General features: G+C 57.3%; 47 protein-coding genes (2 of these 47 cut by a window edge). 20 read left to right on the forward strand and 27 right to left on the reverse strand.

The genetic code is table 11. From position 1 onward, the window contains the following. From AC0L8N_RS10910 to AC0L8N_RS10920, 3 genes are all read left to right on the forward strand, one after another. Positions 1–1,557, forward strand: partial view of a hybrid sensor histidine kinase/response regulator gene (locus tag AC0L8N_RS10910; protein WP_473667682.1) — the 3' portion only. The gene continues 1,527 nt to the left of window position 1, outside the view; 1,557 of the gene's 3,084 nt are visible here — the last part of the coding sequence; its start codon lies beyond the left edge, outside the window; the stop codon is at positions 1,555–1,557. 29 nt (positions 1,558–1,586) lie between these two features. Next, a complete protein-coding gene (locus AC0L8N_RS10915) occupies positions 1,587–3,632 on the forward strand; it encodes a putative bifunctional diguanylate cyclase/phosphodiesterase (protein ID WP_473667683.1) in 2,046 nt (681 codons plus the stop codon). 186 nt (positions 3,633–3,818) lie between these two features. Further along, a complete protein-coding gene (locus AC0L8N_RS10920; protein ID WP_473667684.1) occupies positions 3,819–5,027 on the forward strand; it encodes an aromatic ring-hydroxylating oxygenase subunit alpha in 1,209 nt (402 codons plus the stop codon). A 7-nt stretch (positions 5,028–5,034) separates the two neighbouring features. Here the strand turns inward: AC0L8N_RS10920 and AC0L8N_RS10925 are convergent, their stop codons facing one another. From AC0L8N_RS10925 to AC0L8N_RS10950, 6 genes are all read right to left on the reverse strand, one after another. After that, on the reverse strand, positions 5,035–5,835 hold the full coding sequence (locus tag AC0L8N_RS10925) for an ABC transporter permease subunit (RefSeq protein WP_473667685.1): 801 nt from the start codon (positions 5,833–5,835) through the stop codon (positions 5,035–5,037). Then, positions 5,832–6,716 (reverse strand): ABC transporter permease, encoded by an 885-nt coding sequence (locus AC0L8N_RS10930; RefSeq protein WP_473667686.1) that lies wholly within the window; start codon positions 6,714–6,716, stop codon positions 5,832–5,834. Before AC0L8N_RS10930 ends, AC0L8N_RS10925 begins: the two co-directional genes overlap by 4 nt. A 12-nt stretch (positions 6,717–6,728) precedes the next feature. Continuing rightward, positions 6,729–7,835, reverse strand: coding sequence for an ABC transporter ATP-binding protein (locus AC0L8N_RS10935; RefSeq protein WP_473667687.1), 1,107 nt, complete (start codon positions 7,833–7,835; stop codon positions 6,729–6,731). A 20-nt stretch (positions 7,836–7,855) separates the two neighbouring features. Beyond that, positions 7,856–8,989, reverse strand: coding sequence for a polyamine ABC transporter substrate-binding protein (locus tag AC0L8N_RS10940; protein WP_473667688.1), 1,134 nt, complete (start codon positions 8,987–8,989; stop codon positions 7,856–7,858). Between the two features lie 63 nt (positions 8,990–9,052). Continuing rightward, positions 9,053–10,213, reverse strand: a complete 1,161-nt coding sequence (locus AC0L8N_RS10945) for an acyl-CoA dehydrogenase family protein (protein WP_473667689.1) — start codon at positions 10,211–10,213, stop codon at positions 9,053–9,055. An 18-nt stretch (positions 10,214–10,231) separates the two neighbouring features. Continuing rightward, positions 10,232–10,861 carry a TetR family transcriptional regulator C-terminal domain-containing protein gene (locus AC0L8N_RS10950; protein WP_473667690.1) on the reverse strand — a complete coding sequence of 210 codons (630 nt, stop codon included), beginning with the start codon at positions 10,859–10,861 and terminating at the stop codon, positions 10,232–10,234. A gap of 126 nt (positions 10,862–10,987) precedes the next feature. Here AC0L8N_RS10950 and AC0L8N_RS10955 point away from each other — a divergent pair, with 126 nt between their 5' ends. The 10 genes from AC0L8N_RS10955 (at position 10,988) to AC0L8N_RS11000 (ending at position 22,890) form a co-directional block, all read left to right on the forward strand. Continuing rightward, entirely contained in the window at positions 10,988–12,322 is a 1,335-nt protein-coding gene (locus AC0L8N_RS10955) for an aspartate aminotransferase family protein (RefSeq protein ID WP_473667691.1), read from the forward strand. A 72-nt stretch (positions 12,323–12,394) separates the two neighbouring features. After that, positions 12,395–14,011 carry a phytoene desaturase family protein gene (locus AC0L8N_RS10960; RefSeq protein WP_473667692.1) on the forward strand — a complete coding sequence of 539 codons (1,617 nt, stop codon included), beginning with the start codon at positions 12,395–12,397 and terminating at the stop codon, positions 14,009–14,011. Further along, on the forward strand, positions 14,004–15,548 hold the full coding sequence (locus tag AC0L8N_RS10965) for a phytoene desaturase family protein (protein WP_473667693.1): 1,545 nt from the start codon (positions 14,004–14,006) through the stop codon (positions 15,546–15,548). Before AC0L8N_RS10960 ends, AC0L8N_RS10965 begins: the two co-directional genes overlap by 8 nt. Further along, on the forward strand, positions 15,545–16,750 hold the full coding sequence (locus tag AC0L8N_RS10970) for an aminomethyl transferase family protein (RefSeq protein WP_473667694.1): 1,206 nt from the start codon (positions 15,545–15,547) through the stop codon (positions 16,748–16,750). Before AC0L8N_RS10965 ends, AC0L8N_RS10970 begins: the two co-directional genes overlap by 4 nt. Before the next feature lie 58 nt (positions 16,751–16,808). Continuing rightward, complete coding sequence (locus tag AC0L8N_RS10975; RefSeq protein WP_473667695.1) at positions 16,809–18,911, forward strand: acetate--CoA ligase family protein; 2,103 nt, start codon at positions 16,809–16,811, stop codon at positions 18,909–18,911. After that, positions 18,908–20,422, forward strand: a complete 1,515-nt coding sequence (locus tag AC0L8N_RS10980; protein ID WP_473667696.1) for an aldehyde dehydrogenase — start codon at positions 18,908–18,910, stop codon at positions 20,420–20,422. The genes AC0L8N_RS10975 and AC0L8N_RS10980 overlap by 4 nt, the downstream gene beginning before the upstream one ends. Positions 20,423–20,568: 146 nt before the next feature. After that, complete coding sequence (locus AC0L8N_RS10985; protein ID WP_473667697.1) at positions 20,569–20,952, forward strand: PA2779 family protein; 384 nt, start codon at positions 20,569–20,571, stop codon at positions 20,950–20,952. A 16-nt stretch (positions 20,953–20,968) separates the two neighbouring features. Beyond that, positions 20,969–21,946 carry a PA2778 family cysteine peptidase gene (locus AC0L8N_RS10990; RefSeq protein WP_473667698.1) on the forward strand — a complete coding sequence of 326 codons (978 nt, stop codon included), beginning with the start codon at positions 20,969–20,971 and terminating at the stop codon, positions 21,944–21,946. A 141-nt stretch (positions 21,947–22,087) separates the two neighbouring features. Next, entirely contained in the window at positions 22,088–22,639 is a 552-nt protein-coding gene (locus tag AC0L8N_RS10995; protein WP_473667699.1) for a hypothetical protein, read from the forward strand. Continuing rightward, the gene (locus AC0L8N_RS11000; protein WP_473667700.1) at positions 22,636–22,890 is read left to right on the forward strand and encodes an HPr family phosphocarrier protein; all 255 of its coding nucleotides are present in this window, start codon (positions 22,636–22,638) and stop codon (positions 22,888–22,890) included. The genes AC0L8N_RS10995 and AC0L8N_RS11000 overlap by 4 nt, the downstream gene beginning before the upstream one ends. 150 nt (positions 22,891–23,040) lie before the next feature. Here the strand turns inward: AC0L8N_RS11000 and AC0L8N_RS11005 are convergent, their stop codons facing one another. Continuing rightward, positions 23,041–24,108 (reverse strand): hypothetical protein, encoded by a 1,068-nt coding sequence (locus AC0L8N_RS11005; protein ID WP_473667701.1) that lies wholly within the window; start codon positions 24,106–24,108, stop codon positions 23,041–23,043. Between the two features lie 484 nt (positions 24,109–24,592). Here AC0L8N_RS11005 and AC0L8N_RS11010 point away from each other — a divergent pair, with 484 nt between their 5' ends. Next, the gene (locus tag AC0L8N_RS11010) at positions 24,593–25,492 is read left to right on the forward strand and encodes a L,D-transpeptidase family protein (RefSeq protein WP_473667702.1); all 900 of its coding nucleotides are present in this window, start codon (positions 24,593–24,595) and stop codon (positions 25,490–25,492) included. 44 nt (positions 25,493–25,536) lie between these two features. Here AC0L8N_RS11010 and AC0L8N_RS11015 read toward each other — a convergent pair whose 3' ends face one another. Together AC0L8N_RS11015 and AC0L8N_RS11020 are read right to left on the reverse strand one after the other, a co-directional pair. Next, positions 25,537–26,388, reverse strand: coding sequence for a thiol:disulfide interchange protein DsbA/DsbL (locus AC0L8N_RS11015; protein WP_473667703.1), 852 nt, complete (start codon positions 26,386–26,388; stop codon positions 25,537–25,539). 60 nt (positions 26,389–26,448) lie between these two features. After that, entirely contained in the window at positions 26,449–27,093 is a 645-nt protein-coding gene (locus AC0L8N_RS11020) for a c-type cytochrome (protein WP_473667704.1), read from the reverse strand. Between the two features lie 192 nt (positions 27,094–27,285). Here AC0L8N_RS11020 and yihA point away from each other — a divergent pair, with 192 nt between their 5' ends. Further along, complete coding sequence (yihA, locus tag AC0L8N_RS11025; RefSeq protein ID WP_473667705.1) at positions 27,286–27,894, forward strand: ribosome biogenesis GTP-binding protein YihA/YsxC; 609 nt, start codon at positions 27,286–27,288, stop codon at positions 27,892–27,894. Positions 27,895–28,078: 184 nt separating this feature from the next. Here the strand turns inward: yihA and polA are convergent, their stop codons facing one another. From polA to AC0L8N_RS11075, 10 genes are all read right to left on the reverse strand, one after another. Then, a complete protein-coding gene (gene polA / locus AC0L8N_RS11030) occupies positions 28,079–30,781 on the reverse strand; it encodes a DNA polymerase I (protein ID WP_473667706.1) in 2,703 nt (900 codons plus the stop codon). Between the two features lie 13 nt (positions 30,782–30,794). After that, complete coding sequence (gene lptM / locus AC0L8N_RS11035; RefSeq protein ID WP_473667707.1) at positions 30,795–30,980, reverse strand: LPS translocon maturation chaperone LptM; 186 nt, start codon at positions 30,978–30,980, stop codon at positions 30,795–30,797. Positions 30,981–31,052: 72 nt separating this feature from the next. Then, a complete protein-coding gene (gene argH, locus AC0L8N_RS11040) occupies positions 31,053–32,252 on the reverse strand; it encodes an argininosuccinate lyase (RefSeq protein WP_473667708.1) in 1,200 nt (399 codons plus the stop codon). Then, positions 32,249–33,187: an acetylglutamate kinase gene (argB, locus tag AC0L8N_RS11045; RefSeq protein WP_473667709.1), complete on the reverse strand. Its 939-nt coding sequence runs from the start codon at positions 33,185–33,187 to the stop codon at positions 32,249–32,251. The genes argH and argB overlap by 4 nt, the downstream gene beginning before the upstream one ends. Further along, complete coding sequence (locus AC0L8N_RS11050; RefSeq protein WP_473667710.1) at positions 33,184–34,191, reverse strand: N-acetylornithine carbamoyltransferase; 1,008 nt, start codon at positions 34,189–34,191, stop codon at positions 33,184–33,186. The genes argB and AC0L8N_RS11050 overlap by 4 nt, the downstream gene beginning before the upstream one ends. A gap of 15 nt (positions 34,192–34,206) precedes the next feature. After that, the gene (locus AC0L8N_RS11055) at positions 34,207–35,373 is read right to left on the reverse strand and encodes an aspartate aminotransferase family protein (RefSeq protein ID WP_473667711.1); all 1,167 of its coding nucleotides are present in this window, start codon (positions 35,371–35,373) and stop codon (positions 34,207–34,209) included. 7 nt (positions 35,374–35,380) lie between these two features. Then, entirely contained in the window at positions 35,381–36,442 is a 1,062-nt protein-coding gene (gene argC, locus AC0L8N_RS11060; RefSeq protein WP_473667712.1) for an N-acetyl-gamma-glutamyl-phosphate reductase, read from the reverse strand. Beyond that, the gene (locus tag AC0L8N_RS11065) at positions 36,439–37,506 is read right to left on the reverse strand and encodes a P-loop NTPase family protein (RefSeq protein WP_473667713.1); all 1,068 of its coding nucleotides are present in this window, start codon (positions 37,504–37,506) and stop codon (positions 36,439–36,441) included. Before AC0L8N_RS11065 ends, argC begins: the two co-directional genes overlap by 4 nt. 2 nt (positions 37,507–37,508) lie before the next feature. Further along, positions 37,509–38,720, reverse strand: a complete 1,212-nt coding sequence (argG, locus tag AC0L8N_RS11070) for an argininosuccinate synthase (protein WP_473667714.1) — start codon at positions 38,718–38,720, stop codon at positions 37,509–37,511. A gap of 20 nt (positions 38,721–38,740) precedes the next feature. Then, positions 38,741–39,196 carry an arginine repressor gene (locus AC0L8N_RS11075; RefSeq protein ID WP_473667715.1) on the reverse strand — a complete coding sequence of 152 codons (456 nt, stop codon included), beginning with the start codon at positions 39,194–39,196 and terminating at the stop codon, positions 38,741–38,743. Positions 39,197–39,378: 182 nt separating this feature from the next. Between AC0L8N_RS11075 and AC0L8N_RS11080 the strand changes: the two genes are divergently transcribed. Beyond that, a complete protein-coding gene (locus tag AC0L8N_RS11080; protein WP_473667716.1) occupies positions 39,379–40,062 on the forward strand; it encodes an alpha/beta hydrolase in 684 nt (227 codons plus the stop codon). On the opposite strand, the gene AC0L8N_RS11085 is transcribed toward AC0L8N_RS11080, so the two are convergent. The 3 genes from AC0L8N_RS11085 to rraA are packed head-to-tail and all read right to left on the reverse strand — an operon-like array spanning position 40,063 to position 42,216. Beyond that, positions 40,063–40,827: an NRDE family protein gene (locus tag AC0L8N_RS11085; protein ID WP_473667717.1), complete on the reverse strand. Its 765-nt coding sequence runs from the start codon at positions 40,825–40,827 to the stop codon at positions 40,063–40,065. Between the two features lie 7 nt (positions 40,828–40,834). Further along, a complete protein-coding gene (gene nudC, locus AC0L8N_RS11090; RefSeq protein ID WP_473667718.1) occupies positions 40,835–41,719 on the reverse strand; it encodes an NAD(+) diphosphatase in 885 nt (294 codons plus the stop codon). Then, the gene (gene rraA / locus AC0L8N_RS11095) at positions 41,716–42,216 is read right to left on the reverse strand and encodes a ribonuclease E activity regulator RraA (RefSeq protein ID WP_473667719.1); all 501 of its coding nucleotides are present in this window, start codon (positions 42,214–42,216) and stop codon (positions 41,716–41,718) included. The genes nudC and rraA overlap by 4 nt, the downstream gene beginning before the upstream one ends. Positions 42,217–42,603: 387 nt before the next feature. Between rraA and AC0L8N_RS11100 the strand changes: the two genes are divergently transcribed. From AC0L8N_RS11100 to AC0L8N_RS11110, 3 genes are all read left to right on the forward strand, one after another. Next, positions 42,604–45,675 (forward strand): TonB-dependent receptor plug domain-containing protein, encoded by a 3,072-nt coding sequence (locus AC0L8N_RS11100; RefSeq protein WP_473667720.1) that lies wholly within the window; start codon positions 42,604–42,606, stop codon positions 45,673–45,675. A 61-nt stretch (positions 45,676–45,736) separates the two neighbouring features. Further along, entirely contained in the window at positions 45,737–47,491 is a 1,755-nt protein-coding gene (locus AC0L8N_RS11105; protein WP_473667721.1) for an N-acyl-D-amino-acid deacylase family protein, read from the forward strand. Between the two features lie 149 nt (positions 47,492–47,640). Further along, positions 47,641–49,146 carry an alanine/glycine:cation symporter family protein gene (locus tag AC0L8N_RS11110; protein WP_473670123.1) on the forward strand — a complete coding sequence of 502 codons (1,506 nt, stop codon included), beginning with the start codon at positions 47,641–47,643 and terminating at the stop codon, positions 49,144–49,146. 45 nt (positions 49,147–49,191) lie between these two features. Here the strand turns inward: AC0L8N_RS11110 and AC0L8N_RS11115 are convergent, their stop codons facing one another. Next, positions 49,192–50,121 carry a bifunctional enoyl-CoA hydratase/phosphate acetyltransferase gene (locus AC0L8N_RS11115; protein ID WP_473667722.1) on the reverse strand — a complete coding sequence of 310 codons (930 nt, stop codon included), beginning with the start codon at positions 50,119–50,121 and terminating at the stop codon, positions 49,192–49,194. A gap of 317 nt (positions 50,122–50,438) precedes the next feature. Here AC0L8N_RS11115 and AC0L8N_RS11120 point away from each other — a divergent pair, with 317 nt between their 5' ends. Beyond that, on the forward strand, positions 50,439–51,827 hold the full coding sequence (locus AC0L8N_RS11120; RefSeq protein WP_473667723.1) for an aminotransferase family protein: 1,389 nt from the start codon (positions 50,439–50,441) through the stop codon (positions 51,825–51,827). A gap of 282 nt (positions 51,828–52,109) precedes the next feature. On the opposite strand, the gene AC0L8N_RS11125 is transcribed toward AC0L8N_RS11120, so the two are convergent. From AC0L8N_RS11125 to pdxR, 4 genes are all read right to left on the reverse strand, one after another. Next, positions 52,110–53,408: an amidohydrolase family protein gene (locus tag AC0L8N_RS11125; protein ID WP_473667724.1), complete on the reverse strand. Its 1,299-nt coding sequence runs from the start codon at positions 53,406–53,408 to the stop codon at positions 52,110–52,112. Then, complete coding sequence (locus AC0L8N_RS11130) at positions 53,405–54,790, reverse strand: amidohydrolase (protein ID WP_473667725.1); 1,386 nt, start codon at positions 54,788–54,790, stop codon at positions 53,405–53,407. The genes AC0L8N_RS11125 and AC0L8N_RS11130 overlap by 4 nt, the downstream gene beginning before the upstream one ends. Before the next feature lie 3 nt (positions 54,791–54,793). Then, entirely contained in the window at positions 54,794–56,539 is a 1,746-nt protein-coding gene (gene xsc, locus AC0L8N_RS11135; protein WP_473670125.1) for a sulfoacetaldehyde acetyltransferase, read from the reverse strand. Between the two features lie 200 nt (positions 56,540–56,739). Then, positions 56,740–57,671: the 3' portion of a MocR-like pyridoxine biosynthesis transcription factor PdxR gene (gene pdxR, locus AC0L8N_RS11140; RefSeq protein WP_473667726.1), read on the reverse strand. 532 nt of this gene lie beyond the right edge of the window; only the last 932 of its 1,464 coding nucleotides appear in the window; its start codon lies off the right edge, out of view — the gene reads right to left on this strand; the stop codon is at positions 56,740–56,742.

Below are 57,671 nucleotides of genomic sequence, written 5' to 3' on the forward strand. Positions count from 1 at the left end.
CAAGGTAGTGATACCGATACGGGAGCGGTCACGGTCCTGATAGAAGTTGTTGATACCGGCGTCGGTATCAAGCCTGAGAAGCAACGAGACATCTTTGAATCGTTCGCTCAGGAAGACGGTTCGACGACGCGCTTGCACGGCGGCACCGGTCTGGGTCTTGCGATAAGCCGGCAGCTGGTCGATCTGATGGGCAGTACGTTGCGACTTGATAGCACTCCAGGGCTCGGTTCGCGGTTCTATTTCGCCATTGAAATGCAGCACGGGCGCGGCGAAGTCATGCATGAGCGAAAGGTGACTGCTTCTGTTGCCGGGAAGCGCATCCTGATTGTTGACGACAATGCTACAAATCGTGAGATCCTTGAACAACACTTGAAATCCTGGCGGGCTAAACCGCAAAGTACCGAAAGCGCACGGGACGCAATGCGCCTATTGCAGGGCGCTGCTGCGAAGAGCGAGCCGTTTGAACTGGTCATTCTCGATATGCACATGCCGCGTACAGACGGATTGCAGTTGGCCAGAATGGTTCGGGAAATTCCGGAGCTCGACGCAGTGCCACTCATGTTGCTCAGTTCTGTGGCCATGCCAGCCAGTGAAGACACACTGGAAGAGCTGCGGATATCCGGTCAATTAACGAAGCCGATTCGCCAGAGACATCTCTACGACGCGCTGTCAGTCGTGCTAAGCGGAGATACGGTCACCGAACGCTATTCACTCAATCGCAATTCGACAATCTGCAATCTGTCCGGAAAGGTGCTGCTCGCAGAGGACAATCCAGTTAACCAGGCGGTTGCGTTGGGTATGCTGGACTCGCTCGGCGTTGACGTGGCAGTGGTCACCGACGGCCAGGCGGCGATCGACGCTTTGAATGGTCAGCGATTTGATTTGGTACTGATGGATTGCCAGATGCCGGTCATGGACGGTTTGCAAGCGACGCGGGAAATTCGCGCAGCGGAACGAGAGAAAGACAGTCGCCAGGTGCCAATCGTGGCGCTGACTGCCAATGCACTTGCCGGCGACAGGGAGGAATGTCTGGAAGCGGGCATGAACGAATATCTGAGCAAGCCGTTCACGATGGATCAACTGCATGCAGTATTGTCGATGTTCTTGCGCAATGAGGCCGATGTTATCGACGAAACACAGATAGAAGAAGTGTTATCAGAAGAGGCGGCCAGCCTGTTTGATACCCAAAGCATAACCGTGCAGCCATTGGACCGCAGTACACTAGACGCACTGAAAGAGTTGCAGCAGCCTGGCTCCCCTTCGTTGGTCAGACGGGTTATTGATATCTATCTCGACAGTTCGGTTGAGATCAAGGAGCGTTTGCTCGGCGCTCTGACCAATACGGATACCAGCGCTGCAAGAGAATCAGCGCACGCCTTGAAATCCAGCAGCATCAACGTGGGGGCTACGCGGCTCGCCGATCTGTGCAAGAACATCGAAACACTGGCGCGCGCTGATTCCAAAAGCGAACTGCGGGAGTTGAAGTCGAAGCTGGAGAAGGAATACGAGTGGGCTATTTCTGCTCTGCGACTGGAATTGGAGAGCGTTGCAAAATGAGTTTGCTGCACAACACGGGCTCTTTGCCTATGGCTCCGCTGGCCTTGATTGCTGATGACGATGCGACAGTACGCACGATCATGCGCGAGGTCCTTGAGCAGGCGGGCTTTCGCGTGGAAGAAGCATTTGACGGGCAAATGGCACTTGACCAGTTCGAGCAGTTTCGTCCCGACGTCGTTTTGCTTGATGTGGACATGCCAAATATAGACGGCCATACAGTTTGTAAGCGTATTCGTGCCCAGGAAACTCTGCGGGCAACGCCGGTATTCATCATTACCGGTCGCGATGATCCTCAGTCTATTCAGTATGCTTACGACATAGGCGCTACTGACTTCCTCAGTAAACCAATTCCGTGGACCATTCTCGCCCATCGGGTACGTTTCGTACTGCGTGCGAGCGATGCATTGAACGAGATTCAGGGCCTTGTACGGGCTATGCCCGACAAAATCTTCGTGCTTAACGAGGAAGGTGAGCCGTTCGCAGCCACGGGCGAGTCGCAATCTGGTCAGCCTACGGTGGCCGAACTGATTTCGAGCGATGCTTATGACGACACGTTCCCATTGGACAGTCGGCCTGAAGTTAAGCACAAGGTAAACGTCGCGTTGACCACGGGGCAGCCGCAGATCCACGAACACGCAATTGGTGGTGGCAGCACGCATCTCGAAACTCGCATCGTTAGCCGGGACCGAGGTACAGCGCTGGCGATCGTGCGTAACATTACTGCGCGCAAAGAATACGAGGATCGGATCTACGATCTTGCCTACTACGATCAGTTGACCGGTCTGCCTAACAGGCAGTTATTTCAACAGACGCTCGACGAATCGATAAAAAAAGCCCAGCGCAAGGACTGGCCATTCGCTATTTTGTTCGTGGATCTAGATCGCTTCAAGCGCATCAATGACACGCTCGGACATTCGATGGGTGACACCTTGTTACGGGCTGTTGCGGATCGACTTCGGAGTTGCACGGGCGCCGATGAAGAAGGCAGCAACGTACAAATCGCACGACTGGGTGGTGACGAGTTTGTGGCCTTATTGGGTGGTGTCGACAATACCGCCGCTGCTTCAGCGATAGCGGACAAAGTCGTTACAACACTAAGTCGACCGATGGAGTGCGAAGGGCATCGCCTGGTTGTGACGCCGAGCATCGGCATTACCATGTACCCGCAGGACGGTAACAGCAGCGAAAGCCTGTTGATGAACGCCGATTCGGCTATGTACCGTGCCAAATCGGCCGGGCGGAACACGCACAAGTTTTATTCGGACACGATGCGCATTCATTCCCTGCACCGGCTGGATATTGAAAACGAGCTGCGCGACGCGATGACTGCAGAAGATTTTCAGCTCTACTACCAGCCGAAGGTTGATCTCAAGACCTGGACTGTCGTTGGCGTGGAAGCTTTGATTCGCTGGAAGCACGCTGAGCGTGGCTGGATCTCTCCTGGAGACTTTATCCCGATCGCCGAAGAGAGCGGTTTGATCGTGCCCATTGGTACGTGGGTATTGAACGAAGCCTGCCGACAGATCAATGCATGGCGAGATACGCCGCTGCGTAACTTAAGGGTTTCCGTCAACATATCGAGCGAGCAGATCTACACGGATGATCTTCTGCAGACGGTTAAGGACGCCATGGCCAAGAACAACGTGGGTGCAGAGTCTCTGGAGCTCGAAATAACCGAAAGCCTCTTGATGCGGGATGTCGATTCGACAATCGTTACGCTGAATGAATTCAAGGAACTGGGGCTGGCTATTTCCATCGACGACTTCGGCACCGGCTATTCCTCATTGAGCTATCTGACGCGCTTCCCGATCGATACGCTGAAAATCGACCAGTCTTTCGTTCGTGACTTGCACATAGACAACGACGACGCGGCAATTTGCGCGGCTATTCTCGCCATGGCGCGCAAGCTGAATTTGAACGTTGTAGCCGAGGGCGTGGAAATAACCGAGCAATTGCATTTTCTTCGCGGTCACGGCTGTAACCAGATTCAGGGGTACCTGTACAGCAAGCCGTTGCCGCCTGACGATTTGCAGGAACTCATTGGGGCCAATATGCAGAAGAGCGCCTACGCCTGAAGCGGCGGTCCGGCGCGCCAATGAGCCAATAATACCAGTGCTGCTGTCACTGCAGGGCTTGTGGTGATTCCCGCTTAGTGCTATCCCCGAAACACAAATTTCACAATCTGGTATTCAGCCCTGCATCGGGGCGCAGCCGATGCATAATTTGCTTTGGATAAACAGCCGTTAACGCAGTCGCGAACTATGCAGAACAAGAGCAGCATTGCTGAATTAATCGACAGTCATGAGCAGGGTCGGTCGCTGGACCAGCGTTTCTATACGGACCCCGACATCTACAGTCTGGAGCTGGAGCGGATAATCACCCGCAATTGGATACTGGCGGGGCACCAGTCCGAGTTACCGGAAGCCGGCGACTTCAAAGTTGTAAAGGCGGCGAACGAATCGGCAATTATCGTACGTACGGCGCAAGGTGAACTGCGCGCGCATGCGAACGTGTGCCGGCATCGCGGCTCGTTGGTCTGTCTTGAGAAGCGCGGAAATGTCCGCAAGTTCGAATGCCCCTATCACGGCTGGATGTACGATACGGACGGCAATCTGATTGCCGCGCGCAACATGCCGGACGATTTCGATAAGAGCGAACACGGCTTACACCCCGTTTCATTACAAGTGCTGGGTGGCCTGATATTCGTGTGCTTCTCCGAGTCGCCGCCGTCGCTTGCCGGCGCGCAACGCGACCTGGCCGAACCGTTTGCCATGTTCGATTTCGAGAACCTCAAAGTGGCGGCGAGCAAGGTATACCCGATCGCTGCGAACTGGAAACTCGCCATCGAGAACTATCAGGAATGCTACCACTGCGCTTCAGCGCATCCTGACTATGCGCGGATGCATACCTTGATGCTGGATGCCGGCAAGCGCGAGCGAGTGCAGCAGCACATGCTGGACAAAATGGAAGCGTGTGGCTTGAAGAAGATCGAGTTTGACTACGTGGATACTCTCGCACGCCCGGGCGAGCAGGGCTATGGATACAGCCGGACCGCGCTCTTCGACGGCTACAAGACCGGCAGTCGGGACGGACAGCCGGTCGCACCATTGCTTGGCAGTCTCAGCGACTATGATGGCGGCGCTTCGGACTTCACGTTCGGCCCATTCTCGTTTTTGCTGGCTTACAGTGATCACGTCGTGGCCTATGTGTTTACGCCGGTGGATCACGGTCATTGCGAGTGCCGGATATTCTGGATGGTTCGCGGCGATGCGAAAGCGGGTGTCGACTACAACGTCGACGAGCTGACCTGGTTATGGGACATCACTACCCAGGCTGATGAACGCATTATCGTGAACAACTGGAAAGGCGTGAACTCGCGCTACTACCGGCCTGGTCCGTTCTCCGGTATGGAACGAATGGAAGGTCGCTACATTGACTGGATACTCCAGCAATTGCGTGACCCTGAGTAACTGTTGATCAGGCGCTGCGTTTGCGCCCGAACCACCATGCCAGACCGACGCCGGTCGAGACCACAACGATAATCAGGGTCGCGAGCGCGTTGATATCCGGCGTTACACCCAGTTTGACTTTCGAAAAAATCAGCATTGGCAAGGTGCTGCCGCCCGGGCCCGAAACAAAGCTGGCGATAACGAGATCGTCAAGCGACAGGGTAAACGCAAGTAGCCAGCCGGCCACCATGGCTGGCGCGATCAGCGGCAAGGTGATATCGAAAACCACGCGCAATGGTCGACCGCCAAGGTCCATCGCCGCTTCCTCGAGTGTCGTGTCCATTGCTCTGAGCCGCGACTGCACGACAACCGTCACGTAAGCCAGTGCAAACGTGGTGTGTGCGATTGTTATGGTCGATAGCCCACGCTGTCCTGGCCAGCCGGTCAGTTGTTGCAGGCTTACGAACAGCAACAACAGCGAGAGCCCGGTAATCACCTCTGGCATGACCAGCGGCGAGGTCACCATCCCCGACAAAACAGTCCGGCCCCGGAATCGACCGAATCGGGTCAAAGCCAACGCGACCATCGTGCCGAGTATCGTTGCCATGGTCGCGGACATGACCGCAATGCGCAGACTCAGCCAGGCCGATTGCAGAACTTCTTCATTGCGAAACAGCTGGCCGTACCAGCGGGTGGAGAAGCCACCCCAGACAGTGGCTAGTCGGGAATCATTGAAGGAATAGAAGATCACAGAGAACAGTGGCACGTACAGAAACGCATAACCAAAGGCGAGTATGGACAGCAGGAGTACGGGTCGATGCCGGGTCACAGACTCGCCTCCTCTTCGCCGCGGCTGCGTTGCAGGAACATGATCGGCACGACCAGCAGCAGTAGCAAGACGATGGCGACCGCCGAGGCGAGAGGCCAGTCACGGTTAACGAAGAACTCGTCAAACAGGACGCGGCCAATCATCAGCGATTCAGGACCACCGAGCAGATAGGGAATGACGTACTCGCCAATAGCCGGGATGAACACCAGCAAACAGCCGGCAATGACGCCGGGGCGTGCGAGTGGCCAGGTGATGTCGCGGAAGGCTTGCCACGGGCCTGCCCCGAGGTCCATGGCAGCCTCTATGAGGTCTTCGTCCAGTCTTTCCAGCGTGGCGTAGACCGGCAATATCATGAATGGCAGGTAGGAATAGACGAGGCCTATGTAGACAGCGAAGTCGGTGTACATCATCTGCAGTGGCTGGTCGATGACGCCAAGCCAGAGCAGCACGTTGTTGATTACGCCGTAGGTGTTCATCAAACCCATCCAGGCGTAAACCCGCAACAAGAAAGAGATCCAGAATGGCAGGATGATCAGTAGCAAAAACAGGTTGCGAAATTTCGGTCCGGAGCGGGCAATGGCATAGGCCATCGGAAAGCCGAGTAGCAGGCAGAAAAACGTTGCAACGGCGGCGGTCATTACTGATTTGAAATAGGACAGGCCGTACAGTTTGTCGGTAAGCAGGAACCGGTAATTATCCAGTGTCGCGAGCCAGTGACCGTCCTCGTCCATGGTCGGTGTAAACGGCGGCTGGCCTATCACGGGATCAGAAAAACTGATCTGGAACACAATCAGGAACGGCGCCAGGAAGAACAGTAACAGCCATAAATAGGGCAGTAAGACGGTGACTTTCTGCCAGCGGGTATCGGCTGTAGCTTGCACAGTCAGTCTCTGCTAGTTCGTGAGGACAACGGCGCTGTGGGTGTCCCAGGTAATAAATACCTGATCGTCCCACTCGACTTTGTGTTCGGCAGAGCGTTGCCGGTTCTGGGCGCTGACCTGAACGATCTTGCCGCTCGCGAGGCGTACTCGGTACAGCGACAGATTGCCGAAATAGCCCAGGTCTTCGACGATGCCCTCGAGACAGCTGGAGTCGTCGCCATTCGGTCGCTGCTGGCTGATATAGATTTTCTCTGGGCGCACTGCAACGGTCAGCCGTTCGCCAACGGAATGCACAGTGTTAGTGTGCGCGTTCAGCAGCGGTTTGGCTTCGGTGCAGCGAACGGCAATCTTGCCGTCGGCAACTGTTTCGACCACGCCATCAAACATATTGATCGTGCCGATAAAATCTGCCACGAAACGATCGCTCGGGTATTCGTAAATTGCTCCGGGTTTGTCGACCTGTCGAAAGCGGCCTTTGTCCATGACCGCGATTCGGCTCGACAGGATCATCGCTTCTTCCTGATCATGGGTAACCACCACGAAGGTGATACCCAGGCGATCCTGGATGCTCATCAGTTCGAACTGCGTGTACTCACGCAGCTTTTTATCGAGCGCAGCGAGTGGTTCGTCCAGCAGCAGAACCCGCGGCTGTTTAACCAGCGCACGCGCGAGCGCTACGCGCTGTCGTTGGCCGCCGGAGAGTTGATCGGGCTTGCGGTTTTCCAGATTTTCCAGCTTGACGAGCTTCAGCATGTTGTTAACGCGCTCGCGAATCTCGTCTTTCGCGACCCCGTCTTTCTTGAGCCCGTACGCAATATTCGCTGCGACACTCATGTGCGGGAACAGCGCGTAGGACTGAAACATCATGTTGACGGGGCGCTGGTAGGAAGGGTGGCTCGTGACATCTTCGCCGTCGATCAGAATTTGCCCTGACGTAGGTAATTCGAAGCCGGCCATCATGCGCAACAACGTGGTCTTGCCGCAGCCCGAGCCACCAAGAATTGAAAAAAGTTCGCCCTGGTCTACCTGCAAGCTAACGTCGTCAACCGCCAAAAAATCACCAAAGCGCTTACTGACATTACGAAGCTCGATAATGGGCGTGCGGCTGTCGGTTTGCATTCAGATCCTCTTGCTAATGTTCAGATGCCGCTCTTGACCCGGGCCCAGGCGCGGGTGCGCAGGCGTTCCTGTTTCGGTTGCGCGCTCAGTACCGGGTACATGATTTCCCAGGTTTTTGCGTCCGGGTAGATGCCGGGGTCGTTCAATACGCGCGGGCTCATGTAGTCACGCGCCGCCTTGCTCGCATTGGCGTAGTAGACGTAGTCGGAAATACTGGCGAGCACTGTCGGTCGCAGTATGAAGTTCATGAACAGGTAGGCGTTGTCCTTGTGAGGGGCGTCGGCCGGTATGTACATGCTGTCCACCCACAGACCGGAGCCTTCCTTCGGTACTGTGTAATTGAGTTTGATATCAAGGCCGGCTTCTTCGGCGCGCGCGGAGGCCTGTGCGTAATCGCCGGACCAGCTCATCGCTACGCAGACCTCGCGATTCGGCAGGTCGCTGATCATTTTCGAATTGCTGAAGTAACGGATGTAAGGTCGGATCAGGTTCAATTGGGCTTCCGCCGCCGCAATACTTTCTTCGTCGACGGCATTGGGGTCGCGACCGAGATAGGCCAGCACCATCGGGAAAATATCGGTCGGCCCGTCAAGCAGACTGACGCCGCAATCGGCGAGCTTCGAAACAACGGCCGGGTCGAACAGGACATCGCCGCTGTCCATTGGGTGGTCCGGTAGTCGCGCCCGCACCATTTCTTCGTTCCAGGCATAGCCGGTCGTGCCCCACATGTAAGGTGCGGTGTAGCCGACGGTTTCTTTGTAGAGTTCCGTGCGCTGCAGAATCTCAGGGTCGAGATACCGGGCATTGTCCAAGCGTGCGGGGTCCAGTTTCTGGAAGATGCCTATCGGCGCAAGGCGCGATGAGAACTGACTGCTGTGAACTACGATATCGTAGCCGCTGGAGCCGGACAGCAGTTTAACGTCCACCACTTCGGACGAATCGTAGGTGTCGTAGTTGACCCTAATACCGTATTCGGCTTCGAACTGCTTAATCGTACCCGGGCCGATGTAGTCGGCCCAGTTGTAGACGTTGACGACGTTTTGGCCGTTTGCACTGACGTCGTTGTCGGAGTCGCAACCGCCCAGCGAAACAAATAGAACGCCCGACAGGCACAAGCTGACGATCAGGCGGGCATACGCGGCTGGGTTGGTCATTTGACTGTCGATTTCACCACCAGAACGCCGGTATGACAATCAAGACTATCACTGGACCTCGAATCACATTCCTTCCAGACCGCGCTTTTTCAGTCCGCCGGCTATGATCAGACGCTGAATTTCGCTGGTGCCCTCCCATATGCGGTCCACTCGCAGTTCGCGGAAGAAACGTTCTGCGACGTTCTCCCGCATGTAACCTCGGCCACCAAAAATTTGCACAGCGCGGTCAGCCACCCGGTTGGCCATTTCTGATGCGTAAAGTTTCACCATGGAACAGCGCATGTGCAGCGACCGCAACGGCTCGTCGCGATCATGCGCTGTGGCCGCCTCAAAAGTCATCAGCCTTGTTGCCCACAATTCGGTAACAGAATCAGCCAGCATCATTTGTATGGCCTGTTTATCAATCAACGGCTCGCCGCCAACTATTCGCTGCCGCGCAAATTCGCTGGCTTCTTCGATCAGGCGAGCCGCCGCGCCGCAGGAGCGCGCCGCAATCATCAATCGCTCGCGGCGGAACCACGCGCGTGTGTAGGCCATGTCGTCGCCGGGTTTCCCAACCCGATTGGCTGCTGGAACCCAGACATCGTTGTAGCGGTAAGTGGGGTGATGAGCGGCATAGGTATGGCTGAACGTTGGCGTGTCGATGATCTCGACACCTTCCGTCCCCTGATCAATAAAAAACAACGCGTCGCAGTTGTCTTCTTCTACCCGTGCCTGGAACCAGAAATAGTTGGCAAGGTTGGCGCTGGTGACAAACCATTTTTCACCGTTCAGGCGGTAGCCATCGCCGTCGCGGACGGCGGTTGCGGTCAGCGCGGCGACGTCCGAGCCCGGGCCTTCTTCGGTGATGGCGTAGCAATCGTGTGCCTCGCCGCGCATTAGCGGCAGCACGTAACGCTGCAATTGATCGTCGCTGCAGGCTTCCAGCATCCAGCTCTGTGGTTCGGCGAAACACCATGCAAGGGCATTGGTCACCCGGCCAAGTTGCTCCCAGACAGCAACCTGCGATTCGATGGAGAGTGCGAGACCGCCGAGGTCTTTCGGCATGTCCATGCGACTGAAACCGATTTCTTTGGCGCGCGCTTTGTTGCGTGCGGTGAGTTCAGGGGACAGCACGCCGCCATTGTGTTCGGCCTCGACCTCGTGCGGTTGCAGGTATTCGTCGGCGAAGTCGCGGGCAATTTTCTGCCATTGGCGCGCCTCGCTGCTGAGTTCAATGTCCACGGTTGCCCCCTGTTGGTGTTATTCGTAGTGGTCCGGAAAAACGGCGCGCAGATAGCTGTATACCGCATCCATCGCGCCTTCCCGGCTGAAGTTCTTCGGGTTAATAAGGCGGGACAGCCAAAGGCCTTCTGTCATAGCCGACAGGGCGGTAGCAACGGTTGCGGCCTGTATACCGACATAGCCACCATCCTTGATGATCGCATTGCAAAGGCCGCGAACCACCGTCGAGTAGTGGCGGTCGCGTTCTTCGCAAATTTTCTGGTAAGTCGGCATGGCCTGAACCTCACCCCAGAAGGCAAACCAGACCGCCAGCTTGCGTGGCTCACAAACGGTGGGTGCGAAATCCATTTCCATCAGCGCGAGCAGTTTGGAGGCGGGTTCGGCGGCGGATTTTTCCAGCACGCGTTCAAACTGCTGGCGATAGTCGTCGGCAAGATAGTTCAGAGTTTCCCGCAGGAGATTGTCTTTGCTCGCAAAATGCAGGTTGACGATGCCCTGCGACAGGCCGGCTACTTTGGCGACATCGCCAAGCTTGGTGCCGCCGATGCCATTCTGCGAAATACATTGCAGGGTGGCGTCGATCAGTTGTTGCCGGCGGATTTCGCGCTTCTCCGTGCGGCTGGGTTTTTTCTCGGCTAAAGCGGTCAATGGGGCTACTCGGTCCGGCAAATGCGTCCAGCTTGCCATAAAATGAATGGGCGTTCATTCATTTTTCTGGACTTCAAAAGCCGCTTCGTGAGAGGCTAGCCACAGTCACGGCCAAATGGAGGCTGTATGCGGTGTCTCGAAAAATCCAATAACCATTTCAAAAAAGCCATCACCCGAATGCCATTGGGCGTCTCGTCGAATTTCCGCTATTGGGGCGATGACAAGACGATCTACATCAAGCGCGGCAAGGGTGCCCGTCTGTGGGATATCGATGGCAATGAATACATCGATTACCGACTGGCCTACGGCCCAGCGATACTTGGCTACGCCGACGAACGCGTAGACGAAGCGGCCCGCAAAGGCATGGAGACCGGCGGCGTGTTCGCCCTGTCCACAGAGCTCGAATACGAAGTGGCCACCCGTGTGAACCGCATGGTGCCTGCGGCGGAGCTTGTGCGTTTTTCCAATTCCGGTACTGAAGCCGTCATGGCGGCATTACGAATCGCGCGTGCCCACACCGGCAAGGACGGCCATATCTGTGTTGAAGGTGGCTATCACGGCGTGTTTACCGAGGTGCTTTGGTACAGCGATGTCGAAGACTGGAGCCCAAAAGACGGCGACCCGGAACTATTGCCGTATGGCGACGGCGTACCGGCTATCGTCAAACCGCTATTTCACACGGTGCCACTGAACGACATTGATGCACTGGAGCGCATGCTGCAGCGCTGGCACAAGGATGTCGGCGCATTCCTGATCGAACCGATTATGGGCAATTGCTGTGGTCTGGCGGCAACCCGGGAATACATGCGCGCGGCTCGCGCGCTGTGCGACAAATATGGCGTGTTGATGATTATCGATGAGGTTAAGACAGGCTTTCGGGTGGCCAAGGGCGGCGTTCAAGCGCTGCTCGACGTGCGCCCTGACCTTTGTACTTTTGCCAAGGCCATTGCGAACGGTTACCCAATTTCTGTCGTTGCCGGTCGTGAAGACATCATGCGCAATGTCGGCGATGGGGTTGTACACGGTGGCACCTTCACCGGTCACAGTGTTTCATTGTCGGCCGCCAATCGAACGCTACAGATTCTTGAAGACACGGATGCATTGGCAACGATTGCCCGTTACGGCAGCGAAATGAAAAAAGGCCTCAGCCAGATTCTTGGCAAGCGCGGCATAGAACATTGCTTTACTGGCCACGATTCAATGATGGGTCTGTTTTTCTCGGAGGATGCGCCCGGCGACTACCGGGACTGGGTCAATACTGACTATGCATTCTACGATGCCCTCGCACAGGAGCTGCACGATCTGGGTATTCTGGTGGAGCCCGATTCACGCGAGCCCTGGTTTTTCTGCGAGGCTCACGATGTGAAATGTCTCGATGAAACGCTGGACAAGTTTGAGCGCGCAGTGGACATTACACTCAATAAAATATCTACGGCAGCCGCCAAGAAAGCGCGGGTCTGACCGGCGAGCCGGGTCCGGCTGACACTCGATTGGCGCATCGGCACGTAAGGAACAAGAGGACAATCCTGCACAATGAAAACTTATGACGCGATTGTCGTCGGTGCCGGCCACAATGGCCTGACTAACGCCGCCTTCCTGGCTAAATCCGGCCTCAATGTCCTGTGCGTTGAGAAGAACGACTACATCGGTGGTGCCGCTGTCAGTCGCAATCTGTACAAAGACTGGATCTACTCGAACTGTTCCTACGTTTGCTCGTTGCTGCGCCCGGAGATTTTTCGTTCGCTGGAACTGCACCGCCACGGATTGCAGGTAACCCCTTACGGCGGCGGTGTCACGTTCATGCAGAACGGCGACTACTTCGGTAATTACTGGGACTCTGACGTTCACCACCGGGAGCTCGCACGCTTCTCGAAGCACGATGCCGACGCCTACGATCGCTACTCGGCTGATGTCATGCGGCAGTGTCGCTTTATCCGCGACTTCCTGATGCGCACGCCGCCCGACCCGACTTCCTTCAAGCCGCGCGACATCAGCGAGCTGATCCACCTTGGTGGCAAGCTTCTGGAAATGGGCGAGGATCGCATCTACGACACCATTCGTTTCTGGACCATGAGCGTCGCTGAATACCTCGATGAATACTTCGAGACCGACGTGATCAAGACGGCCTTGTCCGGCAGCGGCATTATCGGCACCGCGTTGGGTATTCATTCGCCGGGTACGGCCTACGTCTTGCTGCATCACTACATGGGCGATGTGGACGGCAACGTCGGCTCCTGGGGTTATGCACGTGGCGGCATGGGTGCGGTATCCAAAGCTATAGCGGGCGCTTTCCAGGCCTACGGTGGCGAGTTGCGCACGGACGCCGGCGTCGAACAGATTGTAGTGAAAGACGGTAAAGTTAAAGGCGTCGCGTTAACAACCGGCGAAGAGATAGACGCACGGATAGTTGTCTCCGGTATGGACGTCAAACGCACCTTCCTGAAGTGCATGGACAAGAACGATCTGCCAGAGGCGTTCTACAAACGGGTCAAGAATTTCAAGATTCGTGGTTCGTCGGGCAAGGTCAATATTGCGCTCGATGGCATGCCATCATTTCCTGCATTGCCTAAAGGCAGTCCATTGCTCGATGGCGATATGCACTTTATTGATTCCATGGAACGTATGGAACGCGCCTACGACGACTGGAAAGAAGGAACCTGGTCGAAGGATCCCTACATCGACATGGTCATACCGACCGTCAACGATCCGACCATGGCCCCGCCGGGCAAACATTTCATGAGCTGTTTCGTGCAGTACTGCCCGCCGAAGGTTGAAGGTCGTGAATGGACGGACGAAGAGCGCGATCAGTTTGGTCAAACAGTTATTAACCAGATAGCTGAATACAGCCCGGATTTTAAGGACCTGATCTTGCACGCCGAAGTGCGTACACCAAAAGAAATAGAGAACGAGGCCGGTTTGACCGAAGGCAACATATTCCACGGCGAGTTGACGATGGATCAGCTGCTGTTCAATCGTCCGGTACCCGGCTACGCGCAATACCGCGGCCCGGTCGCCGGTCTCTATATGTGCGGCTCGAGTACTCACCCAGGCGGAGGCGTTATGGCGGCGCCTGGTGCCAATGCGGCGCGCGAAATATTACTGGACCTGAAACGCCACAACACGGTACCGGAGAATTTTGGCGATGACTGAGCGATTCGATGCAATTGTCGTCGGTGCCGGACACAACGGCCTGGTCTGTGCTGCGATGCTGGCGAAGGCCGGTCGCGAAGTGCTGGTTCTGGAAGCGCGCAACTCGGTCGGCGGTGCCGCGGCGACAGAAACGTTCGCGGAAGGTTTTTCAGTGTCGAGCTGTGCGCATTTCCTTTACGGACTGCAACCGGATGTGTTGAGTGGTCTGGGAATCAAACCGGAACTCGCGAGCGACAACTTGCGCACGATTGCGCTGGCTGAAGACGGTAAACACATTCGCCTGCGCGACGGCAGTGTTGAAGGTGTCGATGCCGAGGATCAACAGCAGTACAGCGAGTTCCACGGCAACATGCGACGTTTCGGTCGTCTGCTGCGTACGCACTTGAACCGGACGCCACCACGGATAGGCACACGCAACCGTAGTGACCTGATGTCGCTGGCCAAGCTCGGTTTTGATGTTCGTCGACTGGGCAAGACGGATATGCGGGAGTTTCTCCGACTCATCGGCATGAATATATTTGACGAAGTCGAAGAACGATTCAGCCATCCCTTGCTGAAAGGGGCGGTTAGCCTGGACGCCGTCCTTGGTACGCACCTCGGCCCGCGTTCGCCAAACACGATATTGACTTACCTGTACCGGATGGCGGCCAATGACGGTCGTCTGGCTACGCCGGTCGGTGGTATGGGCAGCGTCAGCGAAATGCTGGCGAATTGTGCGCGCGACTACGGCGTCTCCATAAAAACCGGGAACTCCGTTAAGCGTATTGTCGTCGACAACGGTCGGGTGGCGGGCGTCGAGACCGAGAGCGGCGAAATCTACGAAAGCCGGCAAGTCATATCCAACGCCGACCCCAAGCGCACGATCATGGATCTCACTGGCACCCGCCACGTGGAAACAGGATTTACGCGTCGCGTGCACAACATACGCATGCGCGGTAATGCGGCGAAGTTGCATCTGGCCTTGAATCAATTGCCGAGCATCAGAGGCCTGGACAAGAAAGACTTCGCGCACCGGATGGTGATCGCGCCCGATGCCAACTACGTCGAACGTGCCTTTAATCCGGCCAAGTACGCCGAGTTTTCCCCGCGGCCGGTCATCGAAATCAGTTTCCCGAGTTTCCGTGATCCTGGTCTTGCGCCGGCTGGCAAGCACGTAATGTCCGCTGTCGTCCAGTACGCGCCGTACGAGCTGAAGGTCGGTTGGGACGATAATGCCCGTAACGCTTTTCAAACCAGTGTCATGGATACGCTGTCGACGTACATGCCGGACCTGGCAAAGCAGGTGGTCGCGTCTGAAATGTTGCTGCCAGCAGATATTGAGCAGCGCTTCGGTATGGGCGGCGGGCATTGGCATCACGGTGAACTGACTCTGGATCAGTTCATGTTCGTGCGTCCGGTTGGCGGCGCTGCGCAGTACGCGATGCCGCTGGAAGGCTTGTTCCTTTGCGGCGCTGGTGCGCACCCGGGTGGCAACGTATCCGGTGCGGCCGGGCGTAATGCGGCGTTGGCGATACTCGCGAAGGAGAAACGAGGATGAGTAACCGGCAGATTGCAGAAGTAACCCAGGCCCGGCTGCGCAGTCCGTTTTATTCGCGTATCAGCAAGCTGGACAGGCTGAACGAATGGCACGGCTGGAAAGGTTACACAGCGACCGACGCGCTGTACGACGCGGAGCTGGAATATTTCGCTATCCGCAACAGCACAGCGGTGTTCGACCTGACACCCATGACCAAATACCGCATCACGGGTCCCGATGCACTGGTGTTCCTTGATCGTCTCGTGACCCGCGATATGCACAAGATCAAACCCGGCCGCGTGGCTTATGCGGCCTGGTGTGATGATCAGGGACAGGTCATTGACGATGGCACGATATTTCATCTGCGTGAAGGCGAGTATCGGCTGTGTTCGCAAGAGCGACATCTCTCGTGGTTGCGGTCTGCTTCGATCGGCATGGACGTCTCCGTAGTGGAGGAAACGGCGGAAATTGCGGCCCTGGCGGTTCAGGGGCCCACCTCGTTCAGCGTGCTGGAGAAAGTCGGCATTCCCGGCCTCGAAGAACTGAAGCCGTTTGGTCTCATGCATGCCGATTTTCAGGGTGCGGAATTGATGATTTCGCGCACCGGCTTTACCGGTGACCTTGGTTACGAGGTGTGGATTGATGCGGGCAAGGCTGAGGCATTGTGGGATGCCTTGTTCGAGGCGGGCAAGTTGCACGGCATCATGGCCATCGGCACACACGCGCTCGACATGGCTCGAATTGAGGCCGGCTTTCTGACCGCGGGGACTGACTTCGTACCCGCCATGGACACGGTACGCAGTGGGCGTTCGCGCTCGCCACTCGAGCTGGGCCTGGAGTGGCTGGTCGATTTCAAGAAACCCAATTTCAATGGGCGTCGCGCTCTGGCCGAAGAAGCCCGAAGCGGTTCTACCTGGCGGCTGGTGAAACTTGATATCGAAGGCAACAAGCCGGCCCATCATTCCTACATTTACGCCAAGGTGCGCGGTCGCAGAAAGAACGTGGGCTTTGTTACCTCGGCCACCTGGTCACCGGTGTGCAAGCAGAACATCGCGATTGGCACGGTCAACATGCCGCACGGCGCACCCGGTTCTGACCTGTGGGTAGAAATTTACTACCAGCGCGAAATGCATTGGTCGCGGGTTATGGCGAAAGCGGCCGTGGTCGACAAACCATTTTGGGACCCGGCACGGAGACGAGCTACTCCGCCTGGACCGTACTGATGTCACGGCGTTCGTCTTCGCGCGACAGTGCGTGGCAGGACGCCCACTCTTCCAGCTAATGTCAGAGCGGCCGTCTCATCCGCTGGATGCCCTGTTGCGACCGAATTCGGTTGCTGTTGTGGGTGCGTCGGCACGCGTGGACAGCTTAGGCGACTGGGCGCTGCGCAATCTCCTTCGTGGCGGATACTCCGGCACTATCTACCCGGTAAATCCAGGCTATGAGGAGATAGCCGGGTTGCGTTGCTGGGCGACGCTCGCGGCGTTGCCAGAAGTGCCCGAGTTGGTCATTTTCGCCGTCAATGACCAGCGTGTCGAAGCGGTACTCGACGAAGCAATTGCCATCGGCGCAGCCGCCGCCGTCATCATGAGCACAATGATCCTCGACAACGACGCCGAACCGCCGTTGCGCGAACGCGTTCGGCGCAAGGTTCGGCGCGCCGGCATGTTGTTATGCGGCGGCAACGGCATGGGTTTCTACAATGTTCGGGACCACGTCTGGGCCTGCGGCTTTGACAGCAGCGAACACGAGGGTCCCGGCAAGATTGCGCTGATCAGCCACTCGGGTTCGGGCATGTCCGGACTGATCGACAGCGAAGCACGTCTGGCGATCAATCTCGCAGTTTCAACCGGCAACGAACTCGGCGTGACCATGGATCAGTACCTGGATTTCGCGCTGAACTTGCCGGAGACACGTGCGGTCGGCTTGTTTATTGAGACGGCGCGGAATCCGACCGGCTTTCGCGATGCGCTGGAGAAAGCGCAGGCGCGCAACATTCCCGTGGTTGCTCTGAAGGTGGGGCGTACCGAGAAAGCGGCGCAATTGACCGTTTCGCATTCCGGCGCTATGGCCGGCGACAGCGCAACCTACGATGCATTGTTCGACCGTTACGGCGTACACCAGGTGCGCGATATGGACGAGCTTGCGACTCTGCTCATCATGTTCGGCGAGTTGCACCCCCTCGGGCCCGGTGGCCTCGTTTCGCTGCACGACTCCGGTGGCGAGCGGCAGCTGATGGTGGATCTTGCTGATGCAGCGGGCGTCGAGCTGACAGCCTTGCAGGATTACACGGTTTCAGCACTGGAACAGGTCATCGATCCGGAGCTCCCAGCGGTCAATCCGCTGGACGCGTGGAGTCGTGGCGGCGAAAACGCCGCGCGGCAAATGCAGGACAGTTTCAGTTTGATGCTGCAGGATCACGGCGCGGCGATTGGCGTTGTCGCACATGACCGCGCACCGGATGGTGTCATCTACCAAAGCTATCTTCACTACCTGGAGTATGCACACGCGACCAGTGGCAAGCCCGTGGCGCTGGTTGCGGCACGTCAGGGCAGTGGCAGTGATCTGTCGGTTGTGGACGCTACCCGGCGGGGCTTCCCGGTGCTTGATGGCCTGCCGGCGTTTCTGCGCGGCGTCCGCGCACTGTTTGATCAGCGCGATTTTCAGTCCATGCCGAGCCAGTCGCAAACCATTAGCGTGTCGATCGATCTCGTCGCGCGCTGGCAGGCGGAATTGCGCAACAGTGCGGCGCTCAGTGAAGCTCGTTCACTGGCGTTGCTCGCCGAATTCGGCATTCCGGCGAATACTGGCAGGATCGTCAACGACCAGTCGGACCTGCCAGCAGTTGTCGCCGAACTTGGCTTTCCGCTGGTAGCCAAGACTGCCATGCCGGGCATTGCGCACAAGTCCGAACACGGTGGCGTGTTGCTGAACTTGCAGGATGAGAGAGCACTAACCGCCGCGTATGACAGTCTCGCCGCCACGTGCGGGCCTGTGGTCCTGGTTGCACCAATGCTCGGCGCCGGTGTCGAAATGATACTGGGCGCCCGCCGCGACCCGCAGTTCGGGCCGGTGGTCGTATTGGGCTTTGGCGGCATTCATGCCGAGTTGCTGAAGGATGTGGCGTTTGCGTTGCCGCCATTTAGTCCGGAGTGGGCGGAGCGTTGTCTAAGTCAGTTGAAGTTGAGACCGTTGCTGGACGGTGTGCGCGGCATGCCCGCTGCCAATATCGCCAGCTTTTGTGAAACTGCGTCGCGCTTCTCCGTACTGGTCCATGAGCTGCGTGACGTTTTGTTCGAGGCAGATGTTAATCCCCTTATTGTTAATGCCGACGGCTGCATTGCAGCGGATGCTTTGCTGGTTGGCGAAGGAAAGCAATCATGAGTATCGAAGCGCTCAAACAATACGGTTACACCGATTGGCAAAAGGCGGCGCAGCGTGAGATTGCGGCGCTGGAGACACGGCACTTTGTTGATGGGGAATTCGTCGACTCCCTCGAAGGTGGCCGTTTTGAAACGATTAATCCGGCGAACGGTACGGTACTTGCGAGCATGTCCGCCGCCGGTCCGAAAGATGTCGATCGAGCGGTGGCGGTTGCGCGAAAAGCCTTCCGTTCCGGGCACTGGTCGCGAATCGCGCCACGCGAGCGGATGGCTGTCATGTACCGGTTCGCGCGGCTGATTGAAGAGCATGCCGAGCGGCTCGCACTACTGGACACGCTGGATATGGGTAAGCCCATCGCCGATATGCTCGAAGTCGATATTCCATCCGTTGTGGACACAATCCAGTTCATGGCGGAGTACATCGACAAGATCGAAGGCAGTGTCACAAGTACCGAACACGACGTGACGCACTTCGTGTTGCGCGAACCACTCGGCGTCGTTGCCGCTATCTCGCCATGGAATTACCCGCTCTTGATGGCCGTCTGGAAGATTGCACCGGCATTGTCGGCGGGCAATACCGTCGTGTTGAAACCCGCCGAGCAGGCGCCGTTGTCCTGCCTGCGCCTCGCTGAGTTGTTTGTGGAGGCGGGCGGACCACCTGGTGTTTTTAACGTGATCAACGGTGTGGGCGAAATTACCGGCAAGGCACTGGCCCTGCACAACGACGTGGACAAGGTCACGTTCACGGGCTCGACCGAAGTGGGCAAGCTCATGCTGCAATACGCCGGTCAGTCCAATATGAAAAAAGTTTCGCTGGAGTGCGGCGGCAAGTCACCGCAGGTGTTCATGGCTGATCTGCCGGATCTGGACTCGGCGGTTGCGGCGGCTTACAACGGCATTTTCGCCAACATGGGCGAAGTCTGTAATGCGGGCTCGCGCTTGTTGGTAGAACAAAGTATTCACGAGGAATTCGTTGAGCGTTTCATCGCTGAAGGCAAGTCGGCTTACGTAGCCGGCGACCCGCTTGATCCGGATACCAGTCTTGGGCCGTTGGTTACTACCGAGGCGCAACAACGTGTGCTGTCGATGATCGCGGCGGGCAAGAAGGAAGGCGCACACCTGGCGTTTGGCGGTGATGTACCGGATTTCAATGGCAGCTACGTCAACCCAACTCTGTTCACCGGGGTTAGCAATAGAATGAGTATTGCTCGCCAGGAAATTTTCGGTCCGGTCGCTGCCATTATTCCGTTCACGGGGATTGACGAAGCCGTGCATATTGCCAATGACACGATGTATGGCCTTGCTGCGGGTGTCTGGACTCGTGACATCAGCAGGGCACATCGCTTGATCCGCGAGCTTGAGGCGGGCGTTATCTGGGTGAACTGTTTTGACGAGGGCGATATGACGCAGCCTTTCGGCGGCTACAAGCAGTCGGGCAATGCGCGTGACAAGTGTGTGGAGAGCCTGTTGTCCTATACACAAAGCAAATCGGCATGGATTCGGCACGGCTGAACTCTGAAGAGTGCGCCCGATCGAGGGTTTGATCTCCGCTAATCTTGTCGGGAATGCCTGCTGGCAGCGGCGTTAGACGGAATTCGTGGCAATCGCACCAGCGATGCTAGAATGCACTTCGTCCACTCTGTATGAAGGAACCGAAAATGAGAAGTACGAAATTGCGTTTGTGTGTTTTTGAACTGGTCTCAGTGGCGTTGCTTAGTCTCGGTTTTATGCAGATATCGCATGCAGGAATGGTCAGCACGCAAACGCTGATCGAACAGGAAGCAGGCGTTGAACGGTTGCAGAAAGTGGAAACTCTGATCGCGCGCGCGGATGTATCGAAGCAGCTCCTGGCACTGGGTGTTGATCCGGCGGATGTGCAACAGCGCGTCAGTATGCTGAGCGATGCGGACCTTGCTGATTTCGAGCAACGCCTTGATGCTGGTATGGCCGGCGGTAGCGCAATCGGTGTGATCGGCACAGTGTTCCTGGTGTTGCTGATACTGGAACTAGTCGGCGTTACCGATATCTTCAAGAAGATTTGACGCCGTACCCAAGGCGATGAGCCGTTATGCAAAGACCAGCCTCGCGCTGGTCTTTTTTTGTTGTTCGCTGCTGACCGGTTGTGCATCTACTCGGTTGCCGGCCATTGATACCGTGGCGATTGGCACGGTACCCGAACTGACCGAGACGCCGTTTCATCCCCAGGCGCTCTATCAGTGCGGCCCGGCAGCGTTACTAACCTTGCTCGATCACAGTGGTGTCGCAACGGACATGGACACGCTGGTCCGTCAGGTCTACCTGCCGGGTCGGGAAGGCAGTCTTCAGCCCGAGCTGCTGGCAGCTACCCGCGCGGCCGAGCGGGTGCCCTATCGTGTCGACGGCACTATTGAAGCATTGGCTGCCGAAGTTCGCGCCGGACGACCTGTCCTGGTGCTGCAGAACCTTGGCGTTAGCTGGTTGCCGCGCTGGCACTACGCGGTGGTTATCGGAGTGGATGCACTAAACGGACAGGTCGTGTTGCGTTCGGGTGTCGATGCGCGCCGGGTTACAAAGCTGACAACCTTCATGCGAACCTGGCGGCGCAGTGACTACTGGGGAATGGTTGCTCTGCGTGCCGATGAACTGCCGGTCGATGTTGACCGCGGTCGCTGGTTCAGTTCGTTATCAGCGCTGGAACAAACGGGCCGGCATGAAACCGCGTTGCGGGCGTGGAAAACTGCGGTCGATCGCTGGCCTGATAGTGCGGTCAGTTGGTTCGGTTTGGCAAACAGCCACTATGTGTTGCAGGACTGGCCGGCCGCCGAACAAGGCTACCGTCGCCTGCTGCGTCTGCAGCCATCGCTTGCCGTAGCACGCAACAATCTTGCCTTGGCGTTAATGCAGCAACGCCGTTTTGCAGAAGCCGAGCAGGAAGCAGTGCTGGCGCTGGAAAATTCAGGCGACGATGCAGAGCTGCAGGCTGAGGTTGAGCGAACGCTGACCGAAATCCGCGATACGAAAACCCGCAACGAACAGACCCGCACGATTCTGCATTAACCTGCCTGGCAGCGCTGCCGGGCACATTGCATGACACGGGGGAGACGGTATCCTGATGATGACCGTCCATCAGCCGTTGCAATGTTGGCACCGAACTTTTTTCCTGCAGCTCGCCGGCGGCAACCAAACACAGGTAGTTTCATGAACACTGTCAATTCTGTCTTACTCGCGATTGTTACCTCGGCGACGACCGTTGCGCTGTTATCTTTCGTGGTGCGCTACTACCTGAAGAGAGCAGTGGACCTCCGTTTCAAACCGCTGGAAGACAAGTTGCAGCTCGAATTCGAGGAACGCCGGCGACTTAATGAAGTCCTGCTCGATCAACGGCTGGGCATCTACCCGGAAATTCTTGAAATCATCTACCGCTTGCGGAAGATGCTTGAGCACGGACTGGAACAGCCCTCAGCAAATCTGTGGCACGACGACATCGCCGTACTATGTCACCACCTGACCGAAAACCTGTTCCGCTGGAGAGCGTTTGTGCCCGACGACGTTTTCAGAGACCTGCACGAGTTCAAGCGCCTGTGTCAGGACGTCACCTTGCTACTCGATGTTCTGACCCGGAAAGAGCACAGCAGCGACAAGGCAGCGTATCAGGAGCGGTTGCCGGAGTTGCGTGCAAAAATTGATCGGGCGAAACAGCTCTATCCCGTCATTCAGAGCGCCTTGTCGTTCAATCCGGCCAGCCGATGATCAAACAAACCGTTGTTGTTTCGGACCGATTGGGCATCCATGCCCGGCCAAGCGCGCGCATCGCGCGCATTGCCAGCCAGTTCCACTCGAAAATTGAGATTGCCAAGGGTGAACACCGTGCGGATGCGTCATCGACGCTCGCGATCATGATGCTTGCGATGGAGTCAGGAGCGACTGTTGAGGTCGGCGCCGAGGGGCCGGATGAGGAGGAGGCGCTTGCGGCGGTGGTTGCACTTTTTGAGCGCGAATAACCCGTTCAGTTCTGACCGGAATTCTTGTCGGGCTAAAGTACCGGCTCAAAATAGCTGTGCGCAACTGCAGTAACGTCACGCGTTGCTGCTCCGCTCATTACGCGATACTCGTTTTCTTGTGGAGACGTTGCTGTAACGCCGACGAGCTGTTCAGAACAGCAGGGCCATACGAAGGTCCAGAGTCTTGCCGCCAACGGTCAGGTCCCGGGCGGTCTGCGTCTCAGACCATTTCCAGTTCATTGTGAGTTCGGGGTGGGAGAAGGGCAGTTGTCGTGCGACAAAACCGGAAAGATCGAGGTTTAGCCGAAAGCTGTCCTGATGTCGCCCAAACTCCGGGGCGAACCAAAGCGGATTGGCGCCCTGCAACCAGCTGGCGGTTACGCTTGCATATTCCTGCTTCCATTTAAGGGATGTTTTGGCGACCCATTGTGCATCGGTGAGGCCATCATCGAGCGTTAACAACGGTGAGGTTACGTGGGCGAATTCCCGCCTCCGCATAGCAATGCGTGTCGACGCGCTTAACGGGCCGAAGTCCAGTGTGTGGCCGAGCCCAAGTTCATAACTCTTCATCAAGTCGACCCGTTCGATGGTTGTTCCGGGTTCGGGTCGAATGACCGATAAAGACGCAGTGCTTTCCCTACCCGGTGCGGCCCATACATAGCCGAAGCCCCAGGTCCTGGCCTGCAATCCTGCGTAGGCCGTATGTTGTTCGACGACCGTGCAGCGATTGCTTGCAATAGTGATTTTCCGCGAATATCCCGCTTGTTCCGACAATGGCAGGCGCAGCGTTCCCTGCAAATCACAGTTGAGCGCCGATGTGCGCTCATAGGAAGAGCCTTCGCCCTTCCACTGCAGTGCTACTTCGGCGGCACCCGGTGCCCAGCGGATGTTCGCGCTGCGCTCGCGATTCACCCGAAACCCGTCGACCGCCCACTGGTTTTTTGTCTTGCTGGCAAAGCCCATCAGCAGCGGTGCGCCGGCGACTTCCGGCAACTTGAGTTTTACATTCTGTCCTGCACGTTGATTGCCAAAACGTTTAGGTGCACTTTTCGGCAGACCAAGCTGACTGTTGGAGCTGAGTATCGCCCCTGGCTCGAAAGCGTATTCTGCTTCGTACTCGAGCCAGTCAGCATCGATACTGACATTGGCACGACTGGTGAAGAATGCGGCATCGCCGGGACGTTGCTGCTGGAATGGCAGGGCACCATTGACCTTCATTGCCACGCTCTCTCGGTTGCTGCTCCGCTCAGTGCTGGACGCTGACCGTTGATCACTGCGTTCGGACACCGAGCTGCAGCCGGCCGACAACATGACTATCAGGAGAGGTAGAAGCCTTCGATGGGTATTGAGCAAGCGCAGTCCCTTACGTCGTGCTGTAGCGTTCATCCGGATTCGCTGCGAGCAGAGACTCTAACAACTCGAGAATAGTTTTGAAACCCATTCAAATTTATCAATATTCGTGTGTGAAAATCGTCTCCTGTAACTAGCGCGAGAATATTCCGGAATGCGTACAAGAGGATGCTCGGGATTGCCGGGTTCTGCAGTTCTTGATACGAGACAGGTTGCCTGCCGCCTTTTCGGGTGCTTAATCGAGCGGGGGGGTGTTCGTTGTCGGCAGAAAAGTTGAATTGTGACGGCCAGCGCATGGAGCCGTCAGCCGGATGGCGTTAGTATCCGGGATCCCTCAAGGAGACCGACGTCCATGCGAGCAACTCTGGCCACCGCCATGCTGATTCTGTTCGGCACCACGCATGCTGTGGCGGCTGACCGTGTGCCGGCCTGGTTGCTGGAATTGCCCGCCAGTGTCGGAGAAATTCTGATTGCAAACGCGGACGATGCCTCGCTTTACCGTTTCGAGAACAATGGCCACGGTATTGTGCAGCTGGATGAACGCTACATGTCGATTGGCCGCAACGGCGTTGGTAAACAGCGTGCGTGGGACCGCAAGACGCCGCTCGGCATCTATTTCATTACCGAAGAGCTGGATACCAGTCGGTTACATGACAAGTACGGCGACGCAGCCTTCGTGCTTGATTACCCAAACGCCTGGGATCGCTACCTGAAGCGCACCGGCGACGGCATCTGGCTCCACGGTGTTGATCGTAACGATCCCGAACGGCCGCCACTCGATACCGATGGGTGCCTCGCTTTACCGAATGAAGAGATCGTGCGTATTGCTGGCGATCTGCAACCATTGGTCACTCCGGTCATCGTCGCTCGTGAGCTGCAATGGGCGCCTGCGAGCGATATCGCAGAGACACGCGCGGAATTTCGCCGTGCCCTGGCACGGTGGCAAACGAGTATCAATGAAGGTGATGTGGCCGCGTATCTGTCACTTTACTCGGCCGATTTTCGGCAGCAGGACATGGACAAGAATGACTGGTCGACCTGGTGGGCCAACGTGTTTGCGGCGCGCGGCGACTCCGCTGTCACTCTGCGCGATGTAATGTTGCTGGCCGATCCGGAGGAGGCAGGTCTGTACCTCAGCCGTTTCACGCAAGTCATGGTGTATGACGGCCGGGAAGTGCTCACGCAAAAGCGTTTGTACTGGCGTCGCAACGACGCACAGAACTGGCAGATCGTGACGGAAGATCACGGCTAGTCATCTGCCGAACAGGAGCCTGTCCGGCAGATGACCGTGGGTTCTTAGCGGATGGATTCCCGCTCGATGAGTTCGTCGATGACTTTGATCAGGTTGGGGTAGCCACCAGCTTCCCCTGCACCCGTGCGGTACTTGCCATTGACAACGACTGCCGGCACACCGGTGATGCCGTAACGGCGGCCGAGATCCTCGGCAACGCGCATTTTCTGCGCGACTTCGAAGGACTTCCACGTGCTGCTGAAGTCTTCGGCACTGACACCAAAGCGCTCGAACAAGGCTTGAATCGTGCCTTCTGAGGTCAGGCGGTTGCCACGCTGGTGATACTCGCGAAATACGGTGGCACGGAACTCTTCAGGATCAGCGAGCTTGCCGTTCTTGGCCAGTACTTCTTCGGTGTAGTAGAGCTGCGCGTGCAGTTTGACCAGCGGGTTCCACATGGCCGGTATCCGTACGAACCGTGAGTTCGCCGGTTTGCCCTGCGCCCATTGATTGATGATCGGCTCGAAGTCGTAGCAATGATTGCAGCCGTACCAAAAAATTTCGGCCACTTCGATTTTATCGGCACCACCGACCGTCGGTTGGGTAGGGACCAGGCGGAAGTACTGCTGACCTTCCTTGAATTGCCAGTCACGGGCTGCCGACGTATCGGCCTGAGCCAACAGCAGCGGCACGTCATCCGTGTTCTGGTCTTCGGCTTCTTCCGCTGACGATTCCTCAACCAGCGTCGGGGGCAGCTTTTCGTCAGCCACGGGTGGCTCGATTACGGCGGGCGCTTCCTGCACCACGTCGTCGCGCGACGTGTCTACTGTGGCATTACTGGCCGGGCCCGCCTGTTCCGAACCGCAGCCACTCAAAATCAGGGCCAATACAAACGCGTGGACATGCAAATACTTCATTGGGTAACTCCGACGATAATGCTCATTCTGACCGGGTAGAACGGTAAAAGGTTCAGGGCCTTACTCGCCCGCTGTAACGCCGCCACGTAAGCCTTGGACATAAGCGGAGACGGCCTTGATGTCATCATCACTCAGTCGCGCGGCCACATCGCGCATAACGCGGGTTACACCATCAGATTTTCGTGCGCCACTGGCGTAATCGTGGAGTTGCTTGGCGGTATACACCGCGTACTGTCCACGAATCGACGGGTAAGAGGCCGCTGGATTGCCTTTGCCGGTCGGGCCGTGACACGCGATGCAGGCCGAGGCAGAAGACTCCTGATCGCCGCCGCGGTACAGCGCCTCACCCTTGCTCACCAGGCTGGCATCCGCTACGGCACGGCTGGCCGGACGTTGTTCCGAGTAGTACACCGCGAGATTATTCATGTCTTCGTCGGACAGCATCATCGCTTGCCCGGTCATCAGCGCATCGGCTCGCTCGCCGCGCTTGAATGCCTGCAACTGCTTGACGATGTAACTGGCATGTTGACCGGCGATGCTGGGCCACGCTGGATTGACACTGTTGCCATCCGCGCCATGGCAGGCCGCGCAGGTTATTGACTTGTCCTTGCCGGCGTCAGCCGAGCCCTCAACGATGCCATCGGCGCTGGCCGTAGAGGACAGCAAGGTCGCGACGAGCGCAAAAGCAGCAAACTTCAGATTCATATCGTGATCCGTACTCTGCGGCCGACAGTCACTATTCGCTGCCGAACGCGGTTTTTGAAGAAAATCTTCCGATGGTGTCAGTGCCGGAATGCCGTGGCTTGTTGCCGCCCCGCCTAATAGTCGTCAGACTAGGCACGCCGAATCACTGATCTCAGAAGGCCCCAAATTATACACACATCGGGGCGGTATCCCATGTCGCAATACCCCGATGCACATTTCCTGACGAGCGCAAATGCTCCCTCCCAGTTCGTGGCTGATTCCGGCTGCGAAGTGGCGGTCGCCGGCCGCTCGAATGCCGGAAAATCCAGTGCGATCAATGTGATCGTCAACCGCCGCCAGTTCGCCCGGACCAGCAAGACCCCCGGACGCACCCAGCTGATCAATTTCTTTTCACTGCGCGAAGAGGCCAGGCTTGTGGATTTGCCCGGTTACGGCTTTGCCAAGGTGACGGCAAGCACCCGGGCGCATTGGGGCCAGTTGATCCAGCAGTACTTCGAGCAGCGCAAAAGCCTGCAAGGCCTGTTGCTGGTCGTCGATATCCGGCGTGGCCTGACTGATTTCGATCAGCAGTTGCTGTCATTGTGCCACTCGGTTGAGGTGCCGGTGCACGTCCTGCTCACCAAATGCGACAAGCTGAAGCGTGGTCAGGCGGCCAACGCGTTGCTGACGGTTCGCCGCGAGCTGGCCGATACGGCCACCGTGCAGCTGTTTTCCGCCCTCAAACGCACGGGTCTTGATGACGCGCGCGAGCAACTCGGCGTTTTCCTGCAAGAGCCGCGGAACCGCAGCGAGCCCGCATAAAAAAAACCCGGAATGCCGTTGATGGCATCCGGGGTTAAGTAATGCAACTGGCTTGGGGCAGCCGAATTGCTTGCCTGAGTAGGGAGATAAACAGGCGAGTGAAATACCACTCGGGAATTTGGAACAACGCGCTGGCGAAGAGTTCCCTTATCTCCTAAGTATCTGATAAACAAATACTATCGGCCTAATGAGCCTCGTCCCAGTTGAGTCCCTGGCCAACCTCAACAAGCAACGGCACCGCGAGGTCGGCGGCATTGCACATGAGCTCCGTAATGGTGCTGCTCAGCTCGTCCGCAGCGTCCGGGTCTATCTCAAACACCAGTTCATCGTGGACCTGCATGATCAGGCGCGCAGGCGGCTTGTCTTTCTGCAGCCAGGCGAACACGTCAATCATGGCTTTCTTGATGATGTCGGCGGCCGTGCCTTGCATTGGTGCGTTGATGGCGCTGCGTTCGGCGTACTGACGACGCTGCGCATTGCGATCGTTGATTTGCGGCAGGTACAGCCGGCGGCCGAACAGGGTTTCGACATAGCCCGCCTGGCGGGCCTGTTCGCGGATATTGTCCATGTAGGCTTTGACGCCGGGGTAGCGATCAAAATAGAGATCGACGTATTCCTGCGCCTCGCCGCGAGACGTACCCAGCTGCTTCGCGAGCCCGAAGGCCGACATGCCGTACATCAGGCCGAAGTTGATGGCTTTCGCGGAACGACGCTGATTGGTGGTGACCTCGTTAATCGGTACCCCAAACACTTCCGCCGCTGTTGCCTGATGCACGTCGCGTTCTTCATTAAATGCGTCCAGCAGGCCGGCGTCCCCTGACAGGTGCGCCATGATGCGCAGTTCGATTTGCGAATAGTCGGCGGCCAGCAGGATTTTGCCCTCAGGGGCGACGAAGGCTTTGCGGATACGTCGGCCTTCCTCGCTGCGAATCGGAATGTTCTGCAAATTCGGATCGGTCGACGACAGGCGACCGGTGGCAGCGACGGCCTGGTGATAGGAGGTGTGTATTCGTCCGGAGGCTTCGTTGATCTGCAGCGGCAACTTGTCGGTGTACGTGCTTTTTAACTTGCTGACACTGCGGTACTCCAGAATGATCCGTGGCAAGTCGTAATCGTCGGCCAGTTCCGCGAGCACGTCTTCGGCTGTCGAAGGCTGGCCCTTCGGAGTCTTGCGTACGACCGGTAACGCCAGTTTCTCGAAAAGGATTTCCTGCAGTTGTTTCGGTGAGCCGAGATTGAACGGGCCGCCGGCCGCTTCGTGGGCTTCCGTTTCCAGCTTGGCCATGGTTTTGGCCAGTTCGCCGCTTTGCTTTTTCAGCATGCCGCGATCCACCAGTACGCCGGTCTCTTCCATTGCGATCAGTACCGGTACCAGTGGTTGCTCTATGGTCTTGTAAAGCGTTGAAAGAGATTCGATCTGGTCGAGTTCACTCTTTAGCTTCTGGTGCAGTCGCAGGGTTATGTCGGCGTCTTCGGCCGCATAGGGTGCAGCTTGCTCCAACGCAACCTGATTAAAAGTAATCTGCTTCGCGCCTTTGCCAGCGACATCTTCGTAATGAATCGTGTCGATGCCAAGGTAGTGGCGGCAGGTCGAATCCATGTCATGCCGGGTCGCGACGCTGTTCAGGACATAGGATTCCAGCATGGAATCGAACTGAATGCCGGCCAGTTGTATGCCGTAGCGGGCGAAAATGTGCGCATCGTACTTAAGGTGATGCCCCACTTTGTGTTTCGCCGGATCTTCCAGCCATGGCTGCATTGCTTTGAGCACGGCATCGCGTGACAACTGGTCCGGTGCGCCTGGGTAATCGTGGGCGATGGGGATGTAGGCGGCTTCGCCTTCCTTGACCGCCAGTGAAATACCGACGAGTTCGGCATTCATGTAATTGAGGCTGGTGGTTTCGGTATCGAGTGCGACCAGCTCTGCCGAAGTGATTTTTTTCAGCCATTGATCGAACGCGGCCTGCGTGAGGACGGTTTCGTACTGGCCTTCAACCGCCACAGGCTCAGCGGTAGCGATCTCTTCGGCATCTCCGCTCTCGAGGAGCTGACGCAACAAGGTGCGCAGTTCGTAGTGTTCGTAAAAGGTCCGCAGGAAATCGTTGTCGGGTTGAGTTACGCGCAGCTCTTCCGGCGTTTCGGCCAGCTCGACGGTTTGCCGGATTGTCGCAAGCTGGCGCGACAGGTCCAGTTGCTCCAGATTATCGCGCAGGCTTTCGCCGACCTTACCGCCGATCTCATCGGCGCGGGCGATCAGCGTGTCGATATCGTTGTATTCATTCAGCCATTTGGCGGCGGTCTTCGGGCCTACCTTCGGCACGCCCGGAATGTTATCGGACTTGTCACCGACCAGCGCGAGGTAGTCAATAATCTGTTCCGGCCAGACGTCGAACTTTTTCTTTACGCCATCGCGGTCCATATAGGTGTCGGTCATGGTGTTGACCAGCGTCACCTGTTCATTGACGAGCTGCGCCATGTCCTTGTCGCCGGTGGATACCAGCACCTGCATGCCGGCCGCGCTGGCTGTTCGGCACAGGGTTCCGATCACGTCGTCGGCTTCGACACCTTCGATGCGTAGCAACGGCAAGCCAAGCGCCGGCACAACATCGAGCAATGGCCCTACCTGTGCTCGCAATTCGTCCGGCATGGGTGGGCGATTGGATTTGTACTCTTCAAACAACTCATCGCGAAAGGTCTTGCCCGGAGCGTCAAACACCACGGCGACATAGTGACTCTCGTGTTCGCGCAGCAGCTTGATCAGCATGTTCAGCACGCCGTGCAACGCGCCAGTCGGTTCGCCTTTCGCTGTTGTCAGCGGCGGCAGTGCATGAAATGCGCGGTACAGGTACGACGACCCGTCCACGAGTACGAGTTTTTTCTGGCTCATGGTTTGCCTGTCTTCAGGGTTGCTGTTTGTTTTGCTCTTCCTGATCGTCTTCGTCAGGAACAGTGCTGTCGTTGGTGGTTGGCACTTCCGAGCGGACCTGGTCCGGGTCGCCGGGTAAGTACAACGGCCCTTTCTGGCCGCAGCCGGACAGGGCAAGCGCGGCCAGCAGGAGGCCGGCCAAAGAGCGAGTGAAATTCATGAGCGTCCACCGATTTAGAGTAGACGCATGGTATACCAGATCGAAATGCCGGTTCCCGCTTGTGGCGTGATTTCAGTCCGGCTGTCTGTTCCCGCCATACTGCGCGGCAACCCGTCGGTAAGCGTCTCGGAAGGGTATGCCTTCGTTCGCAACCAGCGCGTATGCGCGTTCGGCGGCATACAGTCCGTCGTCAAGGCGGATGTTCTCGGGCCTGAATTCCATGCGCGAAATCAGGTAAGCCATGATGTCGACACTTTCTATCGTGAGATCGATGCCGCGGAACAAGGGTGCCTTGATGCGTTGTGCGTCGCGCTGGAAGCCGGACGGCAATTTGGCAACGATCATCAGGCATTCCTGCAGGCTGGCCTGCACGGTTGCGGTTGCGCCGCGCACCAGCTCCAGGACATCCGGGTTGCGCTTCTGCGGCATGATTGACGAGCCGGTGGTAACGTCGTCAGCCAAAGCGACATAGCCGAATTCCTGGGTGTAGAACATCAGCAGATCACTGGCGAGACGGCCGAGGTCCTGCATCAGCAAAGTCAGCTCAAACAACAGCCCGGCTTCGGCTTTGCCGCGCGACAGTTGCACGGCCGTTACGGGTGTTTGGGTGACATCGAAGCCGAGTTTCCTGGTGGTCGCGTCCCGATCGAGATTGAGTCCGGGCGTGCCGTAACCGGCGGCACTGCCCAGTGGGTTCTTGGCCATGCGGCGGCGACTGCTGTCCAGACCGTCCAGAGCATCGGCGAACGCTTCGGCGAAACCGCCTGCCCACCAGGCGACCGTGGAGGGCATGGCCTGTTGCATGTGGGTATAACCGGGCAGGGTCACGTCACCCTGACGTTGTTCAAGATCGGCCAGTGATTTGTTCAGGCCCTGCACGCTGCTCTTCACGGCATTGGTCGCATCGAGCAGGTACAGCCGCAACGCGGTCAGAACTTGATCATTGCGCGATCGACCCAGGTGCAAGCGGCCACCGGCTGCGCCAATATTTTGCGTCAGACGGGTTTCGAGTGCCGTGTGCACGTCCTCATCAGCCAACTCAATGTGCCAGTTGCCTGCGGCGTGTTGCGCACCAAGTTCAACGAGGCCTGCACAAATCGCGTTGCAATCCGCATCGCTCAGCAGGCCTTGTTGATTGAGCATCTCGGCATGCGCGACTGAGCCCTGAACGTCGTAGTCGACCAGTCTGGCGTCGAGCACGTGATCCTCACCGGCTGTGTACCGCAGCACACGCTCATCAAGCGGCAGTCCTTTTTCCCATAAGCGACTCATGCTTTATCCTCGGCAGCGCTTTGTTCGGCCGGCGTCAACGCGCCTATGTCATCGACGACCAGCGTACCGGTGCCTTCGTTGGTGAACACTTCCAGCAAGAGGCTGTCCGGCATTTTGTAGGAAATGATGTGCACGCGGCTGACACCGTTGGCAATGGCGGCATCGATGGCGGCTGCTTTCGGCAGCATGCCGTCGGCGAGGTGGCCGTCGTCGCCCAGTTTGCGCAAGCCCGCCCGGTCGATATAAGAGATGAGTGACTGCGGGTCGTTGCGGTCCTTGAGGATGCCCGGCGCACCGGTGGCGAGTATCAGCTTTTCGGCTTTCAGCTCTGCGGCAATGGCGGCAGCAACCGTATCCGCGTTGATGTTCAGAATAGTGCCGGAGGAATCACAGGACAGCGGGCTGACGACGGGCATCAGGCCGTTATCCAGTTGTTTGCGCAGCACGTCCGCATCGACGGTGTCTATGTCGCCCACAAATCCGTAGTCAACGTCAGCGTGTCCCGCCTTCTGTACTGGCGGGCGGCGATGGGCACGAATCAAGCCGGCATCCACGCCGCTTATGCCAACGGCGGGAATCTCGAGATCGCGGCAGACAGCGAGTACCCGGGTGTTGATCTGGCCGTTCAAGACCATGGTGGCGACATCGAGTGACGGGCCATCAGTTACTCGTCGGCCATCGATGAACTTGGTGTCGAGGCCCAGCGCCTTCGCGAGCTCAGTTGATTGCGGTCCGCCGCCATGCACCATGACCACCTTGATACCCACCTGATAGAGGATGCCGACCTGCTCCATGATCGAGCGGGTCGTGGCTGCGTCCGCGAATATCTCTCCACCGACTTTCAGGACAAATACCTTGCCCTTGAACAAACGGATATACGGTGCCGCATGTTTCAGTGCGGAGACGACGACAGCGCGGTCGCGATTCAAGCTCATTTCGAACCTCCGAGCATTTGGTGCAGTACAGCCATCTGCGCCAGCATGCGATTGCGTGCTTCGTGGATGACAACGCTACGCGGTCCGTCGAGCACGGCCTCGCTGACCACCACGCCACGGCGTACGGGCAGGCAATGCATGAAGCGGCAGTCATCGCGCGCGGGTTCAAACCAGGGCTCATCGACGCACCAGTTGTCGAGGCCACGACGCAATGCTTCGTCTCCGGCACGATCGCCATAGTGCTTGGTTGATGACCATGACTTGGCGTAGATGACATGGGCGCCCTGCATCGCCGACTGCCGGTCATCGGTCTCGGTGACGGAGCCACCGGATGCGGCTGCCGCGGATCGGGCTTTGTCCATGATGCTTGCCGGAAGTTCGAAACCTTCCGGGCGCAGGACAGTGACGTCCATGCCACGCATCGCAGCCATGTGCACGGTGGTGGAAGGTACGGCGAGCGGCAGTGCTTTCGGGTGATACGCCCAGCTCAAAACGAATTTCCCGCCGTTTTCCGGAATGCCGAGATCGTCCATCGTTTTCCAGTCTGCAAGGCTCTGGCAAGGATGGTTCATCGCCGATTCCATGTTGATGTAGGGCTTGTTGGCAAGCTTCGTTAACGCAGAAAACTCTGTTTCAGCGAGGTCCGCTTCCAGGCTGCGACGCTCGGCGAACGCGCGTATGCCAATGGCATCGCCATAGGACGCAATCACCGGTACGGCTTCACGAATGTGCTCGGCGGCCGTGCCATCCATGACAATACCCGGCCGCGTTTCGAGGCCGTGGATCGACATGTCCGGCGAGATGACAAACGAACCGCCACCAAGCCGGACCATGGCCGCCTGGAACGATGCCAGCGTGCGCAAGGACGGGCTGAGGAATAGCAGCGACAGGACCTTGCCACGCAGCGCCTCGGGTTCAGGCGAGTGGTCGAGGCGGGTTGCCAGCTCAATCAGACTGGCGATGTCTTCCCGGGCAAAGTCGGCGAGGTCGTTGAACGCTTTCATGGGTAATCCTTACGATCAGGTATTGGGAACGATGGTTGCGAGAGCTTCTGCGAGGCGGACCACGTGATCGGCTTGCAGAACCAAAGGCGGCAACAGCCGCAAAACAGTGGGGTCGGCGCTGGTGCCGGTGAGGATGTCGTGCTCGAGCAATGCGGCATGAACTTCCCTGGCCGGCCGGTCGCAGACCAGGCCGAGCAGGAGTCCCATGCCCTGAATGCGCTGAACCGGGCCGGCGACGCAAACTTCACGAATCTGCGTTTCACGTTCACGAACGTTCTGCAGCAGGTTTTCATCACGAATGGTGTTGATCACAGCCGATATCGATGCCGCTGCAACCGGGCCGCCGCCAAAGGTGGAGCCCAGATCACCGCTGCGCATACCTGCACTGAGGTGTTCGGTAGACAACAGGGCTGCACACGGGAAACCTCCGCCGAGCGACTTGGCACTGGTCAGCAGGTCCGGTTCAATGCCGTATACCTGTGAGGCGAAGAATTGCCCGGAGCGACCCATGCCGGATTGCACTTCATCGGCGATCAATAATGCGCCGCTCGCATTGCAGGCGGAACGCAATGTGGCAACGAACTCGAAATCGAGATCGAAGGCACCAGCGACGCCCTGTACCGGTTCAAAGATGACGGCAGCGACGCTATTGTCGATGCAGCGTTTCGCCGCTGCTATGTCGTTCCGCTGCAGGAACTCAACATCAAAAGGCAGACGCGGGAAGCCGTACCAGCTTTGCGCGGCATTCCAGGTGACGGCCGCTGCAGCGGCTGTTCGGCCGTGGAAGCCTTGCGTCAGTGCGACGATCTTGCCGCGGCCGGTAGCTTTGCAGGCGATGCGTAATGCATTCTCGTTGGCTTCTGCGCCGCTGTTTACAAAGAACGCACGAGTGAGTGATTCAGGGGCGATGGCAACCAGTGCTTCAGCCGCTGCCGCGCGAACATCGAGCGCAACGGCGTTGCTTTGAAACAGCAAACGACGTGCTTGCTCGTCAATGGCTTCGAACAGTCGCGGATGCGAATAGCCGAGTGCGGCGACAGCATGACCACCGTACAGGTCGAGAATCTGACGACCATCGCTCGTAAAAATATCGCAGCCGGCGGCACGCACCGGGTCGATGTCCAGTTGCGGGTAAACGGGAACGGTTGCTGCTGCCTCGCGCTGTCTGGCGTTGGATTGCATGACTACCTCAGGTCCAGGCCGGCGCTGTTGCCAGCAATCCGCTGGTTTCGGGGAGTGACCACAGGCGATTCATCCATTGCATCGCGCCGCCAGCGGCGCCTTTGACGAGATTGTCGATCGCACTCATGACAACCACGGTGTTGCCCTCGGTGGCGACGCCAATATGGCAATAGTTGCTGGTTACGACATCCTTAATGCGTGGAGTGCCGGGTACGACGCGCACGAAAGCGGCGTCGGCGTAGAAATCCCGATAGCGCTGCCGAAGTTCTTCGACACTAACTGCATTCTTTACTTCTGTCTGGAGCGTCACGTGTATACCGCGTGCAAAGGGACCGGAGTGCGGCACGAAATTGACCTGCGCGTTGCCGCCGCCCGCATTGGCGATGTACGCCGCAATTTCCGGCGCGTGCCGATGTCCGAGGGGTTTATAGGCATACAAATTACTGTGCCGTTCCGGATGGTGTGTGCCTGGCAGCGGGCTGCGACCGGAGCCGGTGCTGCCGGTAATGCCATTGATGAACAGGCTGCCCGGTGCGTACGCGGAGGCACATAATGGCACGGCGGCAAGCAGTGCGGCCGTCGCAAAACAGCCGGGGTGACCGACGTGTTTCTTTGTTGTGGTAGCGACGTGTTCCGGTACGCCTTGCTCGAAGTCGGCGAGTAACTGGCTGGCGCCGTGTGGAGTGGCGTAAACGGCTTCGTAGTCAGTCGCCGATGGGTATCGAAAATCGGCAGACGAATCGACGACATGCAATTCGACATTGTGGCTGTGCGCCGCCTCCACGAACTGCGCGACCATTGCGGCAGAGGCACCGTGCGGCGCTGCAGAGAACAGTGCCAGCTGATCGACATCCGCTAGCATGGCGAGACTGTCCTCTGGCCTGCTGAAAGTTGTGTCTGGCCACGCGGGCGCGAGCGCGGAAAATGTTGTCGCGATGGGCTGCCCGGCTTGCGAGGTTGAGACGGCCGCGAGCAGTTCAAAGTGCGGGTGCACCGCGAGCAGGCGCAGCAGTTCGCCACCAACGTAACCGGTGGCACCCAATACGACCGCGGGTATTCTGTCTGTCATGCGCTTGCCCTGGTCGTTGCTCCGACGACGAGATCGGCCACGAGTTTGCCGAGTGCGGCGCCGTCCGTTAGTGCGTTAATCGCGGGCAGCGATAATCGTTGCCGGATCTGGTCAATGCCTACGGCATTGTCTGTTGCTGGTCCGGTTACGATAGCCGGCTCTATGCCAAATTGTTCGCGCAGGATTCGTGTGCCGCCCCACGCACCGACCGGGTCATTCGCGCACAGGATTACGGCGGTAAATGCGTCGCGAATGAGTGGGTCGGAGAGTATGGCTTCAACACCGTATTCACCTATCAGTCCGTCGCCGAGTTCAACAACAATGACATCAACTTCCCGCGTCGAGAGATTGCGCAGGAGATTGCGTGTGAGTGTGGGGCCGTTGTCGGCAGTTGTCGTGACGATACCAAGATCGGAAAAGATCATTGATTCGCTGGCACCGGCATCTTCCATCGCCAGAATGTCGCGGCGCAAAGAGACGCCGGTTGCTTTACACGCTGCGACGCGTAAACCGCGATGGCGCAATCCTGCGACGACCGCACAGGCTGCGACCGTCTTGCCGGAGTCCATGCAGGTGCCTGCCAAAGCAACGACAGGTATACCGAGAGCGCCCAGATCTGCATCGACGTTCAAAGTAGTCGAGCCTACCCGCGCAGGCACGCCAATACGTTCTCCGAGGTACGGGAAATGCAGCACAGTGCCCAGCACTTCGCATTCGAACGGCGGCCCTACATCCGGGTTAGCTGAATCACAGATGCCAACGACGCCGCCGATGTTCAGAATCTGCACGGTATCGCCGACGTTTAGTTTCTCGGGTAGATGCCCCGAGTAACCGCGCAGGGCTTTACGATGGCCCAGCGCACCGACCACGATATCGCCTTGCTTGACCGTGGCCATGCGGCCACTGACGAGTTCGAGCGTGTTGTACCGCGACTTGTTGTTCAGTACCCGAACAGCGATAAGGACGCCTTCTTCGCAAGGGATATCATCCGCCAGTCGCAACTCCTGACTGAGATTGCTGTGTTGCGCGACGGACGCGATTTTGTCAACGAGGATGCTGCGCATGTCTAACCCTCTCCTGCAGCGCGGGTTTGCAGCATGCCAGGCAGCGACAGAACGCGTGAATAGCCCAGTGCGTCCGAGGCTGACCACTCGCCAGCGGCTTCGCCGTAAACGCCGCGGGTTGCAGCCAGTAAAGAGTGCGGCGAGGTAACGCCATTGATAAACAGACTGCCGGGTTGCAACGTGAAGTGCACATCGCCGCTAACGCGTTGTTGCGATGAAGCCAGTAGTGCTTCGATATCGCGAGCAGCAAGATCGAGTTGCCGGCCTTCGTGAATCATGTCGCCATAGGTTGCCGCGACGCTGTCTTTGATTCGGGACTGGTGTGCGCTAAGCACCAGCTTTTCCAGTTCCCGGTGAGCCGTTATCAAAGTGACAGCAGCGGGTGCTTCGAACGCCACTCGGCCTTTGGTCCCGAGTACTGTGTCGCCAAGGTGTATACCGCGACCGATGCCGTAGGTGCCGGCGAGCTGTTCCAGTTTCTCTATCAATTCGACGGGTTGCAGTGGCTGGTGGTCGAGCGCGACTGGAATACCCGCCTTGAACGAGAGGCTGTGCTTGCTGGGTGCCTGCGGCTGCGCGTAGGCGCCCGCCGACAATACCCATGCGTCTTCCGGGATGGAGCCTTCCGAGGTCAGGGTTTCGCGACCGCCAATGGTTATGCCCCACAAACCACGATTGACGGAATACGCCGATCCTTGTGGCGGCAGCGGCAATTCGCGTTCTTTCAGGTAGGCCAGTTGTTCGTCGCGAATCCAGTTGTTGTCGCGCACGGGCGCGAGCACTTCAAGTCCGGGGTTCAGTGTCCGCAACGCCACCTCGAAACGTACCTGGTCGTTACCAGCGGCCGTACAGCCGTGCGCGACCGTTGTCGCCTGACGGTCGATAGCGAGTTGCGCCAGTGCGGCCGCCTGCACACCGCGCTCGGCGCCGACGCAAAGTGGGTAGGCATGGCCGCGGTAAACATTGCCGGCGATAAGATAGCGGATGACCCGCTCGAAAAAGACCTGTTTGCAGTCCAGTAGCAAGTGCTCAACGGCACCGAGTGCCAGTGCGCGTTCACGAAGGTTGCTGGCAGCGGCGGCATCGAGTCCGCCGGTGTCCACGCAGGCCGTTATGACGTCACGACCGTAGGTCTGCTTCAGCCACGGTACACAAAATGAAGTATCCAGCCCTCCGGAGAACGCAAGAATGATGGGTGAGGTATCGCTGGACACAGATGACTCCGTTGGTTGGTTTAGCTGCGGTTCGCGCAGTGTTCAATGCGGGTGATGACAGCGCGTTGCTCGCTGGCACTCGCGGTTGCGGTAAAGACAGTGTCGTCGCCGCCGACGTTGCCGATGATTTCCGGCCAGCCGCAACGGTCAAGCGCGAGCGCTACCCGTTGGGCGCTGCCGATGGCGGTGTGAATAACCAGCAGATTGGGCCCGGCTGGCCGCAGGCTGCGTAGCAGATTGGCAACGGCAGCGATCTCGTCGTCGCCCGTGACGTCAGGCTGTGGCAGGACGTAGCCCGCCGGTGTTTTTATAGCGGTCAGCTCGCGCAAGTCGCGACTGACGCTGGACTGCGTTGCCACAAAGCCCTGGGCAGTCAGGGCCTCGACCAAAGATTGTTGAGTGGCGGCAGGGCCGGTGGCGAGCAATGCTTTGATGGCATCGCGCCGATCATTCTGATTGTGGGAGTTGTCTGGCATCGGGCTATCAATGAATAATTATGCGCATAAACTATCAGTAGCCGCATATTCTGGTCAAGCATTGATTTTGGTCGATCCCGGTTTTTTCTTGCTGGACCGGTGTTGAGCGGGTTTTCAGTGCCGGGCGGGAGGTGCGCTGGTACGATGCGGCGGTCAAATATCAGCATATGCAGGAGCAATGGGTGTCTTTATTGGAAACAGTGGAAGCGGGAAGTCCGGGCGATGTGGACGGCAGCGTGATCTGGCTGCACGGCCTGGGCGCGGACGGGCATGACTTCGAGCCGATCGTTCCCGAGCTGCGGCTCGATGGCCTGCTCAATTTACGCTTCGTGTTTCCGCATGCACCGATCCGCGAAGTGACTCTTAACAATGGCATCGCGATGCGCGCCTGGTACGACATCATCAGCCTCGACCGCGAGGGGCCGCAGGACGAAGAGGGCATCCGTACCAGCGCGGAGCAGCTATTGCAGTTGGTGCAGCGCGAACAGAAGCGTGGAGTGCCCGCAAACAAGATCGTGCTCGCCGGCTTCTCCCAGGGCGGGGCTATCGCTTTGCACACCGCTCTCCGCTACCCGGATCGCCTTGCCGGACTGATGGCGCTCTCGACCTGGTTGCCATTGTCTGAATTCTTTCAGACCGAAGTCGTCGCAGAACCGACCTCGCAGCCACGGGATATTCCTGTGTTTATTGCCCACGGTACTTTCGATCCGACGTTACCCATTACGCTGGGTGAATTATCGAGGAATACCCTGCAGTCGGCCGGCTTCAATCCGGAGTGGCAGGCTTACCCGATGGCGCACGCCGTCTGTGGTGAGGAAATCGTTGCGATTCGAGATTGGTTATTGCGAGTCTATGGCGCGGATTAATCAGGCGACGCCCGAAGTGTCGAACCCGAATTGATCTTCGCCCGCTTGACGGCCGCTTGCATCAAAGCGCCGCTCCTGAACCTGCATGTAACCGTCGTAATCGACCAGCACAACCGTTGTGCAACGGGTACCGTAGTCCGGCGTATGAATAAACGGCGCCGATACAGCGCGCGCCATCGCGAAGGGCAGCTGCTCGTCGATGTCGTTGACGGACGCGGGTGTCGTGTCGGCCATCATGCGAATCAAAGCGGACGGGTTCACCGCATCCCGCTCGATCAATTTGCGTAAGCCGTCCCGGCAACGGAGTAGTTTCGGCCATGGCGTATCGAGTGATGCGTTGCTAAGGCCGTATACACCAGCGTCGAGCGATTGCGTAACTGCGCCGCGATTGGACGCGCAAACCAGCGATTCCGCATCAGCCACCAGCAAGCTGAAACCCGCATAGCGTTCACCGTCAAGGTTGCTGGCGTAGTCCAGGGGCCCGCGGTCGCCATCAATGTAGTCCGCGACCAGTTCGCCACGCGTGTGTTTCTGGTAGCGAGGGCGCAGGGGTTCACGAAAGTTGGTGAGTGCTGCGAAGTGTCCGTTCCTGCCGATACCGAGCCAGGTTCCACCGGCCTGCAGGTCGCGACCGGCGAGTATGCCCGGTCGGTCGCGCCACCACTGCATGGCAGTGGCAGGGCGGGCGAAGAATTCGTCACGGTTTGCGGCGACGATCAGGCGGTAACGCGGATGGCTATGCCATGCGAGGGTGATGAGGCACATGCCAATATCAATCCGTCTCGTCGAGCCAGTCTTCTACCAGGCGTCGCGCGATGGATAACCGAGGCGGCAATTTGGGGAAACCTGAGCGCAATTCCTTGCGGCTGAACCACTGCGCATCCTCCAGTTCACCGTCGTTGAGCTTTATGGCAACGCTGGTGGCGCGGGCATGAAAGCCGAGCATCAGTGATGCCGGGAAAGGCCAGGGTTGCGAGCTGTGGTAGTGCACATCTTCAACTTGCACATCGGTTTCCTCGAGGACCTCGCGCGCGACCGCATCTTCGAGGCTTTCTCCAGGCTCCACAAAACCGGCTACGGTCGAATAGCGACCTTCCGGCCAGCCGCTCTGACGGCCCAGCAGGCATTCGTCACCCCGGGTGACCAATACTATTATCGCTGGATCAACGCGTGGAAAAATCTGGGTTGCGCAGGATTCCCGCTCGCACACGCGAACATTGCCGCCTGCACTGGGCAACGTGGCCGCGCCGCAGCGACCGCAAAACTTTTGTGCCTGGTGCCAGAGGACCAGTGCCCGGGCGTGGGCAACGAGGTTCGCTTCGTCTTCCGGTAGTACGCTTCCCAGGTAGCGCAGGTCGTGAAAATCGCCATGATCGGTGAACGGTGTGTTTTCTGCACGGTCGATGCCAACGGCGAACGCGGGTTGGTCACGGTACATGCCCAGAAAAATGGGCATGGCAGAGGAAAAGGCGGCGAGATCGTCGCGGGCCAGCAGTACTGTGCGGTGTGGCTCGGCGGTAGCGAGACAACGATCGTTCCACACGGGCACAAATACAGCATCTTCACGGGCAAGCGCCGCATCGAGCCAGGCCGTGTCTTTGCGACGGTGGCCTGAGCGGTCAACAAAAGCGCCGGCGAATATATTGTGGCCGATCATTGCAGATTCCCATTGTTGCCCGGCAACTCGCTTGCCGAGACAATCAGACCGTCTACATCGGCATCAACAAATTCACCCGGCCGATAATCGACATTGGCAAAGTGCATTGGCTCGCCACTTTCCCCTGCGTCAGTCTTGTTGCTACGCCGCAAGACGCTCGCGAGAGCCAGAACGCCAAGCGCATTCCGTTCAATCTCATGACAAACGCGCACTGCACCGTTGATCACAATGCCTGCCCAGCGTATGCCCTGAGCAAGTTGTGCGGGTTTGCCGCCAAGCAAGGGCGTTCGTATCGAGGAGCCACCGTCTACAACAAGGACGCAATCTGCGCCATCGGTTTGCAAGACATCGTCGAGCAGCGAATTGTTCTCAAAAAGTCGCAGCGTAACGATCGCGCCAGCAATCCGGGTCACGGCGCCTAAAGATTTGAAAATCGGCTGCACTAATTGCAATTTGTTGCCTGCAAGGTCGCGAAGGTCGGCTGTCAGAACTCGCATATCTTCGGGCTTCCTGCCGGTTGACCCGGTTGTGGGAGAGGCGGGCCATATAGGACCTCCGCCATTCGGCCAGTTTACCGGAAGGTGGCAGACAATGCCCTGACCTCTGTTGCTTGCTCCCACTGTCAGTCATCAAATGCTTTGAAGAATGCACGACGGTCCATTTCGGTGCACCACAACCTGACACATTACTGTAATTGGGTACCAGTACGATGCCGTCCCTCAGCACGCCTTGCCGCAGTGAGCGCTTGGCACCAAGTCTGAAATTTGTGTGGTGCTACCGGCACTATCGCTTTGTTGTTAGCTTGTTTACATCGGCAGTTCCCGTCCAGCATGACTGGCGGGCGGATACGATGCAGGAATTAAAAAAAGTATGGGGGCATATCAATGGTCGGTCTAGAAAGTCATCTTCGTCGTTTTTCAGTGTTTGCACTGGCGACGCTTTTCGCAGTGCAGGTGAATGCTCAGGGCACTACAACTCAGGACGATGACGACAGTCAGGAGTTGGAAGAGATCATCGTAACTGGGTCGCACATCAGGGGTGTGCAGCTTGACGGCATCTTGCCGGTGTCCGTAATTTCCGCCGACGATGTTGAAGCGATTGCGGCCAATTCCGGTGCAGAGATGCTCACATCTATGTCGCAGGCAGATGTCTCCGTGTTCGAGGACATTGGTTCGGTCGACCGGGCTTCAATTCAAAGCGCGCGCGGAGATGTCGCGGCATTGAACTTGCGTGGCATGGGGTCATCCAACACGCTCGTTCTACTCAATGGTCGCCGGATAATTCAGCACCCAGGAACGCAATTCGAAGGCAACGTAATCGCGACCACCGTGAATACCAACACCGTACCCTCACGCGGCGTCCAGCGTGTCGAAGTGCTATCCGACGGCGCATCCGCTTTGTACGGTACGGATGCGGCAGCCGGTGTTGTCAATACGGTATTGATGAACAACTTCGAAGGGCTGACATTGAGCGGCCGCTACGGTGGAGCTGAAGGTATCGACTACACACACCGAACACTTTCTGCTTTGTGGGGCAAAGACTTCAATCAAGGGCGGACCAATGTGTCGGTGTCTCTGAATCACTTTAAGCAAGACGGGTACCTGGCGACTGAGCACGAATTTTCGCGCTCCGAAGACTTGCGCCCCTTGTTTGAAGGGACTGTCTGGGAAGGCGATACTCAGCTTGATAATCGTGCGACCTACACGCCATGGGGTACGTTTCGAACTCTCGGCAACGCTCCGGTCAGCAATGCTGACGGCCGCATAACAACGGCGACCGGTCAGTTCCATATTCAGCCGAATACGTTGGCGGGTTGTCGTGCGGATCTGCCGGGTGATATCTGTATGGATGATGGTGGTATCAGTCGCGATCAACGGCTAGACAGCAATCCGCAACGGTCGATGCGACCTGATCTTGAAAGGATCAACGCGTTTGCCTTCGTGAACCACGACTTCGGCAATGGCCTCGAATTTTTCGGTGAAGCGGGTACGTATCAAGGGGTGGTTGAGCGTCAGCTCGAGCCGGGCTGGTTTGCGCCGTCGACCACTTTTACCGTAGGTCGTAACGCTTACTGGAACCCGTTTGGACGTGAGTTTCTCGACGACGGTTCGCCAAACCCGAATCGCCTGCCCGGCCTCGACGCGCCTCCCGAAGGGCTTGATATTGAAATTGCCACTTACCGGCCGATGGATTTTGGGCCACGCAGATACAAGGTTACCAACAACAGTCACCGGCTGTTGGGTGGCCTGCGAGGCGAATGGGGCAATTGGGGCTGGGAAAGTGCAGTGCTTTGGTCGCGTGCAGATACTGAGGATCGCACCAATGGCATAAGCAACGTCGCATTTTTTGAAGCGCTTAATCGAACCGACGACACCGCCTACAATCCGTTCAACGGATTTTGTAACGATGACATCAACGGTCTCAATACGATTGACTGCACCCCGAGCCCTGCCGCAACGATAGACGGCATGACAGTCAGTGCGTTCCGCAAGAACGAGACTGAAATGGCTCTGGCAGACTTCAAGATGTCGAACGGTGAGTTGTGGCAAGTCCCTGGCGGCTACGTTGGTATGGCGGTGGGTACGGAATTCAGACGCGAGAGTTTCGAAGAAGATCGTGATCCGCGGCTTGATGGCACGATCACGTACACGGATCCGTTCACCGGCCTGTTTTCTGACAGTGACCTCTTGGGCATGAGCTCTACCCCTGACTTCAGCGGTTCACGTAACGTGTTCTCGGCTTACTCGGAGTTGCTGATCCCGGTAATTAGTGAAGGTATGAATATCCCGGGTGTCAGTTCACTTGATGTGCAACTGGCCGCGCGCTACGAGCACTACAGCGATTTCGGCAGCGTGTTGAAGCCGAAATTTGCATTTGGCTGGCATATTGTTGAGAGCCTGCAGATTCGGGGCTCGTACACCGAAGGTTTCTCTGCGCCTGCGCTGGAAGTTGTCAACTCACCGCGGATAATCCGGTCGTCCACAGGCATTGAAGATACTTACCGCTGTCAGGCTGGTGTGAACAATGGTGTCTTCGAAAACCTGGGTGATTGTGACATCAGTCCCGGCATACTGACGCCCTTCCTGGGTAATGCCGAGATTGGCCCGGAAGAGAACACCAGCTACTCCTTTGGACTTACTTACAAGCCTCCCTTTATTGACGGCATGATACTGACCTTGAATCGCTGGGTAATTGAACAGGAAGGTATCTTTGGCGGCATTGACCGACAGGATACTGCGGACCTCGACTGGGCGACACGTCTCACGACCGGCGAAGCCTATGCGGACGTAGTGCGCGCCCCGATTACTCAGGAGGATATTGACTTCTATGCCGGGTCGGGACTGGAGCCCGCTGGGCAAATGGTGTCTATCAATCGACGGTTTCTTAACCTGGAAACCCGAACAACCAAAGGTGTTGATATCGGGATTGATTATCGCTTGAAAGACCTGCGGCTATTCGGCGCAAATCTCGGCGGAATGCGCGTCAAATTGAGTGCTGCCTACCTGGAAACAGCGTACCAGGAGTTTACGCCCCTCTTGCGATTGATTCAGGACGTTAGTGACGCAAATGATGCCGGCATAATAGTGACCGCGGCCGGCGAACTGCGGGGCAATAACCGCCGTCCGGCATGGCGGGGTACGGCGACCTTCACGTGGTGGAAAGAAAACTGGAGCGCCGGTTTGTTCGCGAAATACTCAGGTACTGTGAGGGATACCTCGCTGGAGCTTAACGGCCCCGAGCTTGAATACTTTCACTTTCACACCGGTACGACCATCAATGCGCACGTTGACTACCGCTTCAATGGTGGTTCTTTCGATGGTCTGACGGCGCGTATTGGCGCGAGAAATCTGCTGGATCGTGATCCACCTTTGGCTGATGCGACATTTGGCTATCCGGCCTGGATGGCATCACCTGAGGGCCGCTACCTCTACGGACAGTTAACCTACCGTTTCTGAGTTGATCATGATCAGGCCGTCCGGGAGCTGCTCCCGCGACGACCTTGTGGAGAGTTTTGGAATGTCAAACACATTGATACGGGTCCTGGCAGCATTGTTGCTGGCCAGCACACCAGCCTTCGCGGCCGACAAGCCTGATTTTGACGTGCTGATTAGCGGCGGCACAGTCATAGATGGAAGTGGCGCGGACGGCTACAAAGCTGACGTCGGTATTGTCGACGACAAAATTGTCGAAATCGGGGCCGATCTCGCCAGCACGCGCACAGCTGCGCGACTGGTTGATGCGGCCGGGCAGGTGGTTGCGCCGGGTTACATTGATGTTCACACACATGCAGATGACGCGCTGCTCGGAGAACAAAAGGAACGACGAGCAGCTCTAAATCTGCTGTACCAGGGCATAACCACCGTCAACATTGGTGCAGATGGCCGTCATTCCAAAAAGTATGCCGACCGCGTCAATGGCCAGATTGCCAAGCAGTACAAATACCTGGAATCGCATCCGGCCGGTATGAACGTTTTCATCTTGCTCGGACACAACAATATTCGAATGGAAGTGCTGGGTGAGGACAACTACAAGCGCTTTAGCACTGACAAAGAAATGTCTGCTATGGCTGATCGTGTCCACCGCTACATGAAGGAAGGTGCACTCGGCATGTCGTTGGGGCTGGAATATGCCAGTGGGCGTTATTCAGATGAAGAAGAGTTGGTGCATCTTGCCAAAGTGGTGGGTGACTATGACAGTCGCGCCGTAGTAATTGCGCATGAGCGTGCCACCGGCCCGCAGCACCGATATTACTTTCCGAGCAACCACAATGCAGACGGCCTGTACGAAGACCGTTTCAGAAAATACCCTGATGGTTGGGACATTATCGATTACGTCAAAGAAGGCATCCGCATAGCGGAGCAGTCCGGCGTTGTCTATGACTTCACTCATCTGAAGGTCACGCACAAGTCTTATTGGGGGAAGGCGCGGGAGGTTATCGAACTGATAGAGGAAGCTCGCGAGCGCGGCGTGCGGCTTTACGCGGAGCACATCGCATTCACGAATTCCGGCAACAGCCCAATGGATCTCAGTCTGATCCCGAAGACTTACTACGACGGCAAGGATTATTCTTCGGCGAAACTGCAAAGTACATTGCAAAACCCAATGAGAATGGCGGATTTGCGTGCAGATATTGCGTGGCAAATCGATAAACACGGTGGCGCCGAATCCGTAGAGTTGATTGCCTGCAAACAGCAGCCACAATGGGTGGGCCGGACATTGCTGGAGATTGGTCAGGAATTGGGACTGAACGATCCGATCGATGTGGTGTTGGAGGTGAAGAAGCGGGGCGATGCGGAATTACTGAATGGAGCCACCTACCGTTCGATACAGACCTTGAGCCCCGAAGATATCGATGAGTTCGTGAAACTGGATTGGTTTGGTACAGTGACCGATGCAGGTGTCTATGATCTTGACGGTGGTTTCGCACAACCGCGTGTCTTCGCGTCTTTCACTAACAAGATCACCGAGTTTGTCTTCGAGCGTAAGACTATATCGTTAGAGCACGCGATAAGAGCCGGCACCGGGTTGCCAGCGGAAATGTTGTCATTACCGAATCGTGGCTTGCTCAAAGAAGGTTACAAAGCCGATGTGCAGGTATTCGATCCGGATGCACTCGCCGTCAATGCCCGTTGGACGCTGCAGAACTCGAGAGCGTATTCGAGTGGCATGTCGTATGTCATAGTGAACGGAAAATTTGCGCTGGATGACGGCAAACCGACGTTCGAAATGGCTGGTGAGGTCATTCGCAACAAGGACGCCTGGCAACACTAACGCGGAACTAAGAGATAGCAGGCTCCGCGGCGGGGTCGGTCAACGGGGAGAGGACACTGCACGCGCAAGACTCACGAGTTCATCGCTCTCGATGGAGCGATAATGTCCGGTATTCATTCTTTGCTCTAGCAGTCTTGTTTGCAGCATTGGTGCCATCGGTTTCGTCGGCGCAGAATCTGGATATCGACCAGTTGATCGACGATACCGTCGCGCCGCTCGCTGAGTTTGTTAGCAGTGTCATCTTCTACAGTCTTCCGTTCCTTGGCGCCGACGTCCCGCTAATTGTCGTCTGGTTGATTGCCGGAGCTTTGTATTTCACCTTGAGCTTCGGCTTTATCAACGTCCGGGGCTTTCGGCACGCACTGAAGGTGGTACGCGGGGACTACGCCAAAGCCAGTCATCCCGGGGAAGTGACGCACTTCCAGGCCTTGGCTACCGCGGTATCCGGCACTGTAGGCATCGGCAATATTGGCGGTGTGGCCGTTGCTATTGCCGCAGGCGGACCAGGCGCGGTGTTCTGGATGATCGTCGCAGGCATGCTCGGCATGTCCACCAAATTTGTCGAATGTGCGCTTGGCACGATGTACCGGCGAGCCCACGCTGATGGCACCGTTTCCGGCGGCCCCATGTATTACCTCGAACGTGGCCTGGCTGAGTGCAACCTGCCACGCCTCGGCAATGCGATGGCGAAGTTCTATGCCGTTGGGCTTGTAATCGGCTGCCTCGGTATAGGCAATATGTTTCAGTCGAATCAGGCCTATATTCAATTCGTCAGCGTGACCGGCGGACAGGACGCGAGTTGGTTCAGTGACAAGGGCTGGTTGTTTGGGATTCTGATCGCCGCCATTGTTGCGCTGGTTATTGTCGGTGGCATCAAGAGCATCGCCCGGGTGACCGAAAAAATGGTGCCGTTCATGGCGGTACTTTATTGCGTAGGTGCCCTGACGATTATCAGCTTCAACTACGAGGCTCTGCCGTACGCCATCAATGCGATTTTCACCCAGGCGTTCAATCCGGAGAGTCTGAGTGGCGGCGCTATAGGCGTGATGATAATCGGGTTTCAGCGTGCGGTTTTTTCGAACGAGGCCGGTATCGGCTCAGCAGCTGTTGCTCATTCTGCGGCGCAAACGAAGGAACCGATTGCAGAAGGCTACGTTGCTTTGCTCGAGCCATTCATCGATACCATTGTGATCTGTACATTGACAGCCCTGGTCATCATTACGGCGTCTTACTACGATCCTGCAATTACTCAGATTCCCGACGGTATCGCCATGACCTCCGGTGCCTTCGAACGCAGTGTCTCGTGGTCACCATACGCCGTGGCATTTGCCGGCTTCCTGTTTGCAATTACCACAACCATCTCCTGGTCGTACTACGGTCTGAAGGGGTGGACCTATTTGGTTGGTAAGAGCACTTGGGCGGACTACAGTTTCAAGACTGTCTTTTGTCTATTCCTCATCATCGGCTGTTCGATTCAACTGGAATCAGTACTGAGTTTTTCTGATGCGCTGGTGTTTGTGATCTGCGTGCCCAATATTCTTGGCTTGCTGATTCTTACTCCAACGCTAAAACGCCGATTGGCTGGCTACAATCAACGTGTTTCGGAGGGCACGGTCGTGGATCAGACACTGGCGAAGGACACCCGCTCTTCCTGACTCAATGGCCGGTGATTTTGCGGTCGTGAGCGGTTTGCGTGAAAACTAGTGGGCGACCTTGGCAGCACAATAAATTGATGCCAGGGCGGCGCTGGCCACTCTGGCCTCCGCCGGGTCCGAACGCGACGTCAACATAACAGGCACTGCGGCCCCAAGAACCAGTCCTGCTGCGGTGGCGCCCAGGTAGTGAACCATTGCCTTGAACAGGATGTTGCCTGCTTCAATGCTTGGGACCAACAAGATGTCGGCCTGGCCGGATACGTCGCTCTTGTAACCTTTGAGGGCGGCCGCATTCGCCGATATGGCAATATCCATTGCGACAGGGCCATCAACGAGTGCGCCCTCAATTTCGCCTTGTGCTGCTAGCTGCGCGAGCTGTTCTGCCTCTACGCTCGAGGGCATCGACGAACTGGCTTTCTCGGTTCCGGATAGAACGGCGACACGCGGCGTTACGATGTCGAGAGCGTGCAACAAAGACACCGCATTTCTTGCGATCGCCAGTTTCGCCGTAAGCCCTGGCAACACATTGATAACGGCGTCGGTTACACAAATTGCGCTGGATTGATCCGGAACGCTAAGGTGAAACACATGGCTCAATCGTGTGCCGCACAGAATGCCATTTTCTCTGTCGATTACAGCGCGAAGTAGCACGTCGGTGCCGATGTCGCCTTTCATAAGTCCAGCGACTTCTGACGACTTAGCCAGACTGACGGCTACGCGGGCCGCCTCCGAAGCGGACTGAGTGGCTACCTGCCGAATCCCGGAAATGTCCCACGCAAGTGTTCGTGCGTGATCTGCAATGCTGGTTTTATCACCGATCAGAACGGGTTCTACCAATCCTTGCTGAAACGCCAGATAGGCGCTGTTCATCGTTTGCAGGCTGTTGCAATTCACGACGGCTGTGCAGATTGCATTGTGATTGCTTGCAATCGATAACAGATCGGCCGGGCAGCGAGAAGTGATGTGTCCAGACATAGGATACGTTGTAGTTGGTGGCAGCCCGCATTGCCCTCTTACAGCGGGCAGTGACGCGGGTAACCAGACGGCTATTGGCAAGTGAGCAAACTAAAATAGCGAAGCCCGTCTTTTGGCGGTAGAACCATAACCGCCCTATTTTTGGCGCCAAAACGGTGCCAGGCCCATGTCCGCCTGTTGCCGCAGTTGCAATAGGTGTGGCCATACACTTTCCTCTGCACTCTGGTACAAAAAGTCTCTCTGCTTTGGTCCTTTTCCAGCGCTCGCGCGAGTCTTATCGTCTGCTAATTGTTTTACTGATACGGTGGATCTTGTAAATGCAGGCGATCGAGAAAAATCGGAATTACGACGCTATCAAACGCATGGATCGCGATAGTGTCTGGCACCACCTGACCCAGCACAGTGTGTTTGAACAAAAGTACCCGACGATCATGGCGCGTGCGGCCGGTCTGAATATTTGGGATATCGATGGTAATCAGTACCTCGATGCGGTGTCTGGCGGACTGTGGACCGTCAATGTTGGCTATGGACGCGAAAGAATCGCCAATGCAGTACGTGATCAGTTGGTTGAAATGTGCTATTTCGCCGGTATCTCCGGAACGATCCCGGGGGCGCTGTTTGCTGACAAGTTGTTGAGCAAGATGCCCGGATTGTCGCGCGTCTATCTGTCGAGTTCCGGGTCGGAGGCCAACGAGAAGGCCTTTAAGATCGTTCGCCAGATTGCACACCTGCGGCACAACGGGCAAAAGCACAAAATCATCTACCGCGAGCGCGATTACCACGGGACGACGATCACGACGCTCAGCGCGTCCGGACAGGAAGAACGACGTGGCCAGTACGGACCGTTTACGCCGGGGTTTGTCGAGATGCCGCATTGCAGCGGCTATCGAAGTCAGTACGGCGAAGTGAACGACTACGGTGAGCGGGCTGCCCGTGAGCTGGAAGCAGTGATTCAGCGCGAAGGGCCGGACAGTGTCGGCGCGGTTATTCTTGAGCCGATAACGGCCGGTGGTGGGGTGATTACGCCGCCGGAAGGTTATTGGAAGATCATTCAGGAAATCTGCAGGAAGTACCAGTTGCTGCTAATTCTTGACGAAGTTGTATGCGGTGTCGGGCGAACAGGCAAGTGGTTTGGCTACCAGCATTACGACGTGCAGCCGGATATTGTCACGATGGCGAAAGGTGTCGCGTCGGGCTACGCGCCGATTTCTTGCACCGTGACCACCGAAGATGTATTCCAGCAATTTGTCGCCGACCCGGCAGACCGCATGGCTTACTTTAGGGACGTTTCAACATTTGGTGGCTGCGCTTCCGGCCCGGCTGCGGCGCTGGAAAACATACGGATTATCGAAGATGAAAATCTGCTCGATAACGTTGTCGAAATGGGTGATTACCTTATGGACCGGTTGCTTGAATTACAGCAACGACATGCGTTGATTGGCGATGTGCGTGGCAAGGGCCTGTTTGCAGGACTGGAGCTGGTCAGCAACCGGGAAACGAAGGAACCGGTCACCGAAGCTATTGTTGCTGGCATTGCGGCGGACTGTATGGCGCATGGTGTAATCATTGGCCGCACAAACCGGAGCTTCCAGAAGTTCAATAATACCCTCGCCTTGAGTCCGGCCTTCATCGTGTCGCAACAGGACATCGATGACATCGTGGCTGCTTTGGACGCAGCACTTGGCAGGGCCGCAGGCCAGGTTTGAGTAATCCACCCGGTCGTCGATTTTTTCGACGACCGGTCAGGTCAGGGCAATGTCTGAAATGTGACGGGCAATTCCGGTATCGATGGCATTCTCGCCCTAAGCCCTAAGCCCTAAGCCCTAAGCCCTAAGCCCTAAGCCCTAAGCTCGTACGTTACCCAGCCACAGTGCCGCAGTATTCAGGTGCTCTTAGAAATGTCGCTGCGTTGAGCCTGTACACCAATCGGACGGCCAATATTTTTCGGGCAGAAAGTTTCGCCCACTGCGCTAATCCTGTCGAATCAGTCAGGGCTTGCGGTAGGCTGGCGGTCGCGCATCATCCGTTGCCAGATAGCGGTCACGTAGTAATGTTTGCCGCGAGACTCTGGGTACTATTTCCCCGTCAATGATGACCTGTTCCGGAAAGCTGCTCAATTCAAAGGGATCGTCGCGCCAGATCACGATGTTGGCGCGTTTGCCGGGCTCAATGCTGCCGACTTCGTCGTCAACGCCGTAAACCCTGGCCGGCGCGAGCGTAATTGCGTGCAGTGCAGTATCCCAGTCCAGACCATTGGCGACGGCGATGCCTGCCGCTTGCGTAATATTTCGCGCGTTGTGATTCTGGCGGCTGTTGTTTGCGTCGAGCACCACTTCGACACCGGCTTTCGCCAGCAACGCGACATTGTCGAGGCGGGCATTGAAGTGGTCAAAGCCGGTTGGCAGATTCGCACTCGCATCGACGACCACTACCGTATTACTTGCCGCCAGTTTGTCAGCGAGCAGCCAGCCTTCGGCGCCGCCCACGATGACGAGTCGGATACCGTACTCCGCCGCGAGATCCACAATGTTCGCCATGTCACTGGCACGATTGACGTAGACCAACAACGGCGTATCACCGGCGAGAACGGGTTGCAGCGCAATGAGATCGGCTTCACCAAGCGAATACCGGCTCGAGTCCGGCTGTGTGATTCTCCATGCCGAGTAGTCCTCAGCATCGGCAAGAGCGGTGTGCAGTTTTTGCAGTGCCATTGCTCTTGATGAACCCGCGCGTGTCGCACCCCCCGTACCCAGGTAGGCCACCATCATGGCCTGCTTCTTGATGATAGCGGGAGACCGTGGCCCAAGGTGTACGACAGCACCGATACCCGAGAATACGGAAGCGCTGCCGTCCGGGTCGTTGCTGTCGTTGGCAGTGGGGGTAATTGCGGCCTGCGTTATGCCGGCTATTCTGGCGACAGGTATCAGTGAAGAATTCGGATTGAACGCCGTGGCAACATCAAATGAGGCGGAGAATTGGAAGCCACGGCGAACCGAATCAATCGAGGATCCAACGGATTTGACTTCGATCAGTCCCAGTTGCCCGAGTGGCGTAAACAGACCCGGTGTCACGATGCGGCCTTCGGCATCGATAATAATGGCGTCGTCGATGTCGGCAATTCGGTCGCCGACGCGGCTTATACGGCCGTTATCAATAACGATGCTGGCATTATTCAGAACACCCTGCGGGCCAACGGTGTGCACAGTCGCATTTCGTATTACGAGTGTCTCTGCAAGCAATGCGCCGGGGAGCAGGACGAGCGAGAGGGCGAGGTGCCACACGTTCATGGTTGCCCCTCATGCACTCTGGATGTCCCGAGGCTGAAATCAGATACCGGGTTCGCGCTTTGGTCGTCAAGGTCAAATGCGATTGCGCCATCGACATAAACGCGCACAGGCCGGGCGTAAACGCTGAACGGATTCCGGTTCCAGAGTACGAGATCAGCCATTTTGCCCGGTTCGATGGTGCCGGTTTGCTCGAGTATGCCCAGTGCTTCGGCTGCGTACTTCGATATCCACTGAATGGCGTGTTCGGGAGGGATCTCGATGTTCGCTTCGGCCGCAGCGCGCATGATCTTCGCGGTTTCCTGATTCAATCGCTGTATGCCGACTTTGCTGTCAGAGTGCACGACGACACAGGCCCCGGCCTGATCGAGGATCACCCCATTTGCCGGAATGCCATCAAACGTTTCCATTTTCGCGCCCCACCAATCGGCCCAGATGGCAGAACAGATGCCGTTGTCTCTTAACTTGCCGGCAATCTTGTAGGCTTCAACAGCATGATGGAATGCAGTGATCTGATAGCCAAACTCGTGGGCGACATCGATCATCAGCGACATTTCGTCGGCCCGGTAGCAATGGTTGTGAACGAGAATCTCGCCGTTCAATGCACCAGCAAGCGTCTCCAGCTTGAGGTCGCGTTTGGGTTTTTTGCCGCGGCCCTCGGCGTACGCTTGCAGTTTATCCCGGTACTCAGCGGCATCGATCCACGCTTCCCGGGCGACGGCGATATTGCCCATGCGCGTTGCCGGCGAACGACGGCGACTCTTGTAAAGTCGCTTCGGGTTCTCGCCGCACGCCATTTTCATGCCGTAGGGTGCGCCCGGGAATTTCATGTCCATGACGGACGTTCCGGGTACCGCTTTTAGCGTTACGCCACGGCCGCCGAACAAATTGGCGGAGCCGGGTAGAACTTGCAGCGTTGTAACGCCGCCGGCGAGCGCGGTTATGAACGCCGGGTCTTGTGGCCAGACACTGTGTTCCGCCCAGACTTGAGCTGTGTTGGGATTGACCGATTCGTTGCCGTCCGAGTGCCCTTCAACGCCGGGGTTCGAATACACACCGATGTGCGAATGAACATCGATAATTCCGGGCGTCAGCCAGAGGTCGCTTGCGTCGAATACGGCGGCATTCCCTGCATCGAGGTCGCTACCGACCTGCCGGATTCGTCCGTCTTCGATCAAGACATCGCCACCGTCCAGCCGCTGGCCGGTACCCGTCAGGATGGTGGCGTTTCTTAACAGCACCGGTTGCGCCGGCATGGGCTGGTAACTACTGGCGAACGGAACCCTGTCCGTCGCTGTCCCGGTTTCGTTCTCAACGCCATTTGCCATGAACGGCAGCGCTATGGCGGCCAAACCGACGCAGCGACGAACAGCTGAGGACAGCATGGCTTATACGTATTTTTTGTACTTATCGAGATAACGAACCGGCTTCGACAGAGCGTCCCGGCGGAACGGGTCGCCCAGTTCCTGGGTGCACATCACTTCGACAATTGTCGTAGTACCGTCTTTCTGCTGTGCCTGCAGTGCGCCGTCGAGCGCCGGGCCGACGTCCGCTACGTCGCTAACGGTTATGCCGTTGGCACCCATGGCACGCGCAATGCCAGCGAAACTCTGGTTCTCAAGCTCGCCGCCGACGAAGCGGCGATCGTAGAAGTCCACCTGGTTCTTCTTCTCCGCGCCCCACTGTCCGTTGTTAAACACGACCGCGGTAACCGGAATGTTTTCCCGCACACAGGTCATGGTTTCCATCAGACTCATGCCCCATGCGCCGTCGCCGACGTAGGCAACGGCGGGACGCTCAGGGGCCGCAACTTTGGCGCCGATGATCGTCGGGAATGCGTAACCACAATTGCCGAAACTCATGGCGGCGAAGAAGCTGCGTGGTTGGCTAAAACGCAGGTAGCTGTTTGCTACCGAATTAATATTGCCAATGTCGGTAGAGACCATGGCATCGGCAGGCAAAGCTTTTTCCAGTGCCCGCAATGCCTGACGAGGGTGCATGTAACGTCCGTCTGCGGCTTTGATCGCCTCGAGACTGAACTCGTCCTTTTCATGTATCCAGTCGTTCAGCTCCTGTTCCCAGGCGGCTTTCTCGTTCTTGATCTGGCTTGCACGGTCATCTTTGTTGGCATCGCAAGCGAGCGTCTCGCTGCTGATCAGGCTGAGGATGGCGTCGGCGGCCGCGCCGGCATCGCCGCAGATACCGACAGCAATGTCTTTGACCAGGCCAAGCATCTTGTGGTCGGCGTCGACCTGAATCACTCTGGCATCTTTCGGCCAGTAATCCAGACCGTATTGCGGCAAGGTGCCGAACGGCCCGAGGCGTGTGCCCAGCGCGAGTACGACGTCGGCCTTGGCCAGCAAGTTCATACTGGCTTTTGAGCCTTGATAGCCCAGCGGACCACACCAGAGTGGGTGATCGGCGGGGAACGAATCGTTGTGCAGATAGCTATTGACGACTGGTGCGCCCAGTCGTTCAGCCAGCGCCTGACATTCGGCAACGGCGTTGGCATTGATGACGCCGCCACCGGAAATGATCACGGGGAATTTGGCTTTGGCGAGCAACGCGGCCGCCTGGTCCAGCGCATTTTTGCCGCCGGCGCCTCGTTCAATACGAATGGGCTCCGGAATCTCAATATTGAGATCGCCATAGAAGTAGTCGCGCGGGATATTGAGTTGGGTCGGCCCCAGGTCGGTAAGCGCGCGATCGAAACAGCGGGCGGTGAACTCAGCCATGCGGTTCGGGTTGTTTACATGGCCCTGGTATTTCGTGAATTCCTGGAACACCGGCAGCTGATTGGCTTCCTGGAAACCCCCAAGCCCCATGCCCATGGTGCCGGTTTCCGGAGTAACGATTACCACGGGCGAATGCGCCCAATATGCCGCGGCGATCCCGGTAACGCAGTTGGTGATACCGGGACCGTTCTGGCCAATACAGACGCCGTGCCGGCCACTGACCCGGGAAAAGCCATCGGCCATGTGTGCAGCGCCTTGTTCATGCACCACCGGGATGAAGCGAATGCCAGCGGGTTCGAAGATGTCCATCGCGTCCATGAAGGCGGACCCCATGATGCCGAAGATATCGGTAACGCCTTGCGCCACCATCGTTTCGACAAAGGCTTCACTGGGGGTCATGCGGGTCATAGCGCTCTCCTGGCCGGGTCACGTGCTCTCCGGTTTCGGATCTAACGTGCCGACGTTTCTATTCGTCAAAGTTTGGAATGCGTCGGTGGCAGCTGTGGATAGTTTTCTGACCACGCGAACGCTTGTGCCTCATGATAGGCAAAACGGTCTGGCGGCAGTTAGAACCAGAACTGCACGGAATTTGGCACCAGCTAGGTGTCTGAACCGGTTAGCAGTTGATCGGCAATGCGACCCAATTCGCGAATGCCCGGTTCGATTTTTTCCAATGGGATCGATGAAAAGCCTAGCCTGAAATAATTGCGCGGTGGCTCGGCGCCAAGGAAATGTATATCGCCAGGTTCAATGAGGATGCCGGCCGCGGCAGCGCGTTTGCGCAACAGTCGGGCATCGAGTTCGGCCGGACCTTGAACCCAAACGCACGAACCGCCCACGGATTCGGACAAGGTGGCACCGGGCATGTAGTTGTTGAGCGCTTCCTTGAGTACGGCGTAGCGCTCCCGGTAGGCGCCAACCAACGCGCGCGTCAACGCATCGTGGTAGCCGCGGGCGAGAAACAGCGCTACTGAGCGTTGATTGTTGGCGGCCGGGTGCCTGATCATCAGGCGCCGAAGCTGACGCAACTCGGCAATGAACCGTGTAGAGCCGACGACGTAGCCCATACGGAGGCCAGGGGCCAGCGTTTTCGATAAGCTGCCAACGTAGATGACACGCTCGTTGCAATCGAGACTCTTGAGGGCCGGGGTCGGGTTGTCGGAGAAAGCGATCTCGCTCTCATAGTCATCTTCGATAATGACGAAACTCGAGCTGACCGCGCGCTCGAGCAACTCATATCGTCGCTGCAGCGACATCGTAATTGTCGTCGGTGACTGGTGACTGGGCGTCGCATACAGGTAGTCGCATTCATCGATGTCTGGCGAAAGAATCAGGCCGTCGTCGTCAATTGGCAGCCCCTTGATTCGAGCGCCACTCAAGGACGCGATATTGCGAAAATCAACATATCCCGGATTTTCTATTCCTACCGTGACGTCCGCCGACAACAGCAAGCGCGCCAGCATGTACAGCGCGTGCTGAGCACCGACAGTGATCAGTATCTGGTCGGGCTCTGCCCAGATTCCGCGTCGCG

Source organism: Woeseia sp. D3-10, assembly GCF_055809415.1.

Excerpts from the sequence above, each read along its gene's own strand:
- AC0L8N_RS11115 (WP_473667722.1), bottom strand. The coding sequence starts at position 50,121 with ATGTCTGGACACATCACTTCTCGCTGCCCGGCCGATCTGTTATCGATT.
- AC0L8N_RS11065 (WP_473667713.1), bottom strand. The coding sequence starts at position 37,506 with ATGCGCAGCATCCTCGTTGACAAAATCGCGTCCGTCGCGCAACACAGC.
- AC0L8N_RS11000 (WP_473667700.1), top strand. The coding sequence starts at position 22,636 with ATGATCAAACAAACCGTTGTTGTTTCGGACCGATTGGGCATCCATGCC.
- AC0L8N_RS10980 (WP_473667696.1), top strand. The coding sequence starts at position 18,908 with ATGAGTATCGAAGCGCTCAAACAATACGGTTACACCGATTGGCAAAAG.
- xsc (WP_473670125.1), bottom strand. The coding sequence starts at position 56,539 with ATGACCCCCAGTGAAGCCTTTGTCGAAACGATGGTGGCGCAAGGCGTT.
- polA (WP_473667706.1), bottom strand. The coding sequence starts at position 30,781 with ATGAGCCAGAAAAAACTCGTACTCGTGGACGGGTCGTCGTACCTGTAC.
- AC0L8N_RS10970 (WP_473667694.1), top strand. The coding sequence starts at position 15,545 with ATGAGTAACCGGCAGATTGCAGAAGTAACCCAGGCCCGGCTGCGCAGT.
- AC0L8N_RS11075 (WP_473667715.1), bottom strand. The coding sequence starts at position 39,196 with ATGCCAGACAACTCCCACAATCAGAATGATCGGCGCGATGCCATCAAA.
- AC0L8N_RS10915 (WP_473667683.1), top strand. The coding sequence starts at position 1,587 with ATGGCTCCGCTGGCCTTGATTGCTGATGACGATGCGACAGTACGCACG.
- argB (WP_473667709.1), bottom strand. The coding sequence starts at position 33,187 with ATGAGCTTGAATCGCGACCGCGCTGTCGTCGTCTCCGCACTGAAACAT.
- AC0L8N_RS11130 (WP_473667725.1), bottom strand. The coding sequence starts at position 54,790 with ATGCTGTCCTCAGCTGTTCGTCGCTGCGTCGGTTTGGCCGCCATAGCG.
- AC0L8N_RS11020 (WP_473667704.1), bottom strand. The coding sequence starts at position 27,093 with ATGAATCTGAAGTTTGCTGCTTTTGCGCTCGTCGCGACCTTGCTGTCC.
- lptM (WP_473667707.1), bottom strand. The coding sequence starts at position 30,980 with ATGAATTTCACTCGCTCTTTGGCCGGCCTCCTGCTGGCCGCGCTTGCC.
- AC0L8N_RS11085 (WP_473667717.1), bottom strand. The coding sequence starts at position 40,827 with ATGTGCCTCATCACCCTCGCATGGCATAGCCATCCGCGTTACCGCCTG.
- AC0L8N_RS10985 (WP_473667697.1), top strand. The coding sequence starts at position 20,569 with ATGAGAAGTACGAAATTGCGTTTGTGTGTTTTTGAACTGGTCTCAGTG.
- AC0L8N_RS11010 (WP_473667702.1), top strand. The coding sequence starts at position 24,593 with ATGCGAGCAACTCTGGCCACCGCCATGCTGATTCTGTTCGGCACCACG.
- AC0L8N_RS11015 (WP_473667703.1), bottom strand. The coding sequence starts at position 26,388 with ATGAAGTATTTGCATGTCCACGCGTTTGTATTGGCCCTGATTTTGAGT.
- yihA (WP_473667705.1), top strand. The coding sequence starts at position 27,286 with ATGTCGCAATACCCCGATGCACATTTCCTGACGAGCGCAAATGCTCCC.
- nudC (WP_473667718.1), bottom strand. The coding sequence starts at position 41,719 with ATGATCGGCCACAATATATTCGCCGGCGCTTTTGTTGACCGCTCAGGC.
- AC0L8N_RS11055 (WP_473667711.1), bottom strand. The coding sequence starts at position 35,373 with ATGCAATCCAACGCCAGACAGCGCGAGGCAGCAGCAACCGTTCCCGTT.
- rraA (WP_473667719.1), bottom strand. The coding sequence starts at position 42,216 with ATGCGAGTTCTGACAGCCGACCTTCGCGACCTTGCAGGCAACAAATTG.
- AC0L8N_RS11005 (WP_473667701.1), bottom strand. The coding sequence starts at position 24,108 with ATGAAGGTCAATGGTGCCCTGCCATTCCAGCAGCAACGTCCCGGCGAT.
- AC0L8N_RS10935 (WP_473667687.1), bottom strand. The coding sequence starts at position 7,835 with ATGCAAACCGACAGCCGCACGCCCATTATCGAGCTTCGTAATGTCAGT.
- AC0L8N_RS10955 (WP_473667691.1), top strand. The coding sequence starts at position 10,988 with ATGCGGTGTCTCGAAAAATCCAATAACCATTTCAAAAAAGCCATCACC.
- AC0L8N_RS10920 (WP_473667684.1), top strand. The coding sequence starts at position 3,819 with ATGCAGAACAAGAGCAGCATTGCTGAATTAATCGACAGTCATGAGCAG.
- AC0L8N_RS11120 (WP_473667723.1), top strand. The coding sequence starts at position 50,439 with ATGCAGGCGATCGAGAAAAATCGGAATTACGACGCTATCAAACGCATG.
- AC0L8N_RS10965 (WP_473667693.1), top strand. The coding sequence starts at position 14,004 with ATGACTGAGCGATTCGATGCAATTGTCGTCGGTGCCGGACACAACGGC.
- AC0L8N_RS11105 (WP_473667721.1), top strand. The coding sequence starts at position 45,737 with ATGTCAAACACATTGATACGGGTCCTGGCAGCATTGTTGCTGGCCAGC.
- AC0L8N_RS10940 (WP_473667688.1), bottom strand. The coding sequence starts at position 8,989 with ATGACCAACCCAGCCGCGTATGCCCGCCTGATCGTCAGCTTGTGCCTG.
- AC0L8N_RS10960 (WP_473667692.1), top strand. The coding sequence starts at position 12,395 with ATGAAAACTTATGACGCGATTGTCGTCGGTGCCGGCCACAATGGCCTG.
- AC0L8N_RS10975 (WP_473667695.1), top strand. The coding sequence starts at position 16,809 with ATGTCAGAGCGGCCGTCTCATCCGCTGGATGCCCTGTTGCGACCGAAT.
- AC0L8N_RS10995 (WP_473667699.1), top strand. The coding sequence starts at position 22,088 with ATGAACACTGTCAATTCTGTCTTACTCGCGATTGTTACCTCGGCGACG.
- argC (WP_473667712.1), bottom strand. The coding sequence starts at position 36,442 with ATGACAGACAGAATACCCGCGGTCGTATTGGGTGCCACCGGTTACGTT.
- AC0L8N_RS11100 (WP_473667720.1), top strand. The coding sequence starts at position 42,604 with ATGGTCGGTCTAGAAAGTCATCTTCGTCGTTTTTCAGTGTTTGCACTG.
- AC0L8N_RS11050 (WP_473667710.1), bottom strand. The coding sequence starts at position 34,191 with ATGAAAGCGTTCAACGACCTCGCCGACTTTGCCCGGGAAGACATCGCC.
- AC0L8N_RS10990 (WP_473667698.1), top strand. The coding sequence starts at position 20,969 with ATGAGCCGTTATGCAAAGACCAGCCTCGCGCTGGTCTTTTTTTGTTGT.
- AC0L8N_RS11125 (WP_473667724.1), bottom strand. The coding sequence starts at position 53,408 with ATGAACGTGTGGCACCTCGCCCTCTCGCTCGTCCTGCTCCCCGGCGCA.
- argH (WP_473667708.1), bottom strand. The coding sequence starts at position 32,252 with ATGAGTCGCTTATGGGAAAAAGGACTGCCGCTTGATGAGCGTGTGCTG.